Here is a 55,634-nt window from a genome sequence, read left to right on the forward strand (position 1 = left end):
GGTGAAGCGGCTGGCTTGCGCCAGCCGCTTCATGCGGACGATCTTGCTGCGGCATGCGTAGCTGCGCTGCGTGTGCCGGCTGCTGCCAACCGTGCATACAACCTGTCAGGCGGCGAGACACTCACCTACCGCGAAATGGTCCGGCGGATATGCGCCGCCTGTGGTCATCGTCCGAGAATGCCGACCATTCCGCTGTGGTTGTTTCGACTCGCGGTGTCTCTCCTCAGGCACGGATTGTGCCAGCGCCAGTTCAGCGCCGGCATGGCAGAGCGCATGAACGTCGATCTGGTGTTCGATCATTCCGCCGCGTCGGCTGATCTCGCCTTTGCGCCTCGAGCCTTCCGGCTTCAGCCGCGGGATATGCCATGATGAAACGGCGTCGGCAGTCCTGATCTCGATCGTGGAATTGTGTTGAATAACGCGCCTATCTTCACGATTAATATGGTTGATTCATTCATTGACGACGAATGCAGTGATCGCTGAAACTGCGATCCCTCGGTTTTCCCTGAGATCACTTCGCTCCCCCTCGTGACTTCTCCGCCCGTCGAACATTCAGCAATCCCGGCTTGCCGTGACTGAACCGCGCGCCGGGTGTCCGGACGCGTTCGCCGGCACGCATCGTGCCGGCGCTGGCCGATGAGGGCGTGTATCTGGCCAGCGAATCGAGCTTCCAGCGCCTGCTGCGCGAGCATGGACAGAACCGCCACCGTGGTCGTAGCCGGGCCCCGCAGCCGTCGCGCCGGCCCACCACGCACATGGCCACCGGGCCCGGGCAGGTTTGGTGCTGGGATATGACCTACTTGCCGGCATCGGTGCAGGGCCACTGGTTCTACCTGTACCTGATCATGGATCTGTACAGCCGCAAGATCGTGGGCTGGGAGGTTCATGCCCGCGATGATGCCGATCACGCGGCCCATCTGCTCAAGCGCACCGCACTGGCCGAGGGCGTACATGCAATGGCCGAAAAACCGGTTCTGCATGGCGACAACGGCAGCACGCTCAAGGCCACCACCGTGCTCGCCATGCTCAACTGGCTCGGGGTCAAGCCGTCGTACTCGCGCCCGCGAGTCTCCGACGACAACGCCTTCGTCGAGTCGCTGTTCAAAGCCGCCAAGTACCGGCCCCAATTCCCTGTGGGCGGATTTGCCGATCTGGATGGGGCCCGAGCCTGGGCTGCTGACTTCGCGCACTGGTACAACTTCGAGCATCGGCACAGCGGCATCCGTTACGTCACGCCCGCGCAACGCCACACCGGTGCGGACCGCGCGATTCTGGCCGCACGCCGCCAGACCTACCTGCAGGCCCGAGAACGCAACCCCCGGCGCTGGTCGGGTGACACGCGCGACTGGTCGCACATCGGCCTCGTCACCCTCAACCCCGAGCGTGACTCCGTCGTCAATGCGGCGACGAATCCCGAAAGCATACTTGGCTTGGTTGCATGAATCAGGCGACAACTATCTTGACTTGCTCCCGGGGGGCACATGTCCAGCGCGGCCGTGCTGCGCCGAGGGTGTAGAAATCCATGTGGCGGATGGCCGCACTGCGGCATTGGACATCGTCATCCGGCTGAAACCGGGAGAGGGTGCGCTCATCGACGCCGTTGTCTGCGATTTCCGTTTGAGCAATGACGAAGACGGGGGGAGGTCATGCGTGCGCTGTGTGCCGTACTGGGGCGCGACGTACCGGTAGTCCTGATCAGCGGGGATACCGCACCCGACCGCCTGCTGCAGGCCCGCAGCGGAGAGCCGGCGGTGCCGTACAAGCCAATGGCTGCCGACGTGCTGATCCGTGCGATCGGTGCCGCCTTGAACCAGGTGGCGGTCGACGCCGGGGCGGACTCCGCCTGACGTGGGACATCGAAAAATGGAAGGGCCGTCTGCCGGACCATCTGCGCCCATGATGGTTCGGCAGGCGCGCTCATTGCCTCATCGATCCAGAGCAGCAGAAGATCATGCCATGTCAATCGTACCTTCTTTAGGTGCGGCCGGATCGCGCGCTTCGTCAGCCGGCGACACCATCCGACGGCTTGCGGAAATCATGGCGCAAAGTACGGAGCGCCTGCTCTAGCTTTAGAACGACGCCGTTGCGTCAGTGCTGAACGACCAGATGCGTCTGCTCAAAGTGCCGACGAACGCGAGCGATGAACTGGCTGCGACGTGGCGGCTGCCCGGATTTTTCGTGCGCTATTTGAATAGGTTGCCGGTCGTGCCCGTCAGTCGCGCGAGATAATTTCGCAGATGCACAACGACATGGCCGGACTCGTCTGCGATTCCATTGCGGCGCAGGGGCCGTTCGTCGCCCGGGTGATCGCCGGTGGCAACGCGGCCTTTGTCGCCCGGCGTACCGCGTCGGTGGTGATCAATGTTCCCGACTGTCGCGGCATGGTCGCGCTCGCCAGAGCCACGCGCGACACTGCGAAACCGCCAAGCAAGGGCTGTGCAGGCCGGTCGCGGCGTCGGCCGGCAAGGCTGCAATGGCGATGACACGCCCGAATACCTCGCGTTTTTCGCTGGTCCAGACAACCAGGGTGTGCCGACGACGACCACGCAGGGGTCCGGGCACTGTAAAATGCTGCTCCCTTCGCCTGTACGGTCTGCCCATGCCGTCAGGCGCATAATCCCTGCGTCCCAATTTCCCGATCACGATGACTACATTGACCCACCTGCAACGGCTGGAAGCCGAAAGCATCCACATCATGCGTGAGGTGGTGGCCGAGGCCGAAAACCCGGTCATGCTCTATTCGGTCGGCAAGGACAGCGCAGTCATGCTGCACCTCGCCGCCAAGGCCTTCTACCCGTCGGTGCCGCCGTTTCCGCTGCTGCACGTCGATACCACGTGGAAATTCAAGGCGATGTATGAATTCCGCGATGCGATGGCACGCAAGCTGGGCATGGATCTGCTCGTGCATATCAACCCCGATGCCAAGTCGCGCAACATCAACCCGTTCGATCACGGATCGGCGCTGCACACCGACCTGTGGAAGACCGAAGGCCTGAAGCAGGCACTGGACAAGTACAAGTTCGACGCTGCCTTTGGCGGCGCGCGCCGTGACGAAGAGAAGTCGCGCGCCAAGGAACGCATCTTTTCGTTCCGCACCGCGCAGCATCGCTGGGACCCGAAGAGCCAGCGCCCCGAGCTGTGGAAGCTGTACAACGCGCGCAAGCATCCGGGTGAGTCGATCCGCGTGTTCCCGATCTCGAACTGGACCGAACTCGACATCTGGCAGTACATCCACCTGGAAAACATTCCCATCGTGCCGCTGTATTTCGCGGCCGAGCGTCCGGTGGTCGAGCGTGACGGGACGCTGATCATGGTCGACGACGAACGCATGCCGCTGCGCCCGGGCGAGGTGCCGCAGATGAAGAGTGTGCGCTTCCGTACGCTGGGCTGCTACCCGCTGACCGGCGCGGTCGAATCGACCGCCGCAACGCTGACCGACATCATCCAGGAAATGCTGCTGACGACGACTTCGGAACGGCAGGGCCGGGTGATCGACCACGATTCGACCGGTTCGATGGAAAAGAAGAAGCAGGAAGGGTATTTCTGATGGCACACGTTTCTGACCTGATCGCCGAAGACATCGGTGCCTACCTCAAGCAGCACGAGCACAAGAGCCTGCTGCGTTTCATCACCTGCGGCAGCGTGGACGACGGCAAGAGCACGCTGATCGGCCGCCTGCTGTACGAATCGAAGATGCTGTTCGAAGACCAGCTTGCCGCGCTCGAAGCCGACTCGAAAAAGGTCGGCACGCAGGGCGGCGATCTCGACTTCGCGCTGCTGGTCGATGGCCTTTCGGCCGAGAGGGAGCAGGGCATCACGATCGACGTGGCGTATCGCTTTTTCTCGACCGACCGGCGCAAGTTCATCGTCGCCGACACGCCGGGCCACGAGCAGTACACGCGGAACATGGTGACCGGCGCGTCGACGGCCGACCTGGCGATCATCCTGGTCGACGCCCGTCACGGCGTGCAGACGCAGACGCGCCGCCACAGCTTCCTGGTGTCGCTGATCGGCATCAGGCGCGTGGTGGTCGCCATCAACAAGATGGATCTGGTCGGTTTCTCGCAGGATGTGTATGACCGCATCGAGCGCGACTACCGTGCCTTCGCGGCGCAGATCGGCCTGAACGACATCCTGTGCATCCCGATGTCGGCACTCCGGGGCGACAACATCACCGACAAGAGCGACCGCACGCCCTGGTATGCAGGCCCGACGCTGATGGAGCATCTCGAAACGGTGCCGATCGATGACATCCAAACGAACGGCCCGTTCCGCCTGCCGGTGCAGTGGGTCAATCGACCCAACCTCGACTTCCGCGGCTTCTCCGGACTGATCGCTTCGGGCACCGTGCGCCCCGGTGACCGGATCCGCGTGCAGCCTTCCGGGCGCGACAGCACGGTCGAGCGCATCGTCGTGTCCGGAGGGGACATGACCGAAGCGGTCGCCGGCCAGTCGGTCACGCTGACGCTGACCGACGAAATCGACTGCAGCCGCGGCGACGTCATCGTCGCGGCCGCGCAGCCGTCCGGCGCAGGCGACAGTTTCGACGCCACGCTGGTGTGGATGAGTGACGAAGCGCTCGCCACCGGCCGCAGCTATCTGATGAAGAGCGGCACGCGCACCGTCGGCGCCACCATCAACGCGATCGAATACCGCGTCAATGTGAACACGATGGAGCGCGGCGAAGCGGCGGCGCTGGCGCTGAACGAAATCGGCCGCGTCGCGCTCGTGACCGATCGACTGATCGCGTTCGACCCGTATGAAGCGGTGCGTGACACCGGCAGCTTCATCCTGATCGACCGCCTTAGCAACAACACCGTTGGCGCCGGCCTCTTGCACGGCGCGCGCAGCAAGCCGCGTGATCTTGGCTGGACGCAGCTCGACACCGGCCGTGCCGCACGGGCCGCGCTCAAGCAGCAGTCGCCGTTGCTGCTGTGGGCTGGCGAAGGCATCGACGCGACGCGGCTGGAGAAGAAGCTGATGTCGCTCGGCCGCCATACGCTGACCGTACCGGCCGCAACCGCCGACCTGCTGCGCGTCGCCGGGCTGTTGCTAGACGCCGGCCTGATCGTCGTCATCGATGCCGAATCCGCACAGCCGCCCAGTCTGGGTGCGGTGATCGCGGCGGGCGAGCACCTCGAGCTGACAGTCGCCTCCGGTGCCTCGCAGGCGGCGCTGGACGAAACCGGCAGCGTGCTGGCGGTACCCGATGGGGTCGCCGAAGAGCAGGTCGAGCAGATCGTCGAAACGCTGCGCAGGGCAGGGCGGCTGGGCTGACCGGCTGCCTGCCACGGACGTACGCGGCAGGCAGTCTTTCAGGGCAGACGACCCCCCCTGGGAGCATCCTTCCGGGGGGCTTGCCGTGCTTTGTTCCCAGCGCCCTGCATCCGGTCTTTCCGCGTCAGGATGCGGCGGGGCAGGTTCTAGAATCCACATCACCGCCAGCGTTTCAATCACCGGATTGCCTGATGACCACCCCTTCGACACTGTCCGCCCCGTGCACCGAACCCCGTCTGACCTCGCTGTCGCATGGCGGGGGTTGTGGCTGCAAGATCGCGCCGGGCGTGCTGTCGGACATCCTGCGCGGCATGCCCGCGATGCCGTTGCCGCCTCAGCTCATGGTCGGCATCGAAACGTCGGACGACGCGGCGGTATACCGTCTGAACGCCGAGCAGGCGCTGGTTGCCACCACCGATTTCTTCATGCCCATCGTCGACGATCCGTACGACTTCGGGCGCATCGCGGCCACCAACGCGCTGAGCGACGTCTATGCCATGGGCGGGCGGCCCATCATGGCGCTGGCGCTGGTCGGCATGCCGATCAACGTGCTTTCGGTTGCCACCATCGGCCGCATTCTCGAAGGCGGCGCCAGCGTATGCCGCGATGCCGGGATTCCGGTGGCGGGCGGTCACACGATCGATTCGGTCGAAGCGATCTACGGTCTGGTCGCGATGGGGCTGGTGCATCCGGACCAGGTGCGTCGCAACGCCGATGCCCGGCCGGGTGATCTGCTGGTGCTCGGCAAGCCGCTCGGTGTCGGCATTCTTTCGGCGGCGCTGAAGAAGGGCGTACTCGATGACGCCGGCTACGCCTGCATGATCGCCACGACGACGAAACTGAATACGCCCGGGCCTGATCTTGCCGCGCTGCCGGGCGTGCATGCGATGACCGACGTGACCGGCTTCGGGCTCGCCGGCCATGCGCTCGAACTGGCGCGCGGTGCCGGCTGCGACCTGCACATCGACTGGGCGAAGGTGCCGCTGCTCGACGGCGTACGCGCGCTTGCGCTCGCGGGATGCGTCACCGGCGCTTCGGGTCGCAACTGGAGCGGCTACGGCAGCGAAGTGTTGCTGCCGGATGGCTTCGCCGCCGAAGACCGGGCGCTGCTGACCGATCCGCAGACCAGCGGCGGCCTGCTCGTGACGTGCGAACCGTCCAGCCTGGATGCCGTTTGCGCCGTGTTCGACCGCCATGGTTTTTCCGCGCCGGCGGTCATCGGCGAGGTGGGCAGCAAGCGCGATGCACCGCGACTGAGCGTGCGTCAGCGCTGACCGGCGGGCGCGCCGCCAGGCGCGCGCGCATGCTATTTTCCGAGCGGCATGCCCTTGCAGCGGCAGGGCATGCGCGTCTTGGCCCGGATGGTGAAACTGGTAGACACAAGGGACTTAAAATCCCTCGACGCGAGTCATGCGGGTTCGATTCCCGCTCCGGGCACCACGGATTGCACAGGATCGGTCGCATCACCGTGTGCCGCCTGATGCGGCGATAATCGCACTCCTCCTAGCGTAGCGCGCCCTGCCGGCGCCACCGCCCTTCATGTCCGTCCCGTCATCCGACTCACCCCGCTTGCTGCTTGCGCCGATGGAAGGCCTGCTCGACGCACGCCTGCGTGCAGTCGTCACGCAGGTGACGCACTACGACTGGTGCGTGACCGAGTTCGTCCGTGTCACCAATATGTTGCTGCCGGCACGCGTCTACACGCGCGTTGCGCCCGAACTGCTCGCACAGTCGACAACGGCTGGTGGCGTTCCGCTGCGCGTTCAGTTGCTCGGCTCGGATCCGGCCTGCCTCGCCGACAACGCCGACCTGCTGGCGCAGCTGCATCCGGCGGGCATCGATCTGAATTTCGGCTGCCCCGCGCCGACGGTGAATCGCCATCGTGGCGGCGCGGTGCTGCTCGACGAGCCCGAACTGCTGTTCGAAATCGTCCGGTCAGTGAGCCGTGCGTTGGCCGGCCGCGTACCCTTCACCGCCAAGATGCGGCTCGGCGTGAATGACACCGGGCGCGCCATCGAGGCGGCGCAGGCGCTGGCCGATGGTGGCGCGCAGATGATTGTCGTGCATGCCCGCACCAAGGCCGACGGTTACCGTCCGCCGGCGCACTGGCCGTGGATCGCGCGCATTGCCGAGTCGGTGAAGGTGCCGGTGATCGCCAATGGCGAAATCTGGACGGTGGCGGATTACCTGCGTTGCCGCGCGGAAAGCGGCCTCGGTGACGTGATGCTCGGTCGCGGCGCAGTGGCCGACCCGCTGCTGGCCGAGCGCATCCGACGGCACATCCGGGGTGAGGCGGCGACCGCGCCGGCGCAGGACTGGCTGCAGTTCGCGCCGCTGCTGGCCGAGTACTGGCGGCGCGTGCTCGGACATGTGGAAGCGCGGCACGCAGCCGGCCGGCTCAAGCAGTGGCTGAACCTTCTGCGCCGTACCTATCCTCAGGCCGAGGCGCTGTATCAGCAATTGCGGCCGGTGCGCGCCAACGAAGACATCGAGCGCATCCTGCTGGCCGCCATTGCCCCGGTGCAAGCCAAGGCCGCGTAAGCGCCCGATCCGTTGTGGCGCTGCTGCCTATTCGGACTTGCCCAGCTTGTCGACCATATTCATCAGCGTGCGGATCTGCGGGGCATCGCGCGTGGCGTAGCCATGCAGATCGGTCGGCGTGGTGTAGCCCCACCAGTCCCAGCAGCCCATCGGATTGCCGACGCTGTCCCAGTTGCCGCGTTCCAGCGGCTTGATCGCGCTGACGCGCGGAAACAGCAGCACCAGACGCAGCGGCCCGGCCCAGCGCGTGTAGCCCCCACCTTCGCTGAAGGCCTGGAACGCTTCGTCCGTCATGCCCTGCTGGCAGCCATGCAACGCGACATGGATGCCGCACTTTTCGTCACGGCAACGCTCGGGCACGAAGACATGAGCCGATTCGGCCAGACCCAGCATGCGCATCGCCGCCTCGGGATCGGCCATGCCGGGTGTGACCGGCACGTAGTTGGCCTGGCGCAGCGCGTACCACTGGCCCGCGCCGTCGTCTGCTCGGGCGCGCGGCTTCTTGTACAGGCTGCGCAGCATGAAGCCGGCAGCATCGAAATCGCAGCCGCTGACGAAATCCTCGTCGCTGGCGTCGCACGCGCCCTGCGCCGGATCGTTCGTCGGCAGGGTATGCGGCGTGGCGCGCGGCTCGCCGCGCACGATCAGGCCGTTGAAGTGCAGGAAGAAGGTGTGCTGTGCTGCCGACGCCTTGGCGCCGACCACGCGGTCTTCGCTGCCGCGGTATTCCCAGATGCGCTGACCGGCCATGTTGGAGACCGGGTCGATGCGGTCGCGCTGCGCCAGTTTCTTCGTGTCGGCGATCAGGTCCTGCACTTCGATGTCGCGCTCGCCCGAACTGAACAGCGACAGCCCGAACATCGGTCCGAACAGCTCGCGCAACCAGGTGCGACCCAGCGTCAGGCAGTCATTGGTCGCCTTGGTGACGAATCCCTGAGCGCACAGATAGGGCGGCCCGGACATGATGCCGATGCCGCGCACCCGCGACGAATGCGCCACCCCCATCTGCACAGCCATGGCGGCACCGGACGACAGACCCGAGACGGTGAAATGCCGTTGATCGAGGTTGAGCGGCGGCGGTGAATCAAGCGCCGGTGCGAGCGGTGAGAGGAGAAGTGCGATGAGTGCTCCGAGCACCCGGATCTTTACAGCAGTGACAGGCATGAAAACGCTCCGGCTTCGTTCAAGTCACAGTATGCGCATTCGGATGCTGCGGCGCAAAATCGGGATGTGGTGGATGAGCGACGGTCAGCGGACGCTGCCCGGCTGCCGCGCCGGATCGGCGTGGGATGTGGGAAGAGCTTTTCAAGCGATTAAGACTTCCAAAATATGGAAGTTAAACGTAGTTTAGTTCGTGTTGTTCGATGTTTGGCGCAAGGCTAATATCGGACGCTGACACGTGTTGCGCCCGGTGCGCCACGCCGATTCACCGAAGGCGGTGCGCTTTGCCCGTCAAAAAAAGGAGATTCACGCCATGAAACGCGTCCTGCTGTTCCTCGCCACCAACATGGCCATCGTGCTGGTGCTGTCCATCACCATGCGCTTGCTGGGCGTCGAGCCCTACCTGACCGAGAACGGCCTCAATCTGGGCTCGCTGCTGATCTTCGCCGCCGTGATGGGTTTCGGCGGCTCGCTGATTTCGCTGGCGATTTCCAAATGGACCGCAAAACGCGCGATGGGCGTGCGGGTCATCGAAACGCCGGCGAACTCGACCGAGTTCTGGCTGTACGAGACCGTGCGCAAGTATTCGGCCGAGGCCGGCATCAAGATGCCCGAGGTCGGTATCTACGATGCGCCCGACGTGAATGCGTTTGCGACGGGAATGAGCAAGAACAGTTCGCTCATCGCAGTATCCAGCGGCCTGCTTCAGCAGATGACACGTGCCGAGGCCGAAGCCGTCATCGGCCACGAAGTGGCGCACGCCGCCAATGGGGACATGGTGACGCTGGCGTTGATCCAGGGTGTCGTGAACACTTTCGTGATGTTCCTGTCGCGCGTCATCGGCCACACGGTTGACCGGGTCGTGTTCAAGAATGAGGACGGTCATGGCCCGGCCTTCTTCGTCACGATGATCGTGGCCGAACTTGTCCTCGGCGTGCTTGCGTCCATCATCGTCATGTGGTTCTCGCGCCAGCGCGAGTTCCGTGCCGACACCGGCGGCGCACGACTGGCCGGCCGCAGCAACATGATCGCTGCGCTGGAGCGTCTGAACTCGCTGCATCCGCAGCCGCTGCCGGACAAGATGGCCGCGTTCGGCATCGCGGGTGGCGGCAATGGCGGCCTCAAGCGCTTGTTCATGACGCACCCGCCGCTGGAAGAACGCATCGCTGCGCTGAAGGCTGCGCAGTGAGCGGTTTCGCGATGCCGTCGATTGACCAAACCGGAGTGACGACATGAACCTCGAAGAACAGAGCGCCCTGCTGGCCATCGTGTTGTACGCGGCGCTCGCCGACGGCAACAAGCATGACCGCGAACGCGACGAGATACGCCGTATCGCCGAATCCATCTCGGGGGAGGCGGGCGCCGCCGATCTGGGCCGCGTCTATCAGGATGTACTGCTCAGGCGCGTGTCGCTCGATGCGCGCATCGCCGCGTTGACCGACGCCGGCCAACGCCAGCTCGCTTATGAAATGGCGGTGTGCGTCTGCGACGCCGATGGCCGGCAGAGCGAAGCGGAACAGCGTTTCCTCGGTGAGCTGAAGACGCGTCTTCAGCTCGACGCCGAGCAGGCGGCCGCTTTTGATGCCGCCGCCGAAGCCATCGTGGCTTCGGGCGAGGTGGCGGTGCCGGTGTCCGTCGGTGAAGCACCGCACCCGGCGGCGGCGGTACCTTCGGCCGCGGGGGCGACAGTGTTCCAGTCGTCGGTACCGGAGGCCGAACTCGACAAGTCCATCCTCAACCATTCGCTGATCAATGGTGCGCTGGAGCTGCTGCCGCAGTCCTGGGCGTCGATGGCCATCATTCCGCTGCAGGTAAAGATGGTCTACGGCATCGGCAAGGCGCACGGCGTGACGCTGGACCAGGGCCACATCCGGGAATTCATCGCCGCGGCCGGCGTCGGGCTGACGTCGCAATATCTCGAGCAATTCGGTCGCAAGCTGCTTGGCGGCCTGCTTGGCAAGGCGGCCGGCAAGACATTCGGGAAGCTGGGTGGCGCAGCGACCGGCATGGCACTCTCGTTCGCCACCACCTATGCCCTCGGACAACTGGCGAAGCGCTACTACGCCGGCGGTCGCGTGATGAATTCCGCGATGTTGCGTGACACCTTCCAGAACCTGCTTGCGCCGGCAAAGCAGATGCAGGCGCAGTACCTGCCACAGATCCGGCAGCAGGCCGAAACACTGGATATGGGGCGGGTGATGGCGATGATCCGGGGCAACTGACAGAAAACCTGCACGACAGGCCGAAGGTGACGCGTGCGGAATGCACTGCTGCCCGAGCAGCCGTCCGCCCTCGACGAGACGTGGCGCCGGGACGGCGATCCCAAGGATCACAGGAATTCCATTTGCCACGCGCCGGCCCCGTGACCGTCGAGTTCGCCGAAGCTACGGTGTTCCACTTCAGGCCGAAATCATGATCAAGAGCTAAGTTCCGGATCATGATGAGGAAGGCCTGCATGGCATGGAGGTGGATCAAACCTCCCTGGACGCGTTGGTGTGAGCCTTCGCACTCGCTATTGCTGCTTGCGCATGCGGCGTCCGTGCTGCCGGTGTTGGCCGTGCTCTGGCGGCTTTCGGGAAACCGCAGTGCCACCGTTGCGCAGGCACGTGAGCCGCTCATCGCGCTTACGACAGCATTGATGGCGCGCTCGACGACAGGATCGCCGGTACGGCCCGATTGCCATTCGGGCTGACGCAGGGGCCGGTCGTTGGCAGCGATGACAAGGCGGCGGGCTCCGCCTTTCTGGCCGAAGTACCGAAGTAACATTCGTTGAACACTGGCATTCTGACCACCCGGACGGCCGGCTGCACTGTGACTCGCAACGTAGCGGCCCTGCGCTGCAGCTGAACGGCCGGAGCTACTTCGTGCAGGCGCTGACCTCTGACAGTCCCGTGGCGGAACCCGTGATCGGGCGGTTGACCGGAAGCGTGTCGCAGCTCGCCTATCCGGTGCGTGCCGCTGATGGCAGTTTGCGCTGCATCCTGCTTGCGTCGCTCGACATGGTTATCTAAGGACGCGCGGCTGCAACAGCGCTGCCCTATCAGTGCATGCATTTTCAGCTGAGGAACTGACCCGCCCCTGACTTTCCGGACCACGGAATCACTTTTCTCACGGAATTCAATGCCTGAAAAATCGGGGCAGGTCAGTACACCGGGTTGGTACACCGGTGCGGCGTTGAACACTGAATCGACAGCGCAAACGAAAAACCCACTGACGAATCAGTGGGTTATCGTTCGATTGGTGGAGGCGGCGGGAATCGAACCCGCGTCCGCAAGCCCTACACAGACAGTTCTACATACTTAGCCTGGCCATTTGGTCTAACCCGTCACCCGCCGACCCGGCAGGCTGATGAAAGGCGATCCGCTTGGTTTTCGTGATGCACCACGCGGCGGAGTGCATCCTTACTTTAGCTGTTAATGGCGCTGCGACCGGTTGCCCGGCCCGACCCGCTAATCAGTCGGTGCAGCGTCCGGCCTTAAGCGGCCAGAGCGTAAGATTCGTCGTTGGCGACTATCTAATTTTCGGTTGGATTTACGAGGTACTCCGACCCTCGGTATGCCCTGCGCTGCTTCGCGACCCACGTCGAGACCAGGTCGCCCCCTCAGCAACAACATGGTACCACCTGGCGGTGATTACAAGAGGGTGAGCAGTTCTAGCGGGTGGTGGATGATGTGATCGGCGCCCCAGTCGCGGAAGTGCGTGCCGGTGCCGAGGTAGCCGAAGGCTGCCGTGACGGTGCGCATGCCGGCGGCCCGGCCGGCCTCGATATCGCGCAGATCATCACCGACATAGATGCAACGTGCCGGGGCGATCGCCATCTGTTCGGCCGCCAGCTTCAGACCCGCGGGATCCGGCTTCGGTACCGGAACGCTGTCACCGCTGATGATGCTGGATGCGCGTTCGTGCAGACCGAGTTCGCGCATCAGTGGCAGCGTGAAGCGCGCTGCCTTGTTCGTGACGACGCCCCAGGGCAGGTTGGCGAGCTCGAGTCGGGTCAGCACTTCACCCATGCCTTCGAACAAGCGGGTTTGCACGCACAGGGCAGTTTCGTAGATCGCCAGAAAGCGACCGGCGAGCGCGGCATAGCGCTCGTCGTCGGGGGTGATCCCGAAACCGGCACCGATGAGGCCGCGCGCGCCGGCCGAGGTGTGTGGCCGCAGGACGTCTGCCGGCAGTTCGGACAGACCCGATTCGTTGCGCAGTTGGTTCAGCGCACCGCCGAGGTCGGGAGCCGTGTCAGCGAGTGTTCCGTCAAGGTCGAACAGAACGCCACGTGTACGCAATTCATTCATCGCGCACGCATCGCATCAGGTAATTGACCGTCGTGTCGCGGCCGAGCGAATAAACCTTGGTCAGGGGATTGTAGAGCATGCCCATCAGTTCGGCTTCACGCAGGCCTGCCGCACGTGCGTCTTGTGCGAGTTCAGACGGTTTGATGAACTTCTCGTATTCGTGCGTACCGCGCGGCAGCAGGCGCAGTATGTATTCCGCACCAACGATGGCAAACAGCCAGGACTTCGGATTACGGTTCAGCGTCGAGAAGAAAACCGTACCCCCCGGGCGCACCATTGTGGCGCATGCGCGTATCGTGCTCGCCGGATCGGGTACGTGTTCCAGCATTTCCATGCAAGTGACCACGTCGTACTGGCCGGCATTTTCGCGTGCATGATCTTCCGCTGACTGGAGTACGTACCGCGCGTTGCGGCCACTTTCAAGCAGGTGAAGTCGTGCTACCGAAAGCGCCTTTTCGCTGAGATCGATGCCGGTTACGTCGGCGCCGCGCGCCGCCATGCTCTCCGACAGGATGCCACCGCCACAACCGACGTCGAGCACGCGCTTGCCGGCGATGCCGATGCAGCCGTCTATCCAGTCGAGTCGCAGCGGATTGATTTCATGCAGTGGGCGAAACTCGGATTCCGGGTCCCACCAGCGGTGCGCGAGTTCGGAAAACTTCTCCAGCTCGAGTGGATCGGCGTTCTGTTGAGTAGTCATGTGCGTATGGACAGGGCAAGGCGTTCATCGGTTGCAGTCGATGGTATACGCAGCCTCGGGAAAAGTTGGACGAAAAAAAGCCCTGCACTCGTGCAGGGCTTTTCAGATCAAGGGACCTGCTTACTTCTGGGTGCCGATGATTTCGATATCCACGCGACGGTCAGGCTGGAGGCAATTCACCAGCTTCTTGTTGCGGAAGTTCTCTGCGCCCATCTTCATGCAGGCATCGCCCGTGACCGGCTGCGATTCGCCCTTGCCCTCAGTGTAAACACGGTTGGCTTCGACGCCCTTGCTGACGATGTATTCCTTGACGGCAGCTGCGCGCTTCTCGGACAGCGTCTGGTTGTACTTTTCCTTGCCGATGCGATCAGCGTGGCCGACAGCAATGATCACCTCGAGGTCAATCGAACCGAGCTTGCTGACCACGTCATCAATCTTGTCCTTGCCTTCCTGGCGCAGCACGGCCTTGTCGAAATCGAACAGGGCGTCAGCCGACAGGGTGATTTTCTGTGCGGCGGGCTTCGGCGCGGGAGCCGGGGCGGGGGCGGGGGCGGGCTTCGGTGCCGGGGCGGCTACGACTGGAGCGGGCGGCTCGCACACATCCTTCGGGAGCAGGTCCTTGTCGCAGGCGCAACCGACTGCAGGCACCGATGCGGCGTAGGCCGGGGTCCAGAAGCCGGTTCTCCAGCACAGGCCGGTTGCGCTGCGAACGACAACGCCGCGGCTGTCGATTACATACGGGACATGGGCCTGGATCTTCGGGTCCACCTTGATGTCTTCAGCCGCGGATGCGTTCGAGGCAAAGCCGGCGGAAGCGGCAAGCAGAGCGATGAGCAGCGGTTTTTGCGTCAGTTGTTTTAGCATGATCCCCTCGTATGAGACTTGAATCGGTTGTAAATCGGACCTTCCGTGGATTCGCAAGATTCCGGAGCAAACGCCCGCAAAGTCTTTGCTGAAGCCACGATTACCAGCGAAATCCGCCAAGACGGCAGCGGCAAGCCGTTATTTGATTACCTTATTTTGCCACAGCCGCCCGCGCGCCTTCAATTCGTTGTTGTGCGGGTGCAACATGATGCCACGGCTGACAAGCGCTTGTCCTGCGACCCATACTTCGCTGACATGTTCCCGCCCTGCGGCATACACAATGTGCGACATCGGCGCGTAACAGGGACGTGTTTCGAGCGCGTCGAACGCCACGGCGCAGAGATCTGCCGACTTGCCCGGGCGAATGGAGCCGATAAGGTGATCGAGGCCGAGCGCGCGCGCGCCCCCTAGTGTTGCCATATGCAACAACTGAGCGGCCGGCAGCGCAGCGGCGTCGCCAGTGGTGAGCTTGGCAAGAAGCCCTGCCTGGCGCATTTCCTGGAACAGGTCGAGCCTGTTGTTGCTGGCGGCCCCGTCGCTGCCCAGTCCGACATTGACGCCTGCTGCCATCAGCGCCATGACTGGCGCTGCGCCGCTCGCAAGCTTCATGTTGGACGTGGGACAGTGCGCCACGCTGGCGCCTTCGCGGCCCAGCAACGCGATTTCGTCAGCATCCAGATGTACCGCATGTACTGCTATCAGTCCTGGGCCGACCAGCCCGATCCGGTGCAGGCGTTCGAGCGGCCTTACTCCGTATTGGGCAATGCTCTGCTCGATTTCACTCTGCGTCTCATGCACATGGGTATGGACGGGCAGATCAAGTTGCTCGGCCAGTGTGCGGATGCGCTCGAACGTGGCGTCGGAAACCGTATAGGGTGCATGCGGCGACAGCGTGAAGTGAAGCAGCGGGTGGGATTTATGGCGATCCCTCACTGCGAGCCCCCGGCTGATGTACTGATCGGCGTCACTGGCCCAGGCGCTGGGAAACTCGATCACCACAATGCCCAGCACGGCGCGCATGCCCAGATTGATCGCGGCTTCGGCGGCGGCATCCGGAAAGAAGTACATGTCGTTGAAGCAGGTGATGCCGCCGCGCAGCATTTCAGCGCAGGCCAGCGCGGTTCCGTCGCGGACGAAGTCGTGGCTCACATGTTCCTGCTCGGCCGGCCAGATGTGCTCGCTCAGCCAGCGCATCAGCGGCAGGTCGTCCGCGTAGCCTCGCAGCAGACTCATCGCGGCGTGGCTGTGGGCATTGACCAGACCCGGAATCAATACATGGTCGTCCAGCGTACGGATTTCACCCGGTGCGTAACGCTGGCGTGCTTCTTCCGCCGGCAGGATATCAACGATACGGCCGTTGCTGACCGCAACGGCGTGATGTTCGAGCACCACCCCGGCAGGTTCGACCGGGATGATCCAGCGGGCTTCAATCAACAGGTCGATTGCAACGTGCGCTTGCGCTGTCTGCATGGGTGTCGGGCGGCTGAGAGTTCGGTGCGATTCGACGAAGTCTAGTCTGTCCGGGTGACGCGCGGCGGCCCCGGGGCGAGTGCAAGCGCATGTTAAACTTGCGGTTTGGCTGCACAAACCGCCCGCACAGACAGCAAGCAGTCTGACTGGTTTCATACAACGACAGCCGCAGTCCGCCTCCCGCCCTCAGATGACCATTTCTTTTGCCAAGGAAACGCTGCCCATTTCGCTCGAAGACGAAATGCGGCATTCCTATCTCGATTACGCGATGAGCGTGATCGTCGGCCGCGCGCTGCCTGATGTGCGCGACGGCCTCAAGCCGGTGCATCGCCGGGTGCTGTTCGCGATGCACGAGGCGAACATCCAGTGGAACCGACCCTATGTGAAGTGCGCCCGCGTTGTGGGCGACGTGATGGGTAAGTACCACCCGCACGGCGATTCGGCGATCTACGACACCCTGGTGCGCATGGCGCAGGATTTCTCCTTGCGCTACACGCTGATCGACGGTCAGGGCAATTTCGGATCGGTAGACGGCGACAACGCGGCGGCCATGCGTTACACCGAGTGCCGTCTGGACAAGATTGCCGCTGAACTGCTGGCCGACATTGACAAGGAAACCGTCGATTTCGGACCGAACTACGACGGCAAGGAGCAGGAGCCGCTGGTGCTTCCCAGCCGCATCCCGAACCTGCTGATCAACGGCAGCGCCGGCATCGCGGTCGGCATGGCGACCAACATTCCGCCGCACAATCTAGGTGAAGTGCTCGACGCCTGCCAGTTGCTGCTGAAAGAGCCGGACACGACGATCGAACAGCTGATCGACATCGTGCAGGCCCCCGATTTTCCGACCAGCGGATTCATCTACGGTCTGACCGGCGTGCGCGAGGGCTACCTGACCGGCCGCGGCCGCGTCGTCATGCGCGCCCGCACGCACTTCGAGGACATCGACCGCGGCAGTCGGCAGGCCATCATCGTCGACGAGTTGCCGTACCAGGTTAACAAGAAGACCCTGCTCGAGCGCATCGCCGAGCTCGTGAATGAAAAGCGGATCGAGGGCATTTCCGACATCCGCGACGAGTCGGACAAGTCCGGCATGCGCGTGGTGGTCGAACTCAAGCGCAACGAAGTGCCGGAAGTCATACTGAACAACCTGTACAAGCTCACCCAGCTGCAGGACACCTTCGGCATGAACATGGTGGCGCTGGTCGATGGCCGGCCGCGCCTGCTGAACCTGCGCGAAATGCTGGACTGCTTCCTGTCGCACCGGCGCGAGGTGATCACCCGTCGCACCGTGTTCGAGCTGCGCAAGGCGCGCGAACGCGGCCACGTGCTCGAAGGTCTGGCGGTTGCGCTGTCGAACATCGACGAAATCATTGCGCTCATCAAGGCCTCTGCGTCGCGCGCCGAAGCGCAGGTCGCACTCATGTCGCGGCCGTGGACGTCACCGCTGGTCGATGAAATGCTGGCCCGTGCAGGCGCCGAAGCCTTCCGGCCGGACGGCCTCGATGCCGCATTCGGTTCGTTCGCCGACGGTTACCGCATGTCGGATGCGCAGGCAAAGGCCATTCTGGACATGCAATTGGCCCGCCTGACCGGCCTGGAGCAGGAAAAGATCATGTCCGAGTACAAGGAGGTGATCGCACAGATCATCGACCTGCTCGACATCCTGGCCCGCCCGGAACGCATCAACTGGATCATTTCCGACGAACTGCGCCAGATCCGCGAACAGTTCGCCGACGGCCGCCGTTCGGAAATCGTCACGCACACCCAGGATCTGGGCATCGAGGATCTGATCGCCCAGCAGGACATGGTCGTGACGCTGTCGCACGGCGGCTACTTCAAGCGCCAGCCGCTGGCCGACTACCGCTCGCAGCGCCGCGGCGGACGCGGCAAGCAGGCGGCGGCGGTGAAGGAAGACGACTTCGTCGACCAGCTGTTCATCGCCAATACGCACGACTACATCCTGTGCTTCTCCAGCCGCGGTCGCGTCTACTGGCTCAAGGTGTACGAAGCGCCGGAAGGCTCGCGCAACTCGCGCGGCAAGCCCATCGTGAACCTGTTCCCGCTGATGGAAGGCGAGAAGATCACGGCCGTGCTGCCGGTGAAGGAATTCGACGAGAACCACTACATCTTCATGGCGACCGGCCGCGGCACGGTCAAGAAGACGCCGTTGTCGGATTTCGGCAATCCGCGCAAGGCCGGCATCATCGCCGTCGATCTTGATGAGGGCGACGTGCTGATCGGCGTCGCGATCACTGACGGCACCGACGACATCATGCTGTTCTCTGACGCCGGCAAGGCGGTGCGCTTCGCGGAGGCTGACGTGCGTCCGATGGGCCGTACTGCCCGTGGCGTACGCGGCATGATGATCGAAGGCGGCCAGAGCGTGATCTGCATGCTGGTGTCCAAGAATGATGAACTGAGTGTGCTGACCGCAACCGAGAACGGTTATGGCAAGCGCACCCGGGTGACCGAGTATCCGAAGCATGGTCGCGGCACCAAGGGTGTCATGGCGATCGCGTCAAGCGAGCGCAATGGCGCGGTGGTCGGTGCCGTGCTGGTCGATACCCGGGATGAAATCATGCTGATTTCGACCGGCGGCGTGCTGATCCGCACGCGGGTGGAAGACATCCGGGAAATGGGCCGTTCGACCCAGGGCGTCACGCTGATCAACCTCGATGGTGGCACCCGCCTCGCGGGCGTCGAAAAGGTGATCGAAAGCGACAGCGAAGCCGACGTCGATTCCGACGCCGAGTCAGAGTCTGCCGGTGAAGCTGATGCCGGGGGCGAGGACGCGGAATAGTTCTGACATGGGCGAGCGCGCGTACAACTTCGGTGCTGGGCCGGCGATGATGCCGGATCCGGTGATCGAGCGGATTGCGCGCGAGTGGCAGGATTTTGATGGAGGTGGATACTCGGCGCTCGAACTGGGGCACCGCAGTGAACCGTTCGCCGACATCCTCGCCCGCGCCAAAGCGGACCTGCGCGAACTGCTCGCGATCCCCGATTCTCACCACGTGCTGTTCCTTCACGGCGGTGCCACGCCGCACTTCGCAATGGTGCCACTGAATCTGGCGCGCGAGGGGCAGAGCGCGGATTACATCCACACCGGTTACTGGTCTGACAAGGCGATGGCTGAAGCCGCACCTCTGGTCAATGTACGCATCGCCGCCAGCGCAGCCGCCAGCGAATTCGATCGCGTACCCGATGCGGCGAACTGGCAACTGGATCCGCAGGCCGCTTATGTGCACATCTGCGCCAATGAAACGATAGGTGGCGTCGAATTTGCCGACTATCCGGAAACGGGCAGCGTCCCGCTGGTGGCGGACATGTCGTCGAACATCCTGTCGCGGCCACTGGATGTGTCGCGCTTCGGCCTGATCTACGCGGGGGCACAGAAGAACATCGGCCCGGCCGGTCTGGCAATCGTGATCGTCCGCGACGACCTGCTGCATCGCGCACGTGCTGCGGTGCCATCGGTGATGAACTATGCGCGCCACGTCGAGTGGGATTCGATGTACAACACTCCCGCGGCGTTCATGATCTGGGTTGCCGGGCTGGTGTTCGAGCATGTGAAGAAGGCAGGTGGCGTCGCGGCGATGCAACGGGAGAACGCTGCCAAGTCGACGCTTATCTACAACGTGCTCGATGGCTCGAAGCTGTACACGAACCGCATCCAGAAGGGTTCGCGCTCGCGCATGAACATTCCTTTCTTCCTTCGCGAGCCGCGGCTGGAAACACGCTTTCTTGATGGCGCGCGCCGGCGCGGGCTGATCAACCTCAAGGGACATCGCGCAGTGGGCGGTGTGCGCGCCTCGCTTTACAACGCGATGCCGCTCGATGGTGCGCGCGCACTGGCCGACTACATGACTGAATTCGAACGCAGGTACGGTTGAACGATGGCATCCGATCCGACTCCCCCTACATCCACTTCCGAGCTGGAGGAATTGCTGAAGTTGCGCGATGCGATCGACGACATCGATCAACGCGTGCTCCAGCTCATTTCCGAGCGGGCGCGTGTCGCGCACCGCATCGGCGAAATCAAGCAGGGCAACATCTATCGCCCGGAGCGTGAGGCACAGGTGCTGCGCCGGCTCGAGGATAACAATCCGGGCCCGCTGCCCGGCCACGCGGTAAAGACGGTATTCCGCGAAATCATGTCGCACTGTCTCGCGCTGGAGCAGCCGCTGACGGTCGCTTTCCTCGGCCCGGCAGGTACCTTTTCCGAAAGTGCAGCACGCCGGCATTTCGGTTCGGCGCCGGCTCTGCTGCCGCTGGCCACGATAGATGAGGTGTTTCGTGCGGTGGAGGCCGGCAACGCGGCGTACGGCGTCGTGCCAGTCGAGAATTCGACCGAGGGCGCGGTCGGACGAACGCTGGACATGCTGCTCAGCACGACGCAGATGGTCTGCGGCGAAGTCATGTTGCGCGTCGAACAGAATCTGATGAGTCGCGACACGCCGTTGAACCAGGTGCGTTGTGTTTACTCCCATTCGCAATCGCTCGCGCAGTGTCATGAATGGCTCAACCGCAATCTGCCGGGCGTACCGACGGTGGCGGTGGCCAGCAATGCCGAGGCGGCGCGTCGCGCAGCCGAGGAGGAGCGCGCTGCGGCGATTGCTGGCGAGGCCGCTGCGCGTGCCTACGACCTGCACATCCTTGCCGCCAACATCGAGGATGATCCGGCGAACACCACTCGCTTCCTGGTGTTGGGCGAGCACGACGCAGGTCCGTCGGGCCACGACAAGACCTCGCTCATCTTCACTGTTCAGAACCGTTCCGGTTCAGTCGTGCGTTTGCTGCAGCCACTGGCCGATGAGGGGGTCAGCATGACGAAGTTGCAGTCGCGACCGGTACGCGGCTTCGGCAGTGGCGGCTGGCAGTATGTTTTCTATGTCGATATCGAAGGTCATCTGAGTGAGCCGGCCGTCGGCAAGGCTATCGCCCGCATCCGCGGCGAAGCAGGATCGCTCAAGGTGCTCGGTTCCTATCCGGTTTCGGTGAGCAATTCATGAGTGTGTTCGACCGCGCAGCGGCGCATATCCGTTCGATTTCCCCGTATCAGCCGGGTAAGCCGATTTCCGAACTGGCCCGCGAAATGGGGCTGCAAGAGTGTTCCATCGTCAAACTCGCGTCCAACGAAAATCCGCTGGGCATGAGCCCGCATGCCCGCGCGGCCGCGCTGGCAGCGATCGACGAGGTGCCGCGCTATCCCGACGGCAACGGCTTCGAACTGAAGCAGGCCCTGATGCGCCATCACGACATCGAGATGAATCAGATCGTGCTCGGCAATGGCTCGAATGACGTGCTCGAAATGGTGGCGCGCGCGCTTCTGGGGCCGGGCAGCAGTGCGGTGTATTCGAAGCATGCCTTCGCGGTCTATCCGCTGGCGACGCTGGCTGCGGGCGCTTTCGGCATCGAAGTCCCGGCGCACGGTTTCGGCTGCGATCTCGACGCTATGCGTGCAGCCATCCGTGTCGACACGCGTGTCGTGTTCATCGCCAATCCGAACAATCCGACCGGCACATTTGTCGAGGCTGCGGCGCTTGAGCGTTTCGTTGCTTCCGTCCCGGTTGATGTGCTGGTCGTGCTGGACGAGGCGTACAGCGAATACCTGCCTGAACACCTTGCCTACGATAGCGCGCGCTGGCTCGCACGCTATCCCAACCTGCTGGTGTCGCGCACCTTTTCCAAAGCTTACGGACTCGGGGGGCTTCGCGTTGGTTACGGCATCGGTCGGCCGCCGGTGATCGATCTGCTCAATCGCGTTCGGCAGCCGTTCAATGTGTCGAACGTCGGCCTCGCTGCAGCGGCAGCCGCGCTGACCGACCAGGACTTCGTGCGTGCATCGGCTGCAGCCAACGCAGCGGGGCTGCGTCAGATGGAAGCGTTCTTCGACGCCCAGGGCATCGAGTACATCCGCTCCTGCGCCAATTTCATTGCGTTCCGCGCGGGCGATGCGGCCACCGTCAACCGCCGATTGCTCGAGCAGGGAGTCATCGTGCGTCCGATCGCCGGCTACGCGATGCCGGAATGGCTGCGTGTATCGATCGGTCTCGAGTCGGAGAACGCACGCTTCATCGATGCCCTGACAAGGGCGCGGACGTGACCGGCGCCATGACGAAGCCTCTGATCGGACGTCTGCTGGTCTGCGGTGTCGGTCTGATCGGCGGCTCGTTTGCTGCGGCATTGAAGCAGGCGAAGCAGGTCGGTGAGGTTGTCGGTATCGGACGCACTGCGGAAAGCATGCAGGACGCGCTGTCGCTCGGCCTTGTCGATCGAATCGAGACAGACTGGCGAACCGCCCTGCAGGGCGTCGACCTGGTGTTGCTCGCGATGCCGGTGGGCCAGATGGATGTCGTGATGTCGCAGCTGATGCCGCATCTTTCACTCGACACGGTGGTCACGGACGCCGGCAGCACCAAGGCCGATGTCGTTGCGGTGGCGCGAGCCCGGTTCGGTTCCCGCATCGGGCAGTTCGTGCCGGGGCATCCGATCGCCGGTGCCGAAAAGAGCGGCCCGCAGGCGGCGCGCGCCGAGTTGTACGACAAGCGCAGGGTGGTATTGACGCCGCTGGTCGAAAACGATGACGCCGCGATCGATCTGGTCCGCAAGGCCTGGCAGGTGTGCGGTGCGCAGGTGTCGACCACTTCGCCCGAACACCATGACCGATGGCTGGCGTCGGTCAGTCACCTGCCGCATCTGCTGTCGTTCGCATTGGTGTCCGAACTGGCTGCGCGGTCGAACGCTGACGAGATATTCAGCCTCGCCGGCGGCGGCTTTCGCGATTTCACCCGCATCGCTGCCAGCCACCCCGAAATGTGGCGCGACATCTTCTTTGCCAATCGCGACGCGTTGCTTTCCGAATTGACCGCCTATGAAGAAGAACTCGCGCGCTACCGCACGCTGATCGAGCAAGGCGACGCGGCGGGCATCGAAAAGCTGCTGGGCATCGCCCGAGAGGCCCGCGTTGCCTGGGCGCAGCGCCAGAGCTGATCCGACAGCCGGCCGTCCTCGTTTGATGGTGCCGGCGGACCTTCCCGCTATGATGAAAAAAGAATTTCTCGACCTTCCTGCTGCCTCCACTGCTCGCGGTACGCTGCGGTTGCCAGGCTCGAAAAGCATATCGAACCGCGTGCTGCTTCTCGCCGCACTGGCGCGAGGCGATACGCTGCTGCACGACCTGCTGGCCTCCGACGACGTAGACCGCATGCTCGATGCCCTGCGCAGTCTTGCCGTGGATTGGCAACACGCGGGCGGCAACGACTATCGTGTTCACGGTACCGGCGGGCAGTTCGCGGTACGTGAAGCGGACTTGTTCCTCGGCAACGCCGGCACGGCCTTCCGCCCGCTGACCGCGGTGCTGGCGCTCATGGGGGGCGAGTATCGCCTGCACGGCGTCCCGCGGATGCATGAACGGCCTATCGGCGATCTGGTGGACGCACTGCACCAGGTCGGCGCACAGATCGATTACGAGGGCCAGACCGGATTTCCGCCGCTGCGTATCCATCCGGCGCGGTTACGGCAGGTGGAAGGCGTCAGCGTGCGCGGTGACGTGTCGAGCCAGTTCCTGACAGGGTTGCTGATGGCGCTCCCGCTGACCGGGCGTGCCATGCGCATCGACATTGATGGCGAACTGATTTCCAAACCTTATGTAGACATCACGCTGGCCCTGATGCGTCAATTCGGCGTCGACGCGCGGCGCGATGGCTGGTCATTCATCAGCCTGCCTGCTGCCGCGAAGTATGTGTCGCCCGGCGAGTGCTTCGTCGAGGGCGATGCCTCTTCGGCTTCCTACTTCCTCGCAGCGGGCGCGATCGGCGGTGGTCCGGTGCGCGTGGAAGGCGTGGGACAGGATTCGGTTCAGGGCGACGTGGCGTTCGCGCAGGCGCTCGAACAGCTGGGCGCGGTCATCCGCATGGGGCCTAACTGGATGGAGGCGTCCGCTCCGGCAAGCGGGCGGCTGCGTGCCTTCGATCTTGACCTGAACCACATTCCCGATGCGGCCATGACGCTGGCCATCTGCGCGTTGTTTGCCGACGGTCCGAGCCGGCTGCGCAACATCGCCAGCTGGCGGGTCAAGGAAACCGACCGCATTGCTGCGATGGCGGTCGAACTGCGCAAGGTCGGTGCCACGGTGGAGGAGGGCGCTGATTATCTTGCGATCACCCCGCCCAAGGCCTTCATCGCCGGTGCATCGATCGACACCTACGACGATCACCGAATGGCCATGTGCTTCTCGCTGGCTACGCTGGGTGGTGTGCCGCTGCGAATCATGGACCCCGGCTGCGTCGCCAAGACATTTCCCGGCTACTTCACTCGCTGGGCAGAGGTGGCGCGATGAGCGGCGACGTTCGGGCGCCTGTGATCGCAATAGACGGCCCGTCCGCGTCCGGCAAGGGGACGGTCGCCGCGCGCGTCGCGGCGGCGCTGGGCTTCCATCTGTTGGACAGCGGCGCGCTCTATCGGCTCACCGCCTTGGCTGCGCTGCGGCGTGGCGCGTCTCTGGACGACGGAGAAACGCTGGAAGCCATTGCTGCAGCGCTTGATGCGCGCTTCGCCGACGATGCGACCTGGCTTGCCGGCGAGGAGGTGACGGACGCAATGCGCAGCGAGGACGCATCGGTCGGTGCGTCGAAAGTTGCAGTACATCAGGGCGTACGGCGGGCCCTGCTTGAGCGACAGCGCGCGTTCCGCCAGCTGCCCGGACTGGTGGCCGACGGTCGCGACATGGCCTCCGTCGTGTTCCCCGACGCCGCGCTCAAGGTGTTCCTCACCGCCAGCGTCGAGGTCAGAGCGCACAGGCGGTATAAGCAGTTGATCGAAAAAGGTGTTTCTGCTAATCTTGAGAGTCTTTCTCAGGATTTGCGTGAACGCGACGAGCGGGACAGCAAACGAGCCAACGCGCCGCTGGTGCGCGTAGTCGATGCGATTCCGCTAGATACGAGTTCGATGTCCGCAGATGCCGCCGTCAGGATGGTTCTTGATGCGTGGGAGCAAGTGAAAGCAGGATGGCCGGTGCATCGAACTGATTCCTGATGCGCCGTTGTCCGGCAAGTGCAGCCTGCGAATGTTCGCAGGATGTTGTGTTCACCCCTAACCCGTTGCCGCGCAAGCGGCTTTTTGCCAATGTCCCAAGTTGCCCAGTCGTCCGAATCCATGGATTCCATGGAAAGTTTTGCAGCGTTGTTCGAGGAAAGCCTCCAGCGCCAGGAAATGCGCGCCGGTGAGGTCATTACCGCCGAAGTGATGCGCGTCGACAACAATTTCGTTGTCGTAAATGCCGGCCTGAAGTCGGAAAGCTATATCGCGATCGAAGAATTCCGCACGGATCGTGGCGAGCTCACGGTTGCGCCGGGCGATTACGTCAGCGTCGCAATCGAAATGCTCGAAGACGGTTACGGTGAAACCCGGCTGTCGCGCGACAAGGCAAAACGCATCGCTGCGTGGAACGAACTCGAAAAGGCGCTCGGCGACGGCACCATCGTCAAGGGTCTGGTGTCGGGCAAGGTCAAGGGCGGTCTGACCGTGATGACCAACGGCATCCGCGCTTTCCTGCCGGGTTCGCTGGTCGATCTGCGTCCGGTCAAGGACACCGCGCCGTACGAAAACAAGGAATTCGAATTCAAGGTCATCAAGCTCGACCGCAAGCGCAATAACGTGGTCGTGTCGCGTCGCGCAGTGCTCGAACTGACCGCAGGCGAAGAGCGCGAAAAGCTGCTCGAGAACCTGAAGGAAGGCACGATCGTCAAGGGCATCGTCAAGAACATCACCGATTACGGCGCATTCGTCGACCTCGGTGGCATCGACGGCCTGCTGCACATCACCGATCTGGCATGGCGCCGCGTGCGTCACCCGTCGGAAGTGCTCGCGGTCGGTGATGAAGTCGAAGCGAAGGTGCTCAAGTTCGATGCCGAGAAGAACCGCGTGTCACTGGGTCTCAAGCAGCTGGGCGAAGACCCGTGGGTGGGCATCTCGCGCCGCTACCCGCAAGGCACCCGCCTGTTCGGCAAGGTGACCAACCTGACCGACTACGGCGCATTCGTCGAGATCGAACAGGGCATCGAAGGCCTGGTTCACGTGTCCGAAATGGACTGGACCAACAAGAACATCCACCCGACCAAGGTTGTCCAGCTGGGCGACGAAGTCGAAGTGATGATTCTCGAGATCGACGAAGACCGCCGCCGGATTTCGCTGGGCATGAAGCAATGCCAGGCAAATCCGTGGGAGGATTTCTCGATGAACCACAAGAAGGGCGACAAGGTCCGTGGACAGATCAAGTCGATCACTGACTTCGGCGTGTTCATCGGTCTGACCGGTGCCATCGACGGTCTGGTGCATCTGTCCGACCTGTCATGGTCGCTGACCGGCGAAGAAGCCGTTCGCAACTACAAGAAGGGCGACGAAGTCGAAGCCATCGTGCTGTCGATCGATGTTGAGCGCGAGCGTATTTCGCTCGGCGTCAAGCAGATGGATGGAGATCCCTTCACCAACTTCATCGCCACCCACGACAAGAACAGCGTCGTGCGCGGAAACGTGAAGTCGGTCGATGCCAAGGGCGCGGTGATTGCGCTTAACGACGACGTTGAAGGCTATCTGCGCGCATCCGAAGCGTCGCGTGATCGTGTTGATGACCTGACCACTGTGCTGAACGTCGGCGACGAGATCGAAACGATGATCGTCAATCTCGACCGCAAGACCCGTTCGATCACGCTGTCCGTGCGTGCGAAGGATCAGGCAGACCAGAACGACGCGATCCAGAAGATCCAGTCCGAAGGTTCGTCGGCCAGCAGTGGCACCACCAACCTGGGTGCGTTGCTCAAGGCGAAGTTGAAGAACCCCTCCTGATCGCAGCTTGCGATTGAGGCTTGGTGACAGCGCCGCCTGCGGGCGGCGTTGTCTTGTCATCATCCGGCTCCGTGCACCTGCTCAATCGATCTGTCATGACAAAATCCGAACTGATCACCCGGCTGGCTACCCGCTTCCCGCAACTGGTGGCGAAGGATGCCGACTACGCAGTCAAGATGATTCTCGATGAAATGACGGCCGCACTGGCGCGTGGCGACCGCATCGAAATCCGTGGCTTCGGCAGTTTTTCGCTGAATCACCGGCCACCGCGCGTGGGTCGCAACCCGAAGTCCGGCGAAAAGGTTCTCGTTCCCGAGAAACGCGTGCCGCATTTCAAGGCGGGCAAGGAACTGCGCGAACGAGTCGATCAGGCACTCGCTGCTGCATCGCCCGTCTCCTGATTTCACTCGCCCATGGCCATCCTCACCTGGCTGCTGCGCATTGTCGTGTTCCTGCTGCTGCTGGGCCTTGCTGCGCGCAACAGCGATCCGGTCACTGTGCGCTGGTTCTTCGGCCACGAGTGGCGCATCGAACTGTCGGTCCTGCTGCTCGCATTGTTCGTGCTGGGCGTGTTGCTTGGTGCGTTTGCAGGCTGGACGCATGCGCGCAAGCAGTCTGGCCCGACTCCAACCTCGGCTGACTGAGTCGGCTACCCACTGAACATGGACATCGAACTTTGGTGGTTGCTCGCGCTGCCACTCTTCTTCGGACTCGGCTGGCTGGCTGCGCGCATCGATATCCGCCATCTGGTCAGCGAATCCAGAGCGTTGCCGCGCTCCTATTTCGCCGGCTTGAACTTCCTGCTGAATGAACAGCCGGATCGCGCCATCGAGTCCTTCATCGAAGCGACCCGCAGCGATCCGCAAACCACTGAGCTGCAATTCGCGCTCGGTAATCTGTTCCGTCGCCGCGGCGAGACCGACCGTGCCATCCAGATTCACCAGGCGTTGGTGAAGCGAGAGGACATCAAGCCGGAGTTGCGCCTAAATGCCCGGCTGGAACTGGGGCAGGACTATCTGAAGGCCGGTCTGCTCGATCGCGCCGAAGAAGTGTTCGTCGGACTGCGCAATACGCCGCTCGACATGGCGGCCCTGCACCACCTGCTCGACATCTACCAGCAGGAAAAGGAGTGGGCGAAGGCGATCGAGATTGCACGCGCCTTGCCGCCGGGCGAGTCGCACCGTGCGCAGAAGGACATTGCCCAGTTCCTTTGCGAGCTCGCCACCCATGCGCTTGCGCAGTCGCGTTACAGCGATGCCCGGCCGCTGCTTGAGGACGCGCTGGCCACGCACCGCAAGTGCGTGCGTGCGCTGGTATTGATGGGCGACCTTCACGCTGCCGAGCAGCAATGGGAACTGGCGATCGAACAGTGGCAGCGGGTCGAACAGCAGAATCCTGTCTACCTCGCCCTGGTCGCCGGCCGTCTTGCTGACGCCTATCGCAAGCTTGGGCGCGAACGTCAGGGCATCACGTTGCTGAAGAGCTATCTTGAACGCCACACTTCGCTCGATCTGCTCGACGTCGTGTTCAAGGAGGAACTCGACACGGAAGGGCCGGCCGGTGCGCTCGCGCTCGTGCGCGATGAATTGCGCCGCAATCCGACGCTGCTCGGCCTCGACAAGCTGCTTGAGGCACAGATGCAGACGCTGCCGCCGGAGTCGCGCACCGATTCCGATCTGATGAAGGGCATCATCCATGCGCACACGCGTCGCGTGGCGCGTTACCGTTGCGATACGTGCGGCTTCAAGGCGCGCCAGTTTCACTGGCGCTGCCCGGCCTGTGGCGGCTGGGAAACCTATCCGCCCAAACGTACCGAAGAATTCGACCTCACGCCCTGATCGATGCGCCTTTCGCCCTCCAGCTTGTCGTTGCCAGACACCTCTCGTGCGCGCATCCTTGTCGCCGGCGATGTGATGCTGGACCGCTACTGGTTCGGCGACGTGCAGCGTATTTCGCCAGAAGCACCGGTGCCGGTGGTGAAGATCGACCGGGTGGAGGAGCGGCCGGGCGGTGCGGCCAACGTCGCGCGCAACTGCGCCGCACTGGGCGCACACGTAAGTCTGTTGTCGGTGGTGGGTGCCGACGAGGCAGCCTGCACGCTGCGCGAACAGATGAAGTCGGCGGACATCGATGCCAGCCTGCATGAAGACACCGCCTTGTCGACCACGATCAAGCTGCGTGTGATCGGCCGCCAGCAGCAACTGTTGCGCATCGATTTCGAGAACATGCCCACGCATGAAGTGTTGCGCGCCAAGCTTGATGAGTTTGCACGCCGGGTGAACGACGCGGATCTGGTGATCCTGTCCGATTACGGCAAGGGCGCGCTGTCGAATATCCGCGACATGATGGAAATCGCCCGAACCGTCGGCAAGCCCGTGCTGGTCGATCCCAAGGGCGACGACTATTCGCGCTACGCAGGCGCCACGCTGCTGAAGCCGAATCGAAACGAGTTGCGTGAGGTCGTCGGACGCTGGCTGGACGACGACGACCTTGCGCGCCGCGCGCACACGCTGCGTGACGAACTGAATCTTGGTGCGCTGCTGCTGACCCGCTCGGATGCCGGCATGAGCCTGTACGACGGCAGCGGTGTCATCCACGAACCGGCGCTCGCACGTGAGGTATATGACGTGAGCGGCGCAGGCGACACGGTGATCGCCACGATGGCTGTCATGCTCGCGGCGGGCAGTTCGATGCCCGATGCGATGCGGCTGGCGAACCGTGCAGCGGGCATCGTCGTTGCGAAGCTCGGCACTGCGGTATGCTCGCTGGACGAATTGGCGGCCGATCTGCGTCACACCTGATCCGACGGTCGCGCGACGTCCGTCTTTCGTCTGCCTGTGGAGTTTTACGCCATGCGTCGCCTGATCTGCTTTCTGCTGCTTTGCCTCGCCGCCCCCTGGGCGCTGGCCGCGCTCGATCTGAATGTCGCCACCGAAGCTGAGCTCGATGCATTGCCCGGCGTCGGCCCGAGTCGCGCTCAAGCCATCATCGAGCACCGTTCGAAGAATGGCCCGTTCGCCTCGGTGGAAGACCTGCGCAATGTGAAGGGCATCGGCGACAAGACATTCGCCGAACTCAAGCCGCTGCTCACCGCCGGGGCCGGGGGCGGTGCAGCGACGTCCGAAGCGACCGCGAGCCCGCCCTCTGTCGTACCTGCCTCTGCTGGGTTTCCTTGGTGGATTGTCGGGGTGATCGTGCTCGTCGCAGTGATCGGCGTCGTGGTGATGCGTCGCCGTGTTTCACCTTCAGTGGTTCAGACGCCTGCTGCAGCACCGCTACCGGAGGCGCAGGCGCCAGCTGCAACGCAGGTGCGATCCGCGGGATCGCCACCGCCGCGTCCGGCGGGCGGTACAGCGGGCACCCCGCATGCACCGCCGACGCGCCCGGCAGGCGCACCACCGAGACCCGCCGGCAGTCCTCCCGCCCAGCCGTTGGCCGATCCAGCGGCCGCGACGTCCGCCGCGCCGCCGAGGCCGGCAGGCGCCCCCCCCAAACCGGCCGGCTCACGCTGAATCCGCCCTACAGACTTCAAGGCAGCCATGCACTACAAGACACTCGAAGATTTCGTCGGCAATACACCGCTGGTTCGGCTGCAGCGTATTCCGGGCGCTGACAATGCGCGCCGTGGCAACGTCATCCTGGGCAAGCTGGAGGGAAACAATCCGGCCGGTTCGGTCAAGGACAGGCCGGCGCTGTCGATGATCCGTCGTGCCGAAGAGCGCGGCGACATCAAGCCGGGTGACACGCTGATCGAGGCGACCAGCGGCAACACCGGCATCGCCCTGGCCATGGTGGCGGCGATGCGCGGTTACAAGATGATTCTGGTCATGCCCGAGAACCAGAGCATCGAGCGCCGCCAGAGCATGGCCGCCTACGGTGCCGAACTGGTGCTGACGAGCAAGGCGGGCAGCATGGAACTGGCGCGCGATGTGGCGGAGAAGATGCGCGACGAAGGTCGCGGCATCATCCTCGACCAGTTCGCCAATCCGGATAATCCGCGTGCCCACATTGAGGGAACTGGCCCGGAGATCTGGCGCGATACCGAAGGTCGCGTCACCCATTTCGTCAGCTCGATGGGCACCACCGGCACCATCATGGGGACCTCGACCTTTCTGAAGTCCAAAAATCCGGACATCCAGATCGTAGGCTGCCAGCCTGAGGAAGGTGCGCAGATTCCGGGCATCCGCAAGTGGCCGCAAGCCTATCTGCCGAAGATCTACGACGGCGCGCGCGTCGACCGGCTGGAGTATGTCGGTCAGGCTGCAGCCGAGGACATGACGCGCCGTCTGGCCGCGGAAGAGGGTATTTGCGCAGGCATCAGTTCCGGCGGTGCACTGGTTGTCGCCTTGCGCATTGCAGCAGAGGTCGAGAATGCGACCATCGTCACCATTGTCTGCGACCGCGGTGACCGCTATCTGTCTACGGGTGTATTTCCCTCCTGAACGACTGTTGCGGCCGCTGCGCCGCTGCGCGGCAGCGCTGATTCTGCTCGGTGCCCATTCATCGCCGCAGGCGGCTATCGAACTGCGCTTCGAGTCACTGTCGGCAGCTGCCGTCGAATTGATCGACGTGCGCATTGCTGCAGCCGGGCTGGATGGTGGCCGCGCAAGCATCACTGCGTCACGTGCACTTGTCGCCGGGCGTGCGCTGCAGCGTGTCAAACTCGAATGCGGCGACTTCGCGGTGCTGCCTGAAATGCATTGCAGAGGAGGGCGACTGAGCGCCGAAGGTTACGGTCCTTGGCCGGTCGAGTTCAGCCTTCGCGGACCTCAACGCGCGCTGCGCGCAGACATCCACCTGAACGCCGAAGTCACGGCAACGGTGACCGGAGAGCTGGCTGGCAGCTTGCCGCAATTGCGGCTGGTGTCGTCCGGCGTGCCGCTTGCATTCCTGCTCGGCGAACTTCCGGCGTTGAAACCTTACGTGCCAGCCGGTACGGTTGATGTCGACGCCACATTGGTGCTGAAGGTCGCCGAACGGTCACCCCGATTGCGTGCCACGCTCGCTCTACGCGACGGACGTTTCGGCTCGGCAGACGGTTTGCGTGCAGCGGATTCGCTTTCGGCGGTCATGGATATCGACGTGCAGCGCGACGGCCCGGATTGGCGCGGCACGCTCGTAACCGACTGGCGCGGCGGCGAATTGCTGTGGGACAGCGTCTATCTGACGGGAGGCGGCAGCGTGCTGTCGGCGGATTTCAGATTGTCGCCGTCAGCACTGGATCTGACTGCGCTCGCGCTTGATCTTGCCGGTATAGGGCGTCTGACCGGCGACGCCACACTGGATCGCGCAAGTGTCGCGCTGCGCGCGGCGCGCGTGCAGGGTGCCGAACTCGACCTGAAGCTGCTCAACGAACGCTTCGTTCAGCCACTGTTTGCCGCGCGGGGCTGGCCGGCATTCGTCATGCAGGGGTACGCGGATGTGGCAGCCCGGCTTGATCCCGCCGGGTTGCACAGTGCGAAACTGATCGTACGCGGTGGCCACGTGAGTGACGCAGCCGGACGGTATTCGCTGCAGCAACTGGACGCAGACCTGCCGTGGCAACGTGACGCTGCGGCACGCATGCACATCACCGCGGGCGAAGGGCGATTCGGCCGTGTGCCAGTCGGCCGCTTCGCGCTCGACGCCGACGTGGCACCCGATCATGTGGCTGTTCAGCCGGTGCGCATCCCGTTGCTCGACGCCGGCCTTCAGCTGAATCTGCTGCGCTTCGAACGCGTGGACGGCCGGTGGACCGGTGACCTGTCGGCCGACCTTGAACCGCTGTCGATGCCGGAACTGACGCAGGCACTCGGCTGGCCGCGCATGGCCGGAAGTGTCGGCGCCAGCGTGCCGCACGTGCGCTGGCGCGATGGCGTGCTGTCACTGGACGGCCAACTGATGATCCAGGTGTTCGGCGGTTACATCGCCGCGAGCGGTCTGCAGGTGATCGAGCCCTTCGGCACGACACCGCGTGTACTTTCCGACCTGCAGATGCGTTACGTCGATCTGGACGCGCTGACCGAAACCTTCAAGTTCGGTCGCATCACCGGTCGGCTCGACGGGGATGTCACCGGGCTGGAATTGTCGCGCTGGGTGCCAGTGGCGTTCGATGCGCGCGTGCGTTCGAGTGAGGGTGACTATCCGCGGTCGATCAGCCAGCGCGCTGTGGACAGCATCACTGCGCTGGGGGGCTCGGGTGCGACTGCGGCGATCCAGCGTACATTCTTGGGTGTGTTCGAACGCTTCGGATATCGGCGCATCGGGGTGTCTTGTCGATTGCGCAATGGCGTGTGCGAGATGGATGGGCTGAGCACCCGGAACGGCGGATTCGTGCTGATCGAGGGGGGCGGTGTGCCGGCGCTCAGCGTGGTTGGCTACAATCGACGCGTCGACTGGCAGGTGTTGCTGGAACGGCTGGCGCGCGTGACCGAAACGAAACCGGTGCTTCAATGAGGTGGACATGAACAGGTCGCATACACACAAGGCGCTCACACGCCAGTCACCCCCGCGCAGGTCGATGGTCATCGCACTGGTCGCCTCTGCGCTGCTCGCGGGCTGCGTCACCATCAACATCTACTTTCCCGCCGCTGCGGCGGAAAAGGCCGCCGATCGCATCATCGACGAGGTCTGGCAGCTGAAGAACGGCAGCCAGACCCCGGCGACACCGGAAGGGAAACAACCATGAAGACAATGCACCGCATTGTTCTGCTTTGCCTGTTTTATGCGGGCGCGGTCTGGGCGCAGGGCAACCTGGAAATCAACACGCCTGCGATCAGCCAGCTGCGCGATGCGATGCAGGCACGCCACGCGCAGCTCGCACCGCACTACGCATCCGGCGCGCTGGGACTCACCGCCGATGGGCGGATCGCGCTGCGCGATGCCAATGCGGTGCCGCTGGCACAGCGCCAGGCGGTGCAGGGGCTGGTGGCGCAGGAAAATGGCGATCGCGATGCGCTTTATCGCGAAATCGCGCGCGCCAACGGTCATCCCGAATGGGAGGCGGATATCCGCTCCACCTTCGCGCAACGCTGGATCGGGCGTGCCCAGAGTGGCTGGTATGTCCAGTCCGGCGGGCAGTGGTCGCGCAAATAACTTCAATCCTCACAGGACAGACATGGCCGCCGTACTCGTATTCGACATCGAAAGCATTCCGGACATCGCCGGTATCCGCCGGCTGCATCAGCTGCCGGACGAGCTGTCCGACTCGGAAGTGGCCGAGTTCGCCTTTCAGCAACGCAGGGCCAGCGTCGGCCACGATTTCCTGCCGCTGCATCTGCAGCGCGTCGTCGTCATCTCGTGCGCATTGCGCGATGCGCGGTCTCTGAAGGTGTGGTCGCTGGCCGAGCCGGAGAACGGTGAAGGGCAGATCATCCAGCGCTTCTACGAAGGTATCGAGCGGCTGACGCCGCAGATCGTGTCCTGGAACGGCGCCGGTTTCGATCTTCCGGTGTTGCACTACCGCGGTCTGATCCACGGTGTCACCGCGCCGCGCTACTGGGAAATGGGCGAGGGCGATGGCCCGGATGCGCGTGAATTCAAGTGGAACAACTACATCAGCCGATATCACTCGCGGCATCTTGACCTGATGGATCTGCTGGCGCTGTATCAGGGTCGTGGCAATGCGCCGCTGGATGAACTCGCCAAGCTGATCGGTTTCCCGGGCAAGCTGGGCATGGACGGTTCGGCCGTGTGGGGGGCGTGGCAGCGCGGCGAGATTGCGCAGATCCGCGATTACTGTGAAACGGATGTGCTCAACACCTTCCTCGTGTTCCAGCGCTTCCAGTTGATGCGCGGCGTGCTCGACCGCGCGCAGTACGATGCCGAAATCGCTTTCGTGCGCGATTGGCTGGCAGCACAGCCGGGTGCGCACTGGAAAGAGTATCTGGCCGCCTGGCAGGCGCCGTGAAACAGCGTGCGAAATTTGTCTTGAGTCGCGCCGGATTCCGGCTATACTTGCGCGCTCTTTTAGGCGCGTAGCTCAGCTGGTTAGAGCACCACCTTGACATGGTGGGGGTCGTTGGTTCGAGTCCAATCGCGCCTACCAACATTCGCTGCAGGTTTTGAAAGGTTGCGTTATGACACCGCGAACGCGTTTCACTCCGGTACCTATCGCTGTCTGAGGCCTGCAGATCAAGACGCACGGAACGATGATTTCGTTCAAGCGTGTGCAAATTGAAAAGTGCGGCTCAGGCCGCACTTTTTTTTTCGTCCCGAGTTTTCGTTACACCCCCGTTACCGTTTTCCGGAGCAACGCCAATGGTCAATATCACCCTGCCGGATGGTTCGGTCCGCAGCTTCGAGGCTGCAGTCACCGTACGCGACGTTGCGGCATCCATTGGCGCCGGTCTGGCCAAGGCGGCGCTCGCCGGTCGTGTCGATGGCAAGCTGGTGGATACCTCTTTCGTGATCGAAGGTGACTCGCAACTGGCTATCGTCACCGACCGCGATGCCGACGGCCTGGACATGATCCGCCATTCAACGGCCCACCTGCTCGCGTATGCAGTGAAGGAGCTGTTCCCGGACGCTCAGGTGACCATCGGTCCGGTGATCGAAAACGGCTTCTATTACGATTTTTCCTACAAGCGCCCGTTCACGCCGGAAGATCTGGCGGCGATCGAGCAGCGCATGACCGAGCTGTCGAAGAAGGACATTCCCGTGTCGCGCGAGGTATGGCAGCGCGACAAGGCGGTCGACTTCTTCAAATCGATCGGCGAGCACTACAAGGCGGAAATCATCGCGTCGATTCCGGCCGATCAGGATGTGTCGCTGTATCGCGAGGGCGAATTCATCGATCTGTGCCGGGGTCCGCACGTGCCGTCGACCGGCAAACTCAAGGTGTTCAAGCTGATGAAGGTGGCCGGGGCCTACTGGCGCGGCGATGCGAAGAACGAGATGCTGCAGCGCATTTACGGTACGGCCTGGGCGAAGAAGGACGAGCAGGACGCCTATCTGCACATGCTCGAAGAGGCAGAAAAGCGCGACCACCGGAGACTGGGCAAGCAGCTTGACCTGTTTCACATGCAGGAAGAAGCGCCCGGCATGGTGTTCTGGCACCCGAAGGGCTGGGTCGTTTGGCAGCAGATCGAGCAGTACATGCGTCAGGTGCTCGACGAAGCCGGTTATCGCGAGGTGAAGACGCCGCTGATGATGGACCGTGTCCTTTGGGAGAAGTCCGGCCACTGGGAAAACTACCGCGAGAACATGTTCACCACTGAGTCGGAAAAGCGCGATTACGCGGTGAAGCCGATGAATTGCCCGGGCCACGTACAGATATTCAATGCGGCGCTGCATTCCTACCGCGATCTTCCGCTGCGTCTGGCTGAATTCGGCTCATGCCATCGCAATGAGCCGTCCGGCGCGCTGCATGGCCTGATGCGGGTACGTGGCTTCGTGCAGGACGACGCACACATCTTCTGCACCGAAGCGCAGATCACTTCGGAAGTCACGGCCTTCAACGAATTGCTGCTGCGCGTCTATCGCGATTTCGGCTTCCATGATCTGGCAGTGAAGCTTTCCCTCCGACCGGCCAAGCGCGCGGGCTCCGATGACGTGTGGGATCGCGCGGAAGCGGGTCTGCGCGATGCTCTGCTCGCGTCCGGCATGCAGTGGGAAGAACTTCCGGGCGAAGGCGCCTTCTACGGCCCGAAAATCGAATACCACATCAAGGACGCAATCGGCCGGTCGTGGCAATGCGGCACACTCCAGCTCGATTTCGTGCTGCCGGAGCGTCTTGACGCCGAGTACGTCGCCGAGGACAACGGCCGTTACCGGCCCGTGATGCTGCATCGAGCGGTGCTCGGTTCGCTTGAACGCTTCATCGGCATCCTGATTGAAAACCATGCCGGCAACTTTCCGCTGTGGCTGGCGCCGGTCCAGGTCGTCGTGATGGGTATCACGGAGGCGCAAGCGGATTACGTCCAGGAAGTCACGAATGCTTTGCGCGCTGCGGGTCTGCGCGTCGAATGCGATTTGCGCGGGGAGAAAATTAACTATAAAATCCGCGAACATAGTCTGCAGAAGCTGCCTTACCAGGTCGTCGTGGGCGACAAGGAAAAGGCGGCAAAAATGGTGGCCGTGCGTGCCCGGGGAAATACGGATCTCGGGCAGATGACCCTGAGCGATTTCATGCAGCGTCTCGCTGAAGAAATCGCCACACGGGGAATCGATCGCACGGCCTGATTTTTTTCGCCTCGGGAGTACGAGCATCAGTCAGCAAAAATCGCAGCGCCTCAATTCGGAGATCAACGCCCCGGAAATACGTCTTGTTGGCGAAGAGGGTGAGCAACTCGGTATCATGTCTGCCCGTCAGGCATTGACGATGGCGGAAGAAGCCGGTGTGGATCTGGTCGAGATTGCGCCGCTCGCCAAGCCGCCGGTCTGTCGTCTGATGGACTTCGGCAAGTTCAAGTACCAGGAAGCGAAGCGCGCTGCCGAGGCGAAATCGAAGCAGAAGCAGATTCAGATCAAGGAAGTGAAGTTCCGTCCGGGAACGGACGAGGGCGATTACCAGATCAAGTTGCGCAACTTGTCGCGTTTTCTTCAGGATGGCGACAAGGCGAAGGTCACGCTCCGTTTTCGCGGTCGGGAAATGGCGCACCAGGAGTTCGGCATCCGCCTGCTGGAACGTGTGAAGGCCGATCTTGAAGCGCTGGCGGTGGTTGAGCAGTTTCCGAAGCTTGAAGGACGTCAGTTGATCATGGTGCTGGCACCGAGCAAGAAGAAGGTCTGATTCACTCAGCCTGAAGAAGAATCTGCCGGACCTGAAGTCCGGCGATGCGTGAGGTTTTGCCTCGCGTCGCCGCGGTTGAACAATCGCGGCACAACAAGTGTTCACGGGTATGAAAGTGCTGCGAAAGGTTCGCGGTCACCTGTGAAGATGACATAAATGGAGTTTTGTCATGCCCAAGATGAAGACCAAGAAGGGCGCTGCAAAGCGCTTCAAGGTCAGGGCGAGCGGCAGCATCAAGCGTTCGCAGGCGTTCAAGCGCCACATCCTGACGAAGAAAACCACCAAGTCGAAGCGCCAGCTTCGCGGTATGACGGCGGTGCATGCGACGGACGACGCACGCGTTCGCAACATGCTTCCCTACGCATAAGGAGCCCACGAGATGCCCAGAGTCAAACGTGGTGTAACGGCACGCGCCCGTCACAAGAAGGTACTGGATCAGGCCAAGGGTTACCGCGGTCGTCGCCATAGCGTCTATCGCATCGCCAAGGAAGCGGTGATGAAGGCAGGCCAGTACGCCTACCGTGACCGCCGCCAAAGGAAGCGTCAATTCCGCGCGCTGTGGATCGTGCGTATCAACGCCGCTGCACGCGAAGTGGGTCTGACCTACTCGAAGCTGATCAACGGCCTGAACAAGGCGTCGATCCAGGTCGATCGCAAGGTGCTCGCAGACCTCGCCGTATTCGACAAGGCTGCGTTCGCGGCGATCGCGAATCAGGCCAAGGCCCAGCTCGGCTAAACGTGTTGCACGCAAAAAAGGGAGGCCTGGCCTCCTTTTTTTGTCCCCATATTGTTCGGATTCAAGTCGATGAGTGATCTGGAAGCGCTTGTTTCACAAGCGGAAATCGATTTTTCTGCGGCGGCGGACGCCGTGGCGCTGGAACAGGTCAAGGCGCGTTTTCTCGGCAAGTCCGGTAGCCTGACCGAATTGCTCAAAGGCCTCGGCAAGCTCGACCCCGACGCCCGCAAGCTCGCCGGCGCGGCAATCAATATTGCCAAGCAGCGGGTCGAGGCAGCGCTTGAAGCGCGCCGTGAGGCATTGCGCAAAGCCGCACTCGAAGCCCGCCTGGCGGAAGAGTCACTCGACGTGACCTTGCCCGGACGCGGCCATGCGAAGGGCGGTCTGCATCCGGTGACCCGCACGCTCGAACGCATTGAAGCGTTGTTCCGCGGCATCGGCTTCGATGTGGCGGATGGCCCGGAGATCGAAACCGACTTCCATAACTTCACTGCGCTGAACACGCCGGAAAACCATCCGGCGCGTTCCATGCACGACACCTTCTACCTGGAGAGGGCGAGTGATGTGATGCTGCGCACCCATACCAGCCCGATCCAGGTGCGTTACATGCAGGCGCACGTCGCGCGTCATGCAGGCGCGGCAACGATGCCGGAAATCCGCATCATTGCGCCCGGCCGCGTCTATCGCGTCGATTCCGATGCCACGCACTCACCGATGTTTCACCAGGTCGAAGGCCTGTGGGTTGGCGAGTCGGTCAGCTTTGCCGACCTGAAGGGCGTGGTGAGCGATTTCCTGCATCGCTTCTTCGAAGCCGATCGTCTCGACGTGCGCTTCCGGCCCTCCTTCTTCCCATTCACCGAGCCGTCAGCGGAAATCGACGTCGCATTTCCGAGCGGACCGCTGGCGGGTCGCTGGCTGGAAATCGCCGGCTGCGGCATGGTGCATCCGAATGTGCTGCGCCATTGCGGCATCGATGCCGAACGTCATACCGGCTTTGCGTTCGGCTTCGGGCCCGACCGCCTGACCATGCTGCGTTATGGCATCAATGACCTGCGCCTGTTCTATGACGGTGATGTGCGTTTCCTGAGCCAGTTCCGCTGAGGTTTTTGCCCGATGAAATTTTCAGAGAAATGGTTGCGCGAGTTCGTTGACCCGGCCATCGATACGCAGGCGCTGTCGCACCTGCTGACCATGGCGGGTCTCGAAGTCGAGGAACTTGATCCGGTGGCAGCCGCCTTTCACGGCGTTGTCGTGGCGGAAGTACTGTCCGTTGCACCGCATCCGGATGCCGATCGCCTGCGTGTCTGCAGCGTGAATGCGGGCGGCGAGCCGCTGCAGATCGTGTGCGGTGCGCCCAACGTAGCCGCCGGCATGAAAGTGCCGTGCGCCACGGTGGGGGCCAGTCTGCCGGGTATCGACATCAAGCGGGCGAAACTGCGCGGCGTTGAAAGCAACGGCATGCTGTGTTCTGCGCGCGAACTCGGGCTGTCGGAAGATCATGGCGGCCTGCTCGCGCTTCCCGTCGATGCGCCGGTAGGCACAGACATCCGGCATTACCTTGATCTTGACGACAACGCTTTCGTCATCAAGCTCACACCGAACCGCGCAGACTGTTTCGGCATGCTGGGCATCGCGCGCGAAGTGTCGGCGCTGACCGGTGCGCCGTTGTGCTTGCCGGAGATCGTCGCCGCGCCGGTCACGCTGACCGAGGTGCTGCCGGTCAGTATCGAGGCGGCAGATCTGTGCGGCCGTGTTTCGGGCCGTGTCATTCGCGGCGTAAATGCCCGCGCAGCCACGCCGGAGTGGATGAAGCGCCGGCTGGAGCGCGCCGGCATGCGTTCGATCTCCGTACTGGTCGACATTTCCAATTACGTCATGCTGGAGTTGAACCGACCGAATCATGTGTTCGATCTCGATCGCGTGAAGAGTGGCCTTACAGTGCGTTGGGCGCGCGAGGGCGAACAACTCGTGTTGCTGAACGAGCAGACCATCACGCTGACACCGGACTGCGGCGTCATCGCCGACGGGAGCGGCGTCGAAAGCTTCGCCGGCATCATGGGCGGCGCATCGACTGCGTGCTCGCTTGATACACGCAATGTCTATGTCGAGGCGGCGTTCTGGCAACCTGATGCCATTCAGGGTCGTGCCCGCCGCTATGCGTTCTCCAGCGAGGCCGCTCACCGGTTCGAACGAGGCGTCGATTTTGCAGATACCGTGGCCGGCGTCGAGCGCGTCACGCAGCTCATTCTCGAACTGTGCGGCGGCGAAGCCGGCCCGATTGATGACCGCATCACCATGCTGCCGTCGCGTGAGCCGGTACGTCTGCGCCCGTCGCGTGTGTCCCGTGTGCTCGGTTTGCCATTTGGAGACGACGCCATCGAAGCCTGTCTTCAGCGCATGGCGCTGCCCTTTGCACGCGATGGCAATGATTTCATCGTGCAGCCGCCGACCTGGCGCTTCGATCTGCGTATCGAGGAAGACCTGATAGAGGAACTGGCCCGTCTGCACGGTTACGACAATATCCCGACCCATCCGCCGGTCGGCCGACTGGCCATGCCGGAGTTATCCGAAGGACGTCGAAGCGCATCGAATGTGCGCCACCTGCTGGCTGATCGCGATTTTCAGGAAGTGATCAACTTCGCATTCGTAGAGCGACGCTGGGAAACTGATTTTGCCGGCAACGACACGCCGGTTGTGCTGGCCAACCCGATCGCGAGCCAGATGTCGGTCATGCGCTCGACGCTGATCGGTGGTCTGGTGGACAACGTGGTGACCAACCGTCGCCGTCAGCTCGATCGCGTGCGGGTGTTTGAAATCGGCCGCTGCTTCGCACACGACGCGCAGGCGGTGCCGGTCCCGGGTTTCGCGCAGACGCTGCGCGTCGCCGGGCTCGCGTGGGGGGCGGCGCAAGCGGAGCAGTGGGGCGCCGCGGCACGTCCGACCGATTTCTTCGATGTGAAGGGCGATGTCGAGGCGCTGGTGTTGCCTTGTCAGGCAACCTTCGTTCCTGCGCGCCATGTGGCGCTGCATCCTGGGCGCTCGGCATCGATCAGTCTGAACGGACACGTGATCGGATTCATTGGTGAATTGCATCCGGAACTGGTGCAGCGCTACGAATTGGTGAGCGCACCGCTGGTATTCGAATGCGATCTCGAACCGCTGCTCGGCAGTGCAGTACCGGCGTACCAGACCGTGTCCAGGCAGCCTGCAGTACGGCGCGATCTGGCGCTGCTGGTGCCGCGTTCGACACCGCTTTCTCGGGTGCTGGAGGGGCTTCGCAGCGCTTCGCCGGCCATCGTGCAGGACATCGCCCTGTTCGACGTATATCAGGGTAAAGGCATATCGGATAACGAAAAAAGCTTTGCTTTCCGTATAGTTATGCAAGATACTCAACGTACTTTGGCGGACGCTGAAGTCGATGCGACCGTTGATCAACTGGTGATGTATGCACAGCTTGAGTTCGGTGCAAAGCTGCGCGCCTGAGGCGGCAGGGCGACAGGGTTACGAGGAAGCCGCATGACCACACTGACCAAAGCCGAACTGGCGGAAATGCTGTTCGAACAGGTAGGACTGAACAAACGCGAGGCGAAGGATATGGTCGAAGCATTCTTCGACGAAATCCGTGATGCGCTCGAAAGCGGTGACGGCGTCAAGCTGTCTGGCTTCGGCAACTTCCAGTTGCGCGACAAGCCGCAGCGCCCGGGGCGCAACCCCAAAACCGGTGAGGAAATTCCGATTACCGCGCGCCGGGTCGTCACTTTTCATGCGAGCCAGAAGCTGAAGGCGGCCGTCGAGGGCATCGATTACGATGGAAACGACGAGTAAGGAGCCGCTGGTTCTGCCAGCGATTCCCGCCAAGCGTTACTTCACGATCGGCGAGGTAAGCGAACTGTGTGGCGTCAAGCCGCATGTGCTTCGCTACTGGGAGCAGGAGTTCACCCAGCTCAAGCCAGTGAAGCGACGCGGCAACCGGCGTTATTACCAGCATCATGAAGTGCTGCTGGTTCGCCGCATCCGCCAGCTCCTCTATGAAGAAGGCTTCACCATCAGCGGTGCACGTAATCGTCTCGACGATTCCGATCCTCGTTCGGGTGCCGCACCGGGTGCCGCGGGCAACGACGTCGACGTGGCAGAGTTGCGTGCGGCACTTCAGGACATTCTCGATCTGCTCGAGTGACGCGCGGTTGCCGATTTTTGCGGGGCTTTCGGCTCAAGTCAGCCTGCCCCTGATATAATTTTCAACTGAGTCGGGGCGTAGCGCAGCCTGGTAGCGCACTTGCATGGGGTGCAAGGGGTCGTGAGTTCGAATCCCACCGCCCCGACCAATTCTTCTTGCTTCAATCTGCTGTGGCTCATTTGTTGCGACGTCGGTTGCAACATCGCGCCGCAACATTCGCCTTCCGTTTCCCATGCGCATTCTGTTGTCCAACGACGACGGTTATTTTGCTCCCGGCCTCGAGGCGCTTGCACGGGCTCTCGGCGAGGTTGGAGACGTGACCGTAGTGGCGCCCGAGGCTGACCGCAGCGGCGCCAGCAACTCCCTGACACTTGACCGTCCGCTCATCCTGCGTCGTGCGCGCAACGGTTTTCATTATGTCAATGGCACGCCGACAGACTGCGTTCACCTCGCAGTGACCGGTATGCTCGATCACCTGCCCGACATCGTCGTGTCGGGGATCAATGACGGCGCCAACATGGGCGACGACACGATCTATTCGGGTACCGTTGCGGCGGCGACCGAAGGGTTCCTGCTCGGTGTGCCGGCGATTGCCATGTCGATGACGCGCAAGGGCAGCGCGCATTACGATACCGCTGCGCGCATTGCGTGCGATCTGGTGCGCCGGCTGACCGATCGTCCCTTTGCAACACCCGTGTTGCTCAACGTCAATGTGCCTGATCTGTCATTCGACGCCCTCAAAGGCGTCCAGGTGACACGGCTTGGCCGGCGGCACAAGGCCGAACCAGTGGTGCGAACCACCAATCCGCGAAACGAAACCGTCTATTGGGTCGGCGCTGCAGGTGCAGCTCAGGATGCCGGGGAAGGCACCGATTTTCACGCCACGGCCCATGGATTCGCATCGATCACGCCGCTGCAGATCGACCTGACCCACATGGCCCAGATGGGGCAGGTGCGCGACTGGCTGGGCGCATGACGGCAGCGGACGCAAGTCTGAGCCTGACGCGTGCGCGTACCCGGATGGTTGAACGGCTGCGTGTTTCGGGCATCCGCGACGAAGGCGTTCTGGCTGCAATGCAGTCCACACCGCGCCACCAGTTCATCGAAGAGGCACTCGGTACGCGCGCCTATGAGGACACTGCGCTGCCGCTCGGCTTCCAGCAGACCATTTCGCAGCCCTTTGTCGTCGCGCGCATGATTGAACTTCTGCGTGCTGGCGGACGTCCTCTCGGCAAGACGCTTGAAGTTGGAGCCGGGTGTGGATATCAGGCGGCAGTTTTGTCGAAGCTCGCCAGCGATGTCTATGCCATCGAGCGCATTGCGCCGCTGCTGGAACGTGCCAAGCGAAACCTGCGTCCCTTGCGGCTGCCGAATGTTCGCCTGAAACACGCCGATGGCATGATCGGCCTGGCTGCCGAGGCGCCGTTCGATACAATCATCGTCGCTGCTGCTGCGGCGGCGGTGCCCAAGGCCTTGCTCGATCAGTTGGCTGAAGGCGGGCGACTCGTGATTCCCGTCGGCACCGCTGACCAATCGCTGAGATTGATCGAAAGACAGCCGCATCGCTATGTCGAATCGAAACTGGACGCGGTGCGCTTCGTGCCGCTGTTGCCGGGGGTTGAATGAATAGATCGTTGTTCGTGGTGCCGGTGTTGTGTTTGCTGCTTGCGTCGTGCGCAGGCACGCGGCCGGCGCCGGTTGAGGTCCGTCCGCCGGTGGGTGCGGCACCCACTTCGGCACCGGCCACGCCCCCCCCCGCCGCCGCACAACGCCCTGGTGTACATGTCGTCGCCAAGGGCGACACGCTGTTCAGCATCGCGCTCGAATATGGTCAGGACTGGCGCGATCTGGTGATCTGGAACCGACTCGAAAACCCCAACCTGATCAAGCTCGGGCAGGAATTGCGTATTGCCGCACCGGAGGGTGGTATGGAAACCCGCCCGATCGCCGCACCGGGTGTTGAGTCGCGGCCCCTGGACACGCCTGCCCCGAGCGCGCCGGCGGTGACCGAGCCGCTTCCCGCGACAGCGGACGCGATGCTCAAGCGCGAACCACGCGGCGGCGTTGAGCCGTATTCCGAAGCGGCACTCGACCGCATTCGTTCGGCCGGAATCACGCCTCAACCGCCGCGTGCAGCCGTCGCGGCCACAATGCCCGCTCTGCCGGCCTCTACAGCCGGTGCTGCACCGACCAGCGCACCTGCCATCGTGACACCGCCGGACGCTGCACGTATGGAAGACGGCGTCGAGTGGAGCTGGCCGGCGAGCGGCCGCATCATCGGACGCTTCGGCGAAGGCAGCAACAAGGGCGTCGATGTTTCAGGTCGTACCGGCGACCCGGTTCTGGCTGCGGCCGGCGGTCGCGTGGTGTATGCGGGCGATGCCATGCGCGGTTATGGCAAACTGGTCATCGTCAAGCACGACAATACGTTTTTGTCCGCTTACGCGCACAACAGCAAGATACTGGTTCAGGAACGCGACACGGTGAAGCGCGGTCAGCGTATCGCCGAGATGGGCGACAGCGACACCGAAGCCGGCAAGCCCCGACTGCACTTCGAAATACGGCGCCAAGGGAAACCCGTCGATCCGATGAAGTATCTGCCACCGAGATAACCCATGTCCGATCTTTCGCAACCCGAGGACGCTGAACCGGCTGAGCCCGTCGACGACGATGCCGTCGCGGGCGAGCTGGATGGCGTCGAGGTCGCGGCCGAACCGGTCGAAGCGCCCGAGGCGGAATTCCTCGGCGATGCCACCCAGCTCTACCTGAACGAAATCGGTGCCAACCCGCTGCTGACGCCGGAGGAAGAACTCGCCCTGTCGCGCCGTGTGCGTCTGGGTGATTTCGAAGCGCGCCAGACCATGATCGAGCGCAACCTGCGCCTGGTCGTGAATATCGCAAAACACTACCTGAACCGTGGCATGCCGCTGCTTGACCTCGTGGAAGAGGGCAATCTCGGCTTGATCCACGCGCTGGAAAAGTTCGATCCGGAGCGCGGCTTCCGCTTCTCCACCTACGCCACGTGGTGGATACGGCAGAACATCGAGCGCGCGATCATGAACCAGTCGCGCACCATACGGCTGCCGGTGCATGTGGTGAAGGAACTGAACCAGGTGCTGCGCGCCATGCGCAATCTGGAAGCGCGCAGCGGTGGCGATTGCTGCGCCGAAGACATCGCAACCTTGCTGGCCAAGCCGGTCGAGGACGTGCGGCACATTCTTTCGCTGAACGAACACACTGCTTCGCTCGATGCGCCGCTCGACATCGATCCTTCGCTTTCGATCGGTGAGTCGCTTGCCGACGAAAATCAGGAAGGGCCGGAGGAGCAGATCCAGAACGCCGAAATCGGCAGCCTCGTGCAGGCCTGGATCGCCCAACTCAACGACAAGCAGCGTACGGTGATCGAGTATCGTTACGGCATCAACAACCGTGAAATCGCCACCCTGGAAGAGCTGGCCGACCAGCTCAGCCTGACGCGCGAACGGGTGCGCCAGATCCAGCTCGAAGCACTTGCACAGCTACGCAAGATCCTGCGCCGGGCGGGTGTGTCACGCGACGTGCTGCTGTAAGCGCCGTCAGGGATGCCTTTCAGCGCCGGCTTTTGCATGCTCGGCAGGTTCTAAAGCGGCAGCGCAATGCGCTGCGACACCCCTGAGCTCGGGAGGCTGGCTTTGCACAGCCGGCCCGTTCAGCAGGCGGCGGGCAATGCCCGCCGAAACCCCTGAGCTCGGGAGGCTGGCTTTGCACAGCCAGCCCGTTCAGCAGGCGGCGGGCAATGCCCGCCGAAACCCCAGAGCTCGGGAGGCTGGCTTTGCACAGCCGGCCCGTTCAGCAGGCGGCGGGCAATGCCCGCCGAAACCCCTGCTTCACCCCATTGCCAGTTGGGCTACGGTTTCGAGTCCGTACTCGAACATGCGCTGCATCGCTGGTGCGATGAAGGACAGTGACAGCATCAGCATCACGAAGCCGGCGATCAGCGTCACCGGAAAGCCGATGGCGAACAGGTTGAGCGCCGGTGCGGCGCGCGTGAGCACGGCCAGTGCGATATTCACGACCAGCAGCGCCGCGATCAGCGGCAGCGCCAGCATCAGGCCGGCGGAAAACACCGTGCTGCCCCAGCGCGCGATGGCCAGCCAGCCATTGGCTGGAAACAGGTCAGCACCGACTGGCCACCACTCGAAGCTGCTGCCCAGCACGGCCAGCAGCATCAGATGGCCATTGATCGAGAGGAAGATCAGCGTTGCCATCAGGCCGAGGAATTCCGCGATCACCGGAGACTGGGATGCGTTGTCCGGGTCGTAGAACATAGCGAAACCCAGACCCATCTGCAGGCCGATCAGCTCGCCGGCCAGATCGACCGCCGCGAACACGATGCGTATCGTGAAGCCGAGTGCGATGCCGATCAGCATCTGCTGCACCAGTGCCATCGTGCCGGGCCATGTTCCGACACTGAGCCCGGACGGCGGCAGCGTCGGCACGATGGCGAAGGTGATCAGCAGGCCGAGCGCGAGCCGGGCGCGCATCACGAAGGCGCGGTTGCTGAAAACCGGCGCCGCGGCGATCAGTCCCATCACCCGCGCCAGCGGAAACAGGAAACTCGCCATCCACAGGTCCAGCTGGGCGGCGGTGACCGAAATCATTAGCGACTAGCCGAGAAGCGACGGGATCGACGAATACAGCCGGCGCATGTAGTCGGTCATGATGGTGATCATCCACGGGCCGCCGATCACCAGCACGGCGAACACCGCGATCAGCTTGGGGATGAACGAAAGTGTCATTTCGTTCACCTGGGTGGCAGCCTGGAAGATGCTGACGATCAGGCCGGTGATCAAGGCCGCGCCCAGCATGGGTGCGGACACGAGAAGCAGGGTTTCGACGGCGTGACGGCCGATGTCGACAACGGTGGTGGGCGTCATGGCGGGCAGTCCTTCATATCTGGCCGAAACTGGAAACAAGCGTGCCGAGGATGAGGTTCCAGCCATCCACCAGCACGAACAGCATGAGCTTGAACGGCAGCGACACGATGACCGGCGACATCATCATCATGCCCATCGACATCAGCACGGATGCGACCACCATGTCGATGATGATGAAGGGAATGAAGATGATGAAGCCGATCTGGAACGCCGTCTTCAACTCTGATGTCACGTAGGCGGGCACGACCACGCGCATCGGCAACTGCTCCGAACTGGCGACCTTTGGGGTGTTCGACAGACGCATGAACAGCTCGATGTCCGGCTCGCGCACCTGCTTCAGCATGAAGGTTTTCAGCGGTTTGGCGCCCGCGTCGAGCGCCTGTTCGAAGCCGATGCGGTTTTCGCTCAGCGGCAGATAGGCCTCGGCGTAGATCTTCTCGCCGACCGGCGCCATGATGAAAAAGCTCAGGAACAGCGCCAGACCGATCAGCACCTGGTTGGGCGGACTGGTCTGCGTGCCCATGGCCTGACGCAGCAGCGACAGCACGATGATGATGCGGGTGAAGCTGGTCATCATCAGCATGACCGCCGGCAGGAAGGACAGGCTGGTCAGCAGCAGCAGGGTCTGGATGGACAGTGACCAGTTGGTGCCACCGCCTGCGGCCGGCGTGCTGGTCAGTGCGGGCAGGGCCTGTGCCCACGTGTCCGGGGCCGCGACGGCGCCCAGTGCGGCAAGCCCAAGTGCCGGAAGCAGGCGTCGCGTCATGACCGACCTGCTTTCAGTTTCGCCAGCAGGGCGCCGAAGTCCGCCGCGACCGGCTTTGCATCGGTGCCGGCCGGACTGATCTCTCCGCGCGGCAGCGTCGCGATGCCGGTGACCGAGCCGGGCGCTACGCCGACCACCAGCCAGTGTTCGCCGATTTCCAGCAGGATCACACGTTCGCGCGATCCCACAGCGATACCGCCGACGGTGCGGATCGGTGCGCTGCCGGTCAGGCGACCGCCGGACAGGCGGCGCAGCAGCCACAGCACGGCGAACAGTGTCGCCAGCACGACACCGAGCGCGCCGACCATCTGCATGACCGCGCTGGCGCCGCTGGCGGGTGCCGCAGTGGCTGTAGCCGCAGGGGTGTCTGCCGCGTGTGCGGCCGCACTGGCGCACAGCGCCGTCAGCCAGAACAGGAGAGCTGCTTTCATGCTCGACAGGCTAATGCGTGCACCCTGCCGGTCAGCGCAGGAATAGACGCGTTTTCGGGCGGCAATTTCCACCGCCCGGATACTGAAGTCCTGGTCAGCCCTGGTCAGCTGCCAGCGCGGTCAGCGCTTCGCGGTCCACCACCTCGAGACGGCCGCGCGCCAGCGTGATCCAGCCTTTGCGTTCCCACTGTTTCAGGATGCGGCCAACCGGCTCGCGTGTGCTGCCCAGATCGGTCGCGATGCGGCTCTGCGTGTCTTCGACCGGCGAACCGCCATCGGTGCGCGCCAGTACCAGATCGGCCAGGCGCGCGTCGAGACGGCGGAATTTCAGCTCGTCAAGCAGGGCGATCATGTCCGACAGCAACCGGCCATAGTGTTCGAACACGAACTGGCGGAACACGTCAGACGTATTGAGCAGCGTGCGGAAGGTGGCACCGGCGATCGCCACTTCGCGCAAGTCTGTTTCCGCCGTGCTGGCGGCCGGGTAACGCGACACTCCCAGCAGGCAGGACGTGGTGAGCACGCAGGAGTCGCCCGGCCCGACGCGGTACAGCAACACTTCCCGCCCATTTGCCGACAGCCTCTGGATGCGCGACCAGCCGTCGATACGCAGGATGAAGTTGTTGCAGGCGTCGCCTTCGCGATAGCCGATTTCGCCCGCTGCCAGCCGCACCTCGAAACTGTTGTCCAGCAGTTCCTCGCGCGCAGCCGGTTCGAGTCGCGCCAGTGCGGGGAAGTGCGTTACCCAGTCGCGCCAGTGTCCTGGCGCGCCGATGTAGCGGGTCATTGTGCCGTCCTCCGTGGTGAGTCGCGTTGTTTCGACGGGAGTCTATCCCGCTCGTATCGGCTGAATGTGACTTAGTCGCAGATCGCCTGCGCACGTGGTCGTTCAATGGCGGCACGGTGACCGAACCGCAACGAACGGAGGAAAACGAACATGACCATCCACAACTTGCGCCGCCTGCTTTTCATCGTCGGCGTGCTGCATCTGATGCCTGCCGTGGCGGCCAGCGATCCGTCACCAGACACCGAAGCATGGCAGGCTATTCGGTCAACGTTGTTTGCCGGGCGCGAAATCGTGGAATCGAACGCCGTCATCGAACTCGAGGCGCCGTTCCGCGCCGAGGACGCCGCCGTGGTGCCGGTTGGCTTGCGCGCCAGAATCGACCAGACGCCCGAGCGCCACATCAAGAGGATGTGGTTGCTGATCGACGGCAACCCGACGCCCGTGGCGGCAGCATTCACGGTGGCGCCGGATGCCGGCCGCGCCGACATCGAAACGCGGGTGCGTGTCGAGCAATACACCTGGATGCGCGCAGTCGCCGAAACCAGCGACGGCATGCTGCATGTGTCGAGCCGCTATGTGCGTGCAGCCGGCGGCTGTTCGGCACCAGCCGGGAAAGACTTCGAGGAAGCCATGGCGCGCATGGGCAAGATGAGGCTGCGCCTCGACGGCGAAGCGCCCGAGCCCGGACACTTGCAGACCGCCACGCTGATGGTGAGCCATCCGAACCTGAACGGCATGCAGATGGATCAGGTGACACGCCACTTCACGCCAGCGCATTTCGTACGTCGCTTCGAGGTGAGCTATGGCGGCAAGACCCTGCTGACCGCCGATGTCGACTTCGCGCTGAGCGAAAACCCGCAGATTCGCTTCCGCTTCCGGCCGGACGCGGCAGGCGGCGAACTTCAGGCCAGGGTAATCGATTCGAAGGATCTCATCTTCACCCAGTCGCTGACGATCAAGCCGGCCGCACTCGCCAGCACGCGCTGAGGCAGAAGCAGTACGCTCAGCGCTTGCCGAGCGCCTCTTCGATGCGCTTGTCGGTCTTGTACTGACTCAACGCATAGACTGCCCACAGCGCAGCCGGTATCCAGCCGATCAGCGTCAGCTGCAGGATGAGGCAAACCACGCCGGCGATCGGGCGACCGATGGTGAAGAAGACCATGAAGGGCAGGAAGATGGCGAGCAGCAGTCGCATGACGGCTCCGTGAAAAGAAGGGATGGCCAACGATACCACCCGTTTCGCAGCCCGCGAATCGCCGCGGCGTCAGCCTTCCGTACTTGCCGTGACAGCGGGCACCGACAAAAAAAGAGCGATGCCAAGGCATCGCTCTTTTTTTATTCTACAGCCTGATTCGGACTGATCTGTGGCCCGCTTGGGAGCAATCGTCAGCGTTTCAGTTTCTTCATCCGTTCCGCCGGCGTGATGATGTCGGTCAGGCGAATGCCGAACTTTTCATTCACCACCACCACTTCGCCCTGCGCAATCAGCGTGCCGTTGACCAGCACGTCCATCGGCTCGCCGGCCATTCCGTCCAGTTCCACCACCGAACCGTGGCCCAGTTGCAGCAGGTTTCGGATCGAAATCTTGGTGCGCCCGAGTTCCACCGTGAGCTGGACCGGGATGTCGAGAATCATCTCGAAGTCGCGCAGTCCTTCGGATGCCTTGTTCGCCGCATCACCGAACTGCTGGAAGATGTTGGCGGGCTGGACATCCTTCGCCGCCTCCCCGTCGAGTGCGGCAAGCGCATCGTCGGCCGTGGTCTGCTCGGACATCGCAGCGGCCCAGTCGTCCTCGCTGACCTGCTCTTCCGCTTCAGCCAGATCGCTCATTGTGGTTCCTCACCCTTTTTCTTGCCCTGCACGTTCAGGGCGTGCTCGATCAATTCTTCCTCGCCGGCCATGAAACGCTCGATCTTCAGCGCATAACGGCCGCCCTGTATGCCGTACTTGCATTCCAGAACCGGAATGCCATCGACCTCGGCTTGTACGGTGTCTGAAATGGTTATCGGAATGATGTCGCCAACCTTTAGGTTGTTCAGGCCGCCCAGGGTGAGCGATCCGCCACCCAGCTGGACGTTCAGTTCCACCGCAGCGTCCTGTACCTGACGGGTGAGCAGGTTGATCCACCGGTTGTCCGAACTGACGCTGTCGCTCTGCATTGATGAATTCAGCGTGTCGCGCAGCGGCTCGACCATCGAATACGGCAGGCAGATATGCATTTCCGCGGATACGCCGCCGAGTTCCAGCGTGAAGGTTGCCGCCACGACGATCTCCGACGGCGTGGCGATGTTGGCGAACTGCGAATTCATCTCCGAGCGCACGTACTCGAAATTGATCTTGTACACCGGTTCCCACGACCGTTCGTATTCGGCGAAGAACACGTCCAGCAAGCCCTGGATGATGCGTTGTTCGGTTGGCGTGAAGTCACGCCCCTCGACCCGGGTGTGGAATCGCCCGTCACCGCCGAACATGTTGTCGATGACCAGAAAGACGAGGTTCGGATCGAATACCACCAGCCCCGTGCCGCGCAGCGGCTTGACCTGTACCAGGTTCAGATTGGTCGGCACGACCAGGTTGCGGATGAATTCGGAATACTTCTGCAGCCGGATCGGGCCGAGCGAAATCTCGGCGCTGCGCTGCATGAAATTGAACAGGCCGATGCGCAGGTAGCGCGCAAACCGCTCGTGTATCAGTTCCAGCGTGGGCATGCGCCCGCGCACGATTCTTTCCTGGGTGCCGAGGTTGTACGGGCGTACGCCGCTCGTGTCTTCGACTTCGGCTACATCGTCGGCCTCGCCGGTGACGCCCTTGAGCAGGGCATCCACCTCTTCCTGGGAAAGAAAATCGGACATCGCGTTTCCTCGTGACGACCGGATCTCGCCTACTGGACGATGAAGGACGTAAACAGCACGGCCTCCACGGGTCCGACAGGCTCTTCCGGCTCACCCTTCTTGTTGGTCGGTACCTCGCCAACGATGGCGTTGATCGAGTTCCTGATTTCTCCAGCCAGTGCTTCCCGACCTTCGGTCGTGCCCAGTTCGGACGCCTTCTTGCCCGACAGCAGCATCAGTACGTGGTGGCGGATTTCCGGCATGTATACCTTGAGGTTGTCTGCGGCGGGCTGTTCTTCCACCTTGACCGAGGCCTTGACCTGCAGGTATTGATCCACTTGCGTTTCCGGCGCCAGATTGACGGTGAACGGATCGAGTTCGACGAACACCGGCGGCAGGCCTTTGGCTTCCGCTTCCTTCTTTTTCTTCAGCTTGGCCTTCTTGGCGGCGAGGGCCTTGGCGTCCGGGTCTTCCTCGCTCATTTCATCGGCGTGCTCGTCCTCGCCTTCTTCGGCGTGACTGCCTGCCATCATGAACATCGCGGCGGCGCCGCCGACGACGACCAGCAGCACGACGGCGAGGATGATGAAGAGCATTTTCTTGCTCTTCTTGGGTGCGTCTGCGGCGACGTCGTCTGCGGTGGCGGCTTTTGCCATGGTGTGCGCTCCTGTATGGATCGGGATTGTCGGCGGGTACTGATGCCTTTCAATGATCGAATAACGGCCGAATGTCCCGTTTTTTTAGCGCCGATGTACGCGGCGCCATCAGGAGCGCGTGTTCATACTGTTCCTTATCGCTATGCGAACAGGTCGACGAGGCCGCTGCCACGCCGTGCCGCCGGTGCGATCAGCATTTCTCCATCGCCGTTGCCGTCGCGCCCGCGGTCACCGCGCTGGCTACCCTGGCCCTGCTCGCCGGAGCGTTGTTCGCCGCTCACATTGGTGTTGCCAAGCGAAATGCCGCCCTCGGCGAGCATTTCACGCAGTCTCGGCATGGCCTGTTCCAGCGCTTCCCGCACCTGCGGACTCGCAGACACGAACTGCGCCGTGCTCAGATCGCCACCGATCTGCAGCGAAATTTCTATCCGGCCCAGATGCGGTGGCGTCAGGATCAGTTCCGCGCGGCTGCTGCCGTTCTCGGCCAGCCAGGTCACCTGGTGTCCGATGTCGTCCGCCCAGCCCGGATGCGTGATCGGCGTTGCAACGGCCATTTCGGTGGCGGGTTTCTGTGCCGCGTTCAGGTGGGCACGGAAGTCGCCCTGAGGAAGCTGCTGTGTCGCTGACTGTCCGGCGTCCATCCGGGTGTCAACATTCAGCAACGCATCCGGCAGATTCTTGCCGTTCGTTTCGCCCGTGCCGTCCGTCGCCGCGGCAATCGCTGCCGCCGGCAAATCGCCCGATGCCTCGCGGCCTGCTTTCCTGCCGCCTTGCCCGGTCGGATCGAAATCAAGGTCGGACTGTTCGACCGGCGCACCGGTGCCACCGGCAAGCCGTTCGATGACCGGGAGGACTGCCGGTGCGAGCAGGCCGGCCGGCAGCAGTTCGGTCGCGATACGACCGGGGTCGGCGCTGAGTGCATCCAGCAGATCGACCTTCTCGTCGTCCGGCGCGCCGCTGCCGTCATCGAGCAGCTTGGCCAGCAAAGCGGCACGCGGATCTTCAGATGCGTTCTTGAGGGAGTCCTGCAGCAGGTTGGCGAATGCCGTCGCCGCGTCTTCGGGCGATGCATCTGCGCCGATGCCGCGCGCTTCGCCTACAGGGCCGCTCGAAGCGAGCGGCGTGGCGGACGAGGGCAGGCTGAGCTTGATGTCTGACATGGGAAGTCCTCCGTTGATGGAGGGGTATAAGCAGCTAGCGTGCCAGCTGCCGGCCGTACGAACGTGCAGTGTCAGTCGTCCGCAACCAGGCGACCCGAACGGTCGTCGGCCACCCGCTGTTCGGCCTTGGCTTCACGCTTGACGAGTGTGGCCTGATGGCGGTCTGACAGGGTTTCGAAGGCTTTGACGCGGGTACGCGTATCGAGCCACACGCGTTGGCCGGCCTGGGCGCGGTCGCGAGAGCGTTCGACCTGCTGCTGCTGGTGGCCTATGGCGTCGTCGATGCGGGCGAGGAAGGCGGAGTAATTGCTCCACTGGCCCGGTGTCATGCCGTTGCGCGCAGCGGCCATGAACTGGTCCTGATACTCCTTGCGGTAGTCCTCAAGCATCGTGAGCTTGCGCGACTGGTCGTGCTCGCTGGCGATCAGTGCTGCCAGCGCACGCGCAGACTCGTCCATGCGAGTCTGGCTCAGGTCGAGAATGGTCTGCAGACGAAAGGGTTCAGCCATGATTCAAAGGTCTCTCTTTGACAGCGCACTTTGCGTGTGGCCGGTCACGGCCGCCAATGGTGTCACCGATTTTTGCAATCAGGGATTCAGACCGAAGATCTGGTGCAGCTTCATCACTGCGTCCTCAAACCCTTCACGTTCGTCCATGGCTTGCTGCAGAAAGGCTTCCAGCGTCGGAAACATGTTCACTGCAAGATCGAGCTGCGGGTCTGCGCCAGGCGAATAGGCACCAACCGAAATGAGATCGCGCGCGCGCTGATAGCGCGACCACAGTCCCTTGAAGCGGCGTACCAGATCGAAATGGCTGGGTTTGACGAGCCCGTGCATGGCGCGCGAAACCGACTGTTCGATGTCGATGGCCGGATAGTGCCCCGCATCGGCCAACTGGCGGGTCAGCACGAAGTGGCCGTCGAGAATGGCGCGTGCCGAGTCGGCGATCGGGTCCTGCTGGTCGTCGCCTTCGGCCAGAACGGTGTAGAAGGCGGTGATCGAGCCGCCACCCTCGGGCCCGTTGCCTGCACGCTCCACCAGCTGCGGCAGGCGAGCGAACACGCTGGGTGGATAGCCACGGGTGACGGGCGGCTCGCCGATCGCAAGCGCGATCTCGCGCTGCGCCATCGCGTAGCGGGTCAGCGAATCCATGATCAGCAGCACATGGCGGCCCTGATCGCGGAACCACTCGGCGACCGTGGTGGCATAGGCAGCGCCCTGCAGCCGCATCAGCGGGCTGGTATCGGCCGGTGCGGCGACCACGACCGATCGTTTCAGTCCGGCGGCGCCGAGGATCTGCTCGATGAATTC

The 55,634-nt window shown here is 63.1% G+C and carries 57 protein-coding genes, 3 tRNA genes, 1 other RNA gene and 2 pseudogenes (1 of these 63 running past the window's edge); 45 read left to right on the top strand and 18 right to left on the bottom strand.

The annotated features are described in order from the left end of the window. From NMQ14_RS06520 to NMQ14_RS06560, 9 genes and pseudogenes are all read left to right on the top strand, one after another. Window positions 1-369 (top strand): annotated as a pseudogene (locus NMQ14_RS06520) (hypothetical protein); the annotation flags it as partial. A 218-nt stretch (window positions 370-587) separates the two neighbouring features. Continuing rightward, window positions 588-1,442 (top strand): annotated as a pseudogene (locus NMQ14_RS06525) (IS3 family transposase); the annotation flags it as partial. A gap of 204 nt (window positions 1,443-1,646) precedes the next feature. After that, window positions 1,647-1,847, top strand: coding sequence for a hypothetical protein (locus NMQ14_RS06530; RefSeq protein ID WP_257094572.1), 201 nt, complete (start codon window positions 1,647-1,649; stop codon window positions 1,845-1,847). A 390-nt stretch (window positions 1,848-2,237) separates the two neighbouring features. Next, entirely contained in the window at window positions 2,238-2,483 is a 246-nt protein-coding gene (locus tag NMQ14_RS06535) for a hypothetical protein (protein ID WP_257094575.1), read from the top strand. Between the two features lie 161 nt (window positions 2,484-2,644). Further along, the gene (gene cysD, locus NMQ14_RS06540; protein ID WP_257080699.1) at window positions 2,645-3,547 is read left to right on the top strand and encodes a sulfate adenylyltransferase subunit CysD; all 903 of its coding nucleotides are present in this window, start codon (window positions 2,645-2,647) and stop codon (window positions 3,545-3,547) included. Then, window positions 3,547-5,277, top strand: coding sequence for a sulfate adenylyltransferase subunit CysN (cysN, locus tag NMQ14_RS06545; RefSeq protein WP_257094577.1), 1,731 nt, complete (start codon window positions 3,547-3,549; stop codon window positions 5,275-5,277). Before cysD ends, cysN begins: the two co-directional genes overlap by 1 nt. Window positions 5,278-5,468: 191 nt before the next feature. Continuing rightward, entirely contained in the window at window positions 5,469-6,551 is a 1,083-nt protein-coding gene (gene selD, locus NMQ14_RS06550; protein ID WP_257094579.1) for a selenide, water dikinase SelD, read from the top strand. A gap of 81 nt (window positions 6,552-6,632) precedes the next feature. Beyond that, window positions 6,633-6,717 (top strand) — tRNA-Leu (locus NMQ14_RS06555). 144 nt (window positions 6,718-6,861) lie between these two features. Beyond that, window positions 6,862-7,818 (top strand): tRNA-dihydrouridine synthase family protein, encoded by a 957-nt coding sequence (locus NMQ14_RS06560; RefSeq protein ID WP_257095043.1) that lies wholly within the window; start codon window positions 6,862-6,864, stop codon window positions 7,816-7,818. A gap of 27 nt (window positions 7,819-7,845) precedes the next feature. On the opposite strand, the gene NMQ14_RS06565 is transcribed toward NMQ14_RS06560, so the two are convergent. Beyond that, a complete protein-coding gene (locus NMQ14_RS06565; RefSeq protein ID WP_257094581.1) occupies window positions 7,846-8,982 on the bottom strand; it encodes a PHB depolymerase family esterase in 1,137 nt (378 codons plus the stop codon). 310 nt (window positions 8,983-9,292) lie between these two features. Here NMQ14_RS06565 and htpX point away from each other — a divergent pair, with 310 nt between their 5' ends. The 3 genes from htpX (at window position 9,293) to NMQ14_RS06580 (ending at window position 11,990) form a co-directional block, all read left to right on the top strand. Next, window positions 9,293-10,168 carry a protease HtpX gene (htpX, locus tag NMQ14_RS06570; protein ID WP_257094583.1) on the top strand — a complete coding sequence of 292 codons (876 nt, stop codon included), beginning with the start codon at window positions 9,293-9,295 and terminating at the stop codon, window positions 10,166-10,168. Window positions 10,169-10,211: 43 nt separating this feature from the next. Beyond that, a complete protein-coding gene (locus NMQ14_RS06575; protein ID WP_257094585.1) occupies window positions 10,212-11,201 on the top strand; it encodes a YcjF family protein in 990 nt (329 codons plus the stop codon). Between the two features lie 642 nt (window positions 11,202-11,843). Further along, a complete protein-coding gene (locus tag NMQ14_RS06580) occupies window positions 11,844-11,990 on the top strand; it encodes a hypothetical protein (RefSeq protein ID WP_257094587.1) in 147 nt (48 codons plus the stop codon). Between the two features lie 227 nt (window positions 11,991-12,217). Here NMQ14_RS06580 and ssrA read toward each other — a convergent pair. The 5 genes from ssrA to NMQ14_RS06605 all read right to left on the bottom strand — a co-directional run bounded on the left by ssrA (window position 12,218) and on the right by NMQ14_RS06605 (window position 16,305). Beyond that, window positions 12,218-12,580: a transfer-messenger RNA gene (ssrA, locus tag NMQ14_RS06585) on the bottom strand. Window positions 12,581-12,611: 31 nt separating this feature from the next. Continuing rightward, window positions 12,612-13,271 (bottom strand): HAD family hydrolase, encoded by a 660-nt coding sequence (locus tag NMQ14_RS06590; protein WP_257094589.1) that lies wholly within the window; start codon window positions 13,269-13,271, stop codon window positions 12,612-12,614. Next, entirely contained in the window at window positions 13,264-13,971 is a 708-nt protein-coding gene (ubiG, locus tag NMQ14_RS06595; RefSeq protein WP_257094591.1) for a bifunctional 2-polyprenyl-6-hydroxyphenol methylase/3-demethylubiquinol 3-O-methyltransferase UbiG, read from the bottom strand. Before ubiG ends, NMQ14_RS06590 begins: the two co-directional genes overlap by 8 nt. A gap of 120 nt (window positions 13,972-14,091) precedes the next feature. Beyond that, window positions 14,092-14,835 (bottom strand): OmpA family protein, encoded by a 744-nt coding sequence (locus tag NMQ14_RS06600; protein ID WP_306441134.1) that lies wholly within the window; start codon window positions 14,833-14,835, stop codon window positions 14,092-14,094. A gap of 138 nt (window positions 14,836-14,973) precedes the next feature. Further along, window positions 14,974-16,305, bottom strand: coding sequence for a TRZ/ATZ family hydrolase (locus tag NMQ14_RS06605; protein WP_257095045.1), 1,332 nt, complete (start codon window positions 16,303-16,305; stop codon window positions 14,974-14,976). Window positions 16,306-16,495: 190 nt separating this feature from the next. On the opposite strand from NMQ14_RS06605, the gene gyrA reads away from it, so the two are divergent. From gyrA to rpoS, 32 genes are all read left to right on the top strand, one after another. Next, window positions 16,496-19,108, top strand: coding sequence for a DNA gyrase subunit A (gyrA, locus tag NMQ14_RS06610; protein WP_257094595.1), 2,613 nt, complete (start codon window positions 16,496-16,498; stop codon window positions 19,106-19,108). Between the two features lie 7 nt (window positions 19,109-19,115). Further along, the gene (serC, locus tag NMQ14_RS06615; protein WP_257094597.1) at window positions 19,116-20,201 is read left to right on the top strand and encodes a 3-phosphoserine/phosphohydroxythreonine transaminase; all 1,086 of its coding nucleotides are present in this window, start codon (window positions 19,116-19,118) and stop codon (window positions 20,199-20,201) included. A gap of 3 nt (window positions 20,202-20,204) precedes the next feature. Next, the gene (gene pheA, locus NMQ14_RS06620) at window positions 20,205-21,320 is read left to right on the top strand and encodes a prephenate dehydratase (protein WP_257094599.1); all 1,116 of its coding nucleotides are present in this window, start codon (window positions 20,205-20,207) and stop codon (window positions 21,318-21,320) included. Then, entirely contained in the window at window positions 21,317-22,414 is a 1,098-nt protein-coding gene (gene hisC / locus NMQ14_RS06625; RefSeq protein WP_257094600.1) for a histidinol-phosphate transaminase, read from the top strand. Before pheA ends, hisC begins: the two co-directional genes overlap by 4 nt. Before the next feature lie 8 nt (window positions 22,415-22,422). After that, the gene (locus NMQ14_RS06630) at window positions 22,423-23,301 is read left to right on the top strand and encodes a prephenate dehydrogenase/arogenate dehydrogenase family protein (protein WP_257094603.1); all 879 of its coding nucleotides are present in this window, start codon (window positions 22,423-22,425) and stop codon (window positions 23,299-23,301) included. A gap of 52 nt (window positions 23,302-23,353) precedes the next feature. Then, entirely contained in the window at window positions 23,354-24,649 is a 1,296-nt protein-coding gene (gene aroA, locus NMQ14_RS06635; protein WP_257095047.1) for a 3-phosphoshikimate 1-carboxyvinyltransferase, read from the top strand. Beyond that, the gene (gene cmk, locus NMQ14_RS06640; protein WP_257094605.1) at window positions 24,646-25,344 is read left to right on the top strand and encodes a (d)CMP kinase; all 699 of its coding nucleotides are present in this window, start codon (window positions 24,646-24,648) and stop codon (window positions 25,342-25,344) included. Before aroA ends, cmk begins: the two co-directional genes overlap by 4 nt. Before the next feature lie 90 nt (window positions 25,345-25,434). Next, entirely contained in the window at window positions 25,435-27,153 is a 1,719-nt protein-coding gene (gene rpsA, locus NMQ14_RS06645) for a 30S ribosomal protein S1 (protein ID WP_223300160.1), read from the top strand. 95 nt (window positions 27,154-27,248) lie between these two features. After that, window positions 27,249-27,554: an integration host factor subunit beta gene (locus NMQ14_RS06650; RefSeq protein WP_257080723.1), complete on the top strand. Its 306-nt coding sequence runs from the start codon at window positions 27,249-27,251 to the stop codon at window positions 27,552-27,554. A 12-nt stretch (window positions 27,555-27,566) separates the two neighbouring features. Further along, window positions 27,567-27,797 carry a lipopolysaccharide assembly LapA domain-containing protein gene (locus NMQ14_RS06655; RefSeq protein ID WP_257080724.1) on the top strand — a complete coding sequence of 77 codons (231 nt, stop codon included), beginning with the start codon at window positions 27,567-27,569 and terminating at the stop codon, window positions 27,795-27,797. Window positions 27,798-27,815: 18 nt separating this feature from the next. Beyond that, window positions 27,816-28,991 carry a lipopolysaccharide assembly protein LapB gene (gene lapB, locus NMQ14_RS06660; RefSeq protein ID WP_257080725.1) on the top strand — a complete coding sequence of 392 codons (1,176 nt, stop codon included), beginning with the start codon at window positions 27,816-27,818 and terminating at the stop codon, window positions 28,989-28,991. A gap of 3 nt (window positions 28,992-28,994) precedes the next feature. Continuing rightward, a complete protein-coding gene (rfaE1, locus tag NMQ14_RS06665; protein WP_257094607.1) occupies window positions 28,995-29,954 on the top strand; it encodes a D-glycero-beta-D-manno-heptose-7-phosphate kinase in 960 nt (319 codons plus the stop codon). Window positions 29,955-30,005: 51 nt separating this feature from the next. Next, window positions 30,006-30,665 (top strand): helix-hairpin-helix domain-containing protein, encoded by a 660-nt coding sequence (locus NMQ14_RS19700; RefSeq protein WP_306441126.1) that lies wholly within the window; start codon window positions 30,006-30,008, stop codon window positions 30,663-30,665. A 27-nt stretch (window positions 30,666-30,692) separates the two neighbouring features. Beyond that, the gene (gene cysM, locus NMQ14_RS06680) at window positions 30,693-31,595 is read left to right on the top strand and encodes a cysteine synthase CysM (RefSeq protein WP_257094609.1); all 903 of its coding nucleotides are present in this window, start codon (window positions 30,693-30,695) and stop codon (window positions 31,593-31,595) included. Between the two features lie 7 nt (window positions 31,596-31,602). After that, window positions 31,603-33,588 carry a hypothetical protein gene (locus tag NMQ14_RS06685; RefSeq protein ID WP_257094612.1) on the top strand — a complete coding sequence of 662 codons (1,986 nt, stop codon included), beginning with the start codon at window positions 31,603-31,605 and terminating at the stop codon, window positions 33,586-33,588. 64 nt (window positions 33,589-33,652) lie between these two features. Continuing rightward, on the top strand, window positions 33,653-33,820 hold the full coding sequence (locus tag NMQ14_RS06690; RefSeq protein WP_257094614.1) for a hypothetical protein: 168 nt from the start codon (window positions 33,653-33,655) through the stop codon (window positions 33,818-33,820). Continuing rightward, complete coding sequence (locus NMQ14_RS06695; protein ID WP_257094616.1) at window positions 33,817-34,227, top strand: YdbL family protein; 411 nt, start codon at window positions 33,817-33,819, stop codon at window positions 34,225-34,227. Before NMQ14_RS06690 ends, NMQ14_RS06695 begins: the two co-directional genes overlap by 4 nt. 22 nt (window positions 34,228-34,249) lie before the next feature. Next, entirely contained in the window at window positions 34,250-35,041 is a 792-nt protein-coding gene (locus tag NMQ14_RS06700) for a 3'-5' exonuclease (protein ID WP_257094619.1), read from the top strand. A 61-nt stretch (window positions 35,042-35,102) separates the two neighbouring features. After that, window positions 35,103-35,179, top strand: a tRNA-Val gene (locus tag NMQ14_RS06705). A 212-nt stretch (window positions 35,180-35,391) separates the two neighbouring features. Continuing rightward, a complete protein-coding gene (thrS, locus tag NMQ14_RS06710; protein ID WP_257094621.1) occupies window positions 35,392-37,314 on the top strand; it encodes a threonine--tRNA ligase in 1,923 nt (640 codons plus the stop codon). Between the two features lie 25 nt (window positions 37,315-37,339). Beyond that, a complete protein-coding gene (infC, locus tag NMQ14_RS06715; RefSeq protein WP_257095049.1) occupies window positions 37,340-37,864 on the top strand; it encodes a translation initiation factor IF-3 in 525 nt (174 codons plus the stop codon). A gap of 169 nt (window positions 37,865-38,033) precedes the next feature. Continuing rightward, window positions 38,034-38,231 carry a 50S ribosomal protein L35 gene (rpmI, locus tag NMQ14_RS06720; RefSeq protein ID WP_008062636.1) on the top strand — a complete coding sequence of 66 codons (198 nt, stop codon included), beginning with the start codon at window positions 38,034-38,036 and terminating at the stop codon, window positions 38,229-38,231. Window positions 38,232-38,243: 12 nt separating this feature from the next. Continuing rightward, window positions 38,244-38,600 (top strand): 50S ribosomal protein L20, encoded by a 357-nt coding sequence (rplT, locus tag NMQ14_RS06725; RefSeq protein ID WP_257080735.1) that lies wholly within the window; start codon window positions 38,244-38,246, stop codon window positions 38,598-38,600. 69 nt (window positions 38,601-38,669) lie between these two features. Further along, entirely contained in the window at window positions 38,670-39,701 is a 1,032-nt protein-coding gene (gene pheS / locus NMQ14_RS06730) for a phenylalanine--tRNA ligase subunit alpha (protein ID WP_257094623.1), read from the top strand. Window positions 39,702-39,713: 12 nt separating this feature from the next. Further along, window positions 39,714-42,083, top strand: a complete 2,370-nt coding sequence (gene pheT, locus NMQ14_RS06735) for a phenylalanine--tRNA ligase subunit beta (protein WP_257094625.1) — start codon at window positions 39,714-39,716, stop codon at window positions 42,081-42,083. Window positions 42,084-42,116: 33 nt separating this feature from the next. After that, complete coding sequence (locus NMQ14_RS06740; protein ID WP_069039919.1) at window positions 42,117-42,425, top strand: integration host factor subunit alpha; 309 nt, start codon at window positions 42,117-42,119, stop codon at window positions 42,423-42,425. Beyond that, a complete protein-coding gene (locus NMQ14_RS06745; RefSeq protein WP_257094627.1) occupies window positions 42,409-42,777 on the top strand; it encodes a MerR family transcriptional regulator in 369 nt (122 codons plus the stop codon). Before NMQ14_RS06740 ends, NMQ14_RS06745 begins: the two co-directional genes overlap by 17 nt. 71 nt (window positions 42,778-42,848) lie before the next feature. Beyond that, window positions 42,849-42,925, top strand: a tRNA-Pro gene (locus NMQ14_RS06750). An 84-nt stretch (window positions 42,926-43,009) separates the two neighbouring features. Further along, entirely contained in the window at window positions 43,010-43,753 is a 744-nt protein-coding gene (gene surE, locus NMQ14_RS06755; protein WP_257080739.1) for a 5'/3'-nucleotidase SurE, read from the top strand. After that, window positions 43,750-44,403, top strand: coding sequence for a protein-L-isoaspartate(D-aspartate) O-methyltransferase (locus NMQ14_RS06760; protein WP_257094629.1), 654 nt, complete (start codon window positions 43,750-43,752; stop codon window positions 44,401-44,403). The genes surE and NMQ14_RS06760 overlap by 4 nt, the downstream gene beginning before the upstream one ends. After that, window positions 44,400-45,389, top strand: coding sequence for a peptidoglycan DD-metalloendopeptidase family protein (locus tag NMQ14_RS06765; RefSeq protein ID WP_257094633.1), 990 nt, complete (start codon window positions 44,400-44,402; stop codon window positions 45,387-45,389). Before NMQ14_RS06760 ends, NMQ14_RS06765 begins: the two co-directional genes overlap by 4 nt. 3 nt (window positions 45,390-45,392) lie before the next feature. After that, on the top strand, window positions 45,393-46,346 hold the full coding sequence (rpoS, locus tag NMQ14_RS06770; protein WP_257094635.1) for an RNA polymerase sigma factor RpoS: 954 nt from the start codon (window positions 45,393-45,395) through the stop codon (window positions 46,344-46,346). 297 nt (window positions 46,347-46,643) lie between these two features. Here rpoS and fliR read toward each other — a convergent pair whose 3' ends face one another. The 5 genes from fliR to NMQ14_RS06795 all read right to left on the bottom strand — a co-directional run bounded on the left by fliR (window position 46,644) and on the right by NMQ14_RS06795 (window position 49,677). Next, complete coding sequence (gene fliR, locus NMQ14_RS06775; RefSeq protein WP_257094637.1) at window positions 46,644-47,417, bottom strand: flagellar biosynthetic protein FliR; 774 nt, start codon at window positions 47,415-47,417, stop codon at window positions 46,644-46,646. Window positions 47,418-47,423: 6 nt separating this feature from the next. Next, window positions 47,424-47,693 carry a flagellar biosynthesis protein FliQ gene (gene fliQ, locus NMQ14_RS06780; protein WP_069039926.1) on the bottom strand — a complete coding sequence of 90 codons (270 nt, stop codon included), beginning with the start codon at window positions 47,691-47,693 and terminating at the stop codon, window positions 47,424-47,426. 13 nt (window positions 47,694-47,706) lie between these two features. Continuing rightward, window positions 47,707-48,459: a flagellar type III secretion system pore protein FliP gene (gene fliP / locus NMQ14_RS06785; RefSeq protein ID WP_257080744.1), complete on the bottom strand. Its 753-nt coding sequence runs from the start codon at window positions 48,457-48,459 to the stop codon at window positions 47,707-47,709. After that, window positions 48,456-48,890, bottom strand: a complete 435-nt coding sequence (gene fliO, locus NMQ14_RS06790) for a flagellar biosynthetic protein FliO (protein WP_257094639.1) — start codon at window positions 48,888-48,890, stop codon at window positions 48,456-48,458. The genes fliP and fliO overlap by 4 nt, the downstream gene beginning before the upstream one ends. 94 nt (window positions 48,891-48,984) lie before the next feature. Beyond that, window positions 48,985-49,677 carry a Crp/Fnr family transcriptional regulator gene (locus NMQ14_RS06795; RefSeq protein WP_257094641.1) on the bottom strand — a complete coding sequence of 231 codons (693 nt, stop codon included), beginning with the start codon at window positions 49,675-49,677 and terminating at the stop codon, window positions 48,985-48,987. 150 nt (window positions 49,678-49,827) lie between these two features. Between NMQ14_RS06795 and NMQ14_RS06800 the strand changes: the two genes are divergently transcribed. Next, window positions 49,828-50,664, top strand: coding sequence for a quinoprotein dehydrogenase-associated SoxYZ-like carrier (locus NMQ14_RS06800; protein ID WP_257094643.1), 837 nt, complete (start codon window positions 49,828-49,830; stop codon window positions 50,662-50,664). A 16-nt stretch (window positions 50,665-50,680) separates the two neighbouring features. Here the strand turns inward: NMQ14_RS06800 and NMQ14_RS06805 are convergent, their stop codons facing one another. The 7 genes from NMQ14_RS06805 to fliI form a co-directional block, all read right to left on the bottom strand. Then, on the bottom strand, window positions 50,681-50,872 hold the full coding sequence (locus NMQ14_RS06805) for a YqaE/Pmp3 family membrane protein (RefSeq protein ID WP_069039929.1): 192 nt from the start codon (window positions 50,870-50,872) through the stop codon (window positions 50,681-50,683). A 191-nt stretch (window positions 50,873-51,063) separates the two neighbouring features. Continuing rightward, entirely contained in the window at window positions 51,064-51,507 is a 444-nt protein-coding gene (gene fliN / locus NMQ14_RS06810) for a flagellar motor switch protein FliN (protein ID WP_257094645.1), read from the bottom strand. Then, window positions 51,504-52,529, bottom strand: coding sequence for a flagellar motor switch protein FliM (fliM, locus tag NMQ14_RS06815; RefSeq protein WP_257094647.1), 1,026 nt, complete (start codon window positions 52,527-52,529; stop codon window positions 51,504-51,506). Before fliM ends, fliN begins: the two co-directional genes overlap by 4 nt. A gap of 29 nt (window positions 52,530-52,558) precedes the next feature. Beyond that, a complete protein-coding gene (locus NMQ14_RS06820; protein WP_257094649.1) occupies window positions 52,559-53,164 on the bottom strand; it encodes a flagellar basal body-associated FliL family protein in 606 nt (201 codons plus the stop codon). A gap of 140 nt (window positions 53,165-53,304) precedes the next feature. Beyond that, window positions 53,305-54,324 carry a flagellar hook-length control protein FliK gene (locus NMQ14_RS06825; protein ID WP_257094651.1) on the bottom strand — a complete coding sequence of 340 codons (1,020 nt, stop codon included), beginning with the start codon at window positions 54,322-54,324 and terminating at the stop codon, window positions 53,305-53,307. A 71-nt stretch (window positions 54,325-54,395) separates the two neighbouring features. After that, entirely contained in the window at window positions 54,396-54,833 is a 438-nt protein-coding gene (gene fliJ / locus NMQ14_RS06830; protein ID WP_257094653.1) for a flagellar export protein FliJ, read from the bottom strand. Between the two features lie 78 nt (window positions 54,834-54,911). Further along, window positions 54,912-55,634, bottom strand: the end of a protein-coding gene (gene fliI, locus NMQ14_RS06835) for a flagellar protein export ATPase FliI (RefSeq protein WP_306441127.1). Its footprint extends 771 nt past the window's final position; 723 of the gene's 1,494 nt are visible here — the last part of the coding sequence; the start codon falls outside the window, past its right edge; its stop codon occupies window positions 54,912-54,914.

The sequence above is a fragment of the Methyloversatilis sp. XJ19-13 genome (assembly GCF_024580155.1).
Classification (GTDB): Bacteria; Pseudomonadota; Gammaproteobacteria; order Burkholderiales; family Rhodocyclaceae; genus Methyloversatilis.

Excerpts from the sequence above, each read along its gene's own strand:
- NMQ14_RS06530 (WP_257094572.1), top strand. The coding sequence starts at position 1,647 with ATGCGTGCGCTGTGTGCCGTACTGGGGCGCGACGTACCGGTAGTCCTG.
- NMQ14_RS06535 (WP_257094575.1), top strand. The coding sequence starts at position 2,238 with ATGCACAACGACATGGCCGGACTCGTCTGCGATTCCATTGCGGCGCAG.
- cysD (WP_257080699.1), top strand. The coding sequence starts at position 2,645 with ATGACTACATTGACCCACCTGCAACGGCTGGAAGCCGAAAGCATCCAC.
- cysN (WP_257094577.1), top strand. The coding sequence starts at position 3,547 with ATGGCACACGTTTCTGACCTGATCGCCGAAGACATCGGTGCCTACCTC.
- selD (WP_257094579.1), top strand. The coding sequence starts at position 5,469 with ATGACCACCCCTTCGACACTGTCCGCCCCGTGCACCGAACCCCGTCTG.
- NMQ14_RS06560 (WP_257095043.1), top strand. The coding sequence starts at position 6,862 with ATGGAAGGCCTGCTCGACGCACGCCTGCGTGCAGTCGTCACGCAGGTG.
- NMQ14_RS06565 (WP_257094581.1), bottom strand. The coding sequence starts at position 8,982 with ATGCCTGTCACTGCTGTAAAGATCCGGGTGCTCGGAGCACTCATCGCA.
- htpX (WP_257094583.1), top strand. The coding sequence starts at position 9,293 with ATGAAACGCGTCCTGCTGTTCCTCGCCACCAACATGGCCATCGTGCTG.
- NMQ14_RS06575 (WP_257094585.1), top strand. The coding sequence starts at position 10,212 with ATGAACCTCGAAGAACAGAGCGCCCTGCTGGCCATCGTGTTGTACGCG.
- NMQ14_RS06590 (WP_257094589.1), bottom strand. The coding sequence starts at position 13,271 with ATGAATGAATTGCGTACACGTGGCGTTCTGTTCGACCTTGACGGAACA.
- ubiG (WP_257094591.1), bottom strand. The coding sequence starts at position 13,971 with ATGACTACTCAACAGAACGCCGATCCACTCGAGCTGGAGAAGTTTTCC.
- NMQ14_RS06600 (WP_306441134.1), bottom strand. The coding sequence starts at position 14,835 with ATGCTAAAACAACTGACGCAAAAACCGCTGCTCATCGCTCTGCTTGCC.
- NMQ14_RS06605 (WP_257095045.1), bottom strand. The coding sequence starts at position 16,305 with ATGCAGACAGCGCAAGCGCACGTTGCAATCGACCTGTTGATTGAAGCC.
- gyrA (WP_257094595.1), top strand. The coding sequence starts at position 16,496 with ATGACCATTTCTTTTGCCAAGGAAACGCTGCCCATTTCGCTCGAAGAC.
- serC (WP_257094597.1), top strand. The coding sequence starts at position 19,116 with ATGGGCGAGCGCGCGTACAACTTCGGTGCTGGGCCGGCGATGATGCCG.
- pheA (WP_257094599.1), top strand. The coding sequence starts at position 20,205 with ATGGCATCCGATCCGACTCCCCCTACATCCACTTCCGAGCTGGAGGAA.
- hisC (WP_257094600.1), top strand. The coding sequence starts at position 21,317 with ATGAGTGTGTTCGACCGCGCAGCGGCGCATATCCGTTCGATTTCCCCG.
- NMQ14_RS06630 (WP_257094603.1), top strand. The coding sequence starts at position 22,423 with ATGACGAAGCCTCTGATCGGACGTCTGCTGGTCTGCGGTGTCGGTCTG.
- aroA (WP_257095047.1), top strand. The coding sequence starts at position 23,354 with ATGAAAAAAGAATTTCTCGACCTTCCTGCTGCCTCCACTGCTCGCGGT.
- cmk (WP_257094605.1), top strand. The coding sequence starts at position 24,646 with ATGAGCGGCGACGTTCGGGCGCCTGTGATCGCAATAGACGGCCCGTCC.
- rpsA (WP_223300160.1), top strand. The coding sequence starts at position 25,435 with ATGTCCCAAGTTGCCCAGTCGTCCGAATCCATGGATTCCATGGAAAGT.
- NMQ14_RS06650 (WP_257080723.1), top strand. The coding sequence starts at position 27,249 with ATGACAAAATCCGAACTGATCACCCGGCTGGCTACCCGCTTCCCGCAA.
- NMQ14_RS06655 (WP_257080724.1), top strand. The coding sequence starts at position 27,567 with ATGGCCATCCTCACCTGGCTGCTGCGCATTGTCGTGTTCCTGCTGCTG.
- lapB (WP_257080725.1), top strand. The coding sequence starts at position 27,816 with ATGGACATCGAACTTTGGTGGTTGCTCGCGCTGCCACTCTTCTTCGGA.
- rfaE1 (WP_257094607.1), top strand. The coding sequence starts at position 28,995 with ATGCGCCTTTCGCCCTCCAGCTTGTCGTTGCCAGACACCTCTCGTGCG.
- NMQ14_RS19700 (WP_306441126.1), top strand. The coding sequence starts at position 30,006 with ATGCGTCGCCTGATCTGCTTTCTGCTGCTTTGCCTCGCCGCCCCCTGG.
- cysM (WP_257094609.1), top strand. The coding sequence starts at position 30,693 with ATGCACTACAAGACACTCGAAGATTTCGTCGGCAATACACCGCTGGTT.
- NMQ14_RS06690 (WP_257094614.1), top strand. The coding sequence starts at position 33,653 with ATGGTCATCGCACTGGTCGCCTCTGCGCTGCTCGCGGGCTGCGTCACC.
- NMQ14_RS06695 (WP_257094616.1), top strand. The coding sequence starts at position 33,817 with ATGAAGACAATGCACCGCATTGTTCTGCTTTGCCTGTTTTATGCGGGC.
- NMQ14_RS06700 (WP_257094619.1), top strand. The coding sequence starts at position 34,250 with ATGGCCGCCGTACTCGTATTCGACATCGAAAGCATTCCGGACATCGCC.
- thrS (WP_257094621.1), top strand. The coding sequence starts at position 35,392 with ATGGTCAATATCACCCTGCCGGATGGTTCGGTCCGCAGCTTCGAGGCT.
- rpmI (WP_008062636.1), top strand. The coding sequence starts at position 38,034 with ATGCCCAAGATGAAGACCAAGAAGGGCGCTGCAAAGCGCTTCAAGGTC.
- rplT (WP_257080735.1), top strand. The coding sequence starts at position 38,244 with ATGCCCAGAGTCAAACGTGGTGTAACGGCACGCGCCCGTCACAAGAAG.
- pheS (WP_257094623.1), top strand. The coding sequence starts at position 38,670 with ATGAGTGATCTGGAAGCGCTTGTTTCACAAGCGGAAATCGATTTTTCT.
- pheT (WP_257094625.1), top strand. The coding sequence starts at position 39,714 with ATGAAATTTTCAGAGAAATGGTTGCGCGAGTTCGTTGACCCGGCCATC.
- NMQ14_RS06740 (WP_069039919.1), top strand. The coding sequence starts at position 42,117 with ATGACCACACTGACCAAAGCCGAACTGGCGGAAATGCTGTTCGAACAG.
- NMQ14_RS06745 (WP_257094627.1), top strand. The coding sequence starts at position 42,409 with ATGGAAACGACGAGTAAGGAGCCGCTGGTTCTGCCAGCGATTCCCGCC.
- surE (WP_257080739.1), top strand. The coding sequence starts at position 43,010 with ATGCGCATTCTGTTGTCCAACGACGACGGTTATTTTGCTCCCGGCCTC.
- NMQ14_RS06760 (WP_257094629.1), top strand. The coding sequence starts at position 43,750 with ATGACGGCAGCGGACGCAAGTCTGAGCCTGACGCGTGCGCGTACCCGG.
- NMQ14_RS06765 (WP_257094633.1), top strand. The coding sequence starts at position 44,400 with ATGAATAGATCGTTGTTCGTGGTGCCGGTGTTGTGTTTGCTGCTTGCG.
- rpoS (WP_257094635.1), top strand. The coding sequence starts at position 45,393 with ATGTCCGATCTTTCGCAACCCGAGGACGCTGAACCGGCTGAGCCCGTC.
- fliR (WP_257094637.1), bottom strand. The coding sequence starts at position 47,417 with ATGATTTCGGTCACCGCCGCCCAGCTGGACCTGTGGATGGCGAGTTTC.
- fliQ (WP_069039926.1), bottom strand. The coding sequence starts at position 47,693 with ATGACGCCCACCACCGTTGTCGACATCGGCCGTCACGCCGTCGAAACC.
- fliP (WP_257080744.1), bottom strand. The coding sequence starts at position 48,459 with ATGACGCGACGCCTGCTTCCGGCACTTGGGCTTGCCGCACTGGGCGCC.
- fliO (WP_257094639.1), bottom strand. The coding sequence starts at position 48,890 with ATGAAAGCAGCTCTCCTGTTCTGGCTGACGGCGCTGTGCGCCAGTGCG.
- NMQ14_RS06795 (WP_257094641.1), bottom strand. The coding sequence starts at position 49,677 with ATGACCCGCTACATCGGCGCGCCAGGACACTGGCGCGACTGGGTAACG.
- NMQ14_RS06800 (WP_257094643.1), top strand. The coding sequence starts at position 49,828 with ATGACCATCCACAACTTGCGCCGCCTGCTTTTCATCGTCGGCGTGCTG.
- NMQ14_RS06805 (WP_069039929.1), bottom strand. The coding sequence starts at position 50,872 with ATGCGACTGCTGCTCGCCATCTTCCTGCCCTTCATGGTCTTCTTCACC.
- fliN (WP_257094645.1), bottom strand. The coding sequence starts at position 51,507 with ATGAGCGATCTGGCTGAAGCGGAAGAGCAGGTCAGCGAGGACGACTGG.
- fliM (WP_257094647.1), bottom strand. The coding sequence starts at position 52,529 with ATGTCCGATTTTCTTTCCCAGGAAGAGGTGGATGCCCTGCTCAAGGGC.
- NMQ14_RS06820 (WP_257094649.1), bottom strand. The coding sequence starts at position 53,164 with ATGGCAAAAGCCGCCACCGCAGACGACGTCGCCGCAGACGCACCCAAG.
- NMQ14_RS06825 (WP_257094651.1), bottom strand. The coding sequence starts at position 54,324 with ATGTCAGACATCAAGCTCAGCCTGCCCTCGTCCGCCACGCCGCTCGCT.
- fliJ (WP_257094653.1), bottom strand. The coding sequence starts at position 54,833 with ATGGCTGAACCCTTTCGTCTGCAGACCATTCTCGACCTGAGCCAGACT.